Below are 57671 nucleotides of genomic sequence, written 5' to 3'. Positions count from 1 at the left end.
TTTTGAGAAGAATAGGAATCACTGATTGCCGGAAGCTTGTTCATCTTCGGTACAACTTCTGTATAAATGACAGAGACAGAGGGTGATAGGTTATAAAACGGTAAACCGGTCAACGTTTGGAACTCCATATTCGCAGTTCCACCACCATAGCCATCTGATTGCATCAACCCACTGGTAGTCTTAGACATGATTTCCTGAATATTTGGAATCGGATTCTGTGACATAGATACACCAGAAATCCGTGCTGGATCAGAAAAGCTCTCACTAAGAACATAAATGACTGTCTGTTCTTCTATTTTCTGCTTACGTTCCTGATTGATAGAATCAGCTAGTGCTCCATATTTCTTTTCTAATTCTTGAATTTTTTCTTTAGAATATCCCGTTGGCTGAATCATAGGCTTATCAGATAATTGAGTAAACCAAACAAAAGAAACCGACCGCATTTGCGAATTAACTGTATTACCAAACCAAGTCAAATCATGGTAATTATTCAAAATAGATAAAACTGGAATATTATCGGCAACTTTGCCATTCTCTTTCGAAGAGAATATCTGTAAAACACCTAAGAAAAAAATAATAGGAAAAATCAATGAAATAAGTTGAATTTTTACCATGACGATTATTTTTCCAGGTAAAATTTTCCTACGGAAAAACCAATAGAAAAGACCAATAGCTACCACACTAGCAATTGCATAGATTCCATAATTACCGCCAAGAAAATCAAATAAGAGTTTCGGATCTTTTAACCAAGTAATATCACTTGGTAGAATTGGTTCTTGTCGATATTGAAATTTCAAGCTGCTGGCAATTGTTGAACTAACACCTATCACCAATATAATAATTGTGGGTAGAAAAATTTGATTAAAAGCAAGATAGATAAAAATAAATAGTGCAAAAAAGACTGCTATCTGAAAGAGACTTGCCCCAGTAAATAAATGAAGTTCTAAAACAGAAACATCCGCTCGAATACTATTTTGAATAGTATAGTTGAAGATGGCAGAAAAAGCTGCACTGCATAAGACTGCAACTGAAAGGCTTCCTTTATTTCTCGAAATATCTATCAACCCCTTTACCGCTAAAAAACTAGGAATTGAAAATAAGAAAAAGAGTAAAATAATAAAACCAATTAACTTAAAAATAGAATCTTGAGAAATTTCAAAGCCGCTATCTGAAAGATAATCCATTAACAAACTCTGTTGCTGAAAAATAGCGGTCACCTTACTATCTGTTAGCGATAAGAGAAGAAAAGATTGGGACAAGAACAGTGTCTCTAGAAAACCGCTATTGAATTCATCAACAGTCAAAAAGCTTCGGGAATGATATTTTTGTAGAGAAGAAAAGCGTTTTATGAGATAAGCAAATAAAAATATTAGCAGCAAGTAAGGTAAACCGTTAACTTCTACAAAGTGATTACTGAAAATATTCTCTGCTTTAAAATCAAAATCATTCACATGCTGCGTCACCGTCAGCAAATAAGAAAACAAGGCGTAGATTCCATAAACGAGAAGAGACCAGACCAATAATTTTCGATTTAGCAGTTGGGCAACAATCTGACCTACACCAAATAAAACCGCTATTAAAACGAGAAAAACCAAACCGAGGCTGGCATAATTATCTAAACCCTTATTTACTTGAAATAAGAATAACGTCGCAACAGCTATGGTATCTAAAACTAAAAAACTGATAAGCAAATGGGAAATTTGCTTATAATAATTGACTAAAAATTTCATTATTCTTTCTACAGAAACTATTATCTAACTTTTTAAAAGGTTCGATATATACTTTCTAACTTTTTTTGCTAGGCTCTTATGAGCCAGTTTTCCTTTATGCTGGTTTAATCGCTCTGTTTCTCTTTGTAAATCTAATACAGAAGGCAATGGGGGTCCAGACATGATTTTAAAATCATAGTCCTGTTCCCAAGCCAAATAAACTAACAAATTTTCTAAAACTTGAGGTTCAGTTTGAGCTGATAACTGGTAGTCGTTTTGAAAAAGTCTAATCAGAGCAGAAGGCTTAAACCAAAGGAAGCCACCATACACTCTGGTAAAAACAGGATATTGTTCAAAATCAAAAGTTTTCTGGCAATGGAGCTCCTGCCAAATTGCAGCCATTTCTTTCCGATATGTTTTTTGCTCAAACAAGCCATATCTGACTAAACTTGGTAGATCTGTTATAACGAGACCAAGCTTACCATCTCGTTCCAATGCTTTAATACTAGCATTGGCATTTTCAAACATCATCTCCATCAGTTCTCTACGCATCGCACTATTAAGTTGAGGTATTCTATCTACTAAATTTACAGTAGAAATATGCCCAACGAAAGCAAATTGCTGCAACAACTCACTCTGTTCAAGCATCGCCCGAATCGGATTTTCTTCTTTTCCAAAAAGAACCTGATAGCGGTCTGATATGATTTCTAAAAGCTGAGAAAATATTTCTTCGTCAGCTGTCGTCACCACAAATTGGTATTGTAGAGGAAGGACTTCCCATTTTTCTTTAAATTGGTCAAAGATTTGAAGGTCTGTAACATGAATATGAAGCACTACCGGCTTTTCTGGCGAGTCATTCTTATCATTTATCGAAAGCTGCTTATCCTGCAAAAGGCAGGGTACATCTGGACCAACATATTCAAATATATGCTCAGAAATTAAAGAAACAGGATAAGAAGTTCTCTCTTTGATTTCTTCCAGCAGATACCTCGCAGAAAAAGAGTTGCCACTGATCGCTTTCACTTTCAAAAAAGGAACCTTTTTCTCAAGAATAGTAAAAGGCTTATAATAAGTAAAATCTGGATGGATTAAATCTGTTGCCTCTTCTATACGAGTATCAAATAAAGCTTGATAGCTAAAACCTGCCTCTGTAAAATATTGGGTGAACTTCGTCTCGTAGTGGTCAATCACATCTTGAACATCAGTAAAATCTTTTACCTGTTCCCAAAATTCTTGAAAAGAAATTGCCCTCAATATCTGCTGCTTAAAGGTAACAAAGTAACTCTGAAGATGTTCTTCAAAATACTTTGTTTTTCGAAAGTTGGTCATACCCCAAAAATCAACCTGGGTATCGTCCTCAAACCTCTTATAAATAGGCTCCAAATCCCAGAGTGGACCAAAACAAGTATCATTCATCAAAGTCAGAGAGTCGTAGGTTTTGAGCTCCTCAAAACCTATGGCGCTCATTCCATCCCGCCAAGCTGCAAAATCATAACCTTGATTATCCCGCTCCAACACATTGCTTATCCCAAATTCGTCGTGCAACTTTTTCTTAATTGCTTCTTCGATATAACTATTTGAAATAAAAAGGATTTTGGAAAACAGGGGTTTGAGCTGTTCTAATTGGTAGAAGACATGATTACTCACGCGCTTATATTTATTAAAATGAACATAGAGTAATATTCGTTCCATGAAAACACCTTATAATTTTATTGAGAGATTTCCCAGACCCCATTACGCTGAATCAATCCCGTTGCTGAGTCTTTTGCAGAGATATCGTCATCTTTAAGATCCCGTCGGCTGATAATAAGGACTGGAGAATTCTTAGAATCTGCAAAGGCTAAAATCTGATTCTCTTCATCACGCACAGAAACTTGCAATTTCAATTTTGCATGATTGATTTGAGAAAGATGGCATTTGTATTTAAGTGTCTTCTTTCCTGTTCCTTCTGTCAAATTATCCATTGAATTATCATTATACAACCAAATGGTTCGGTCGATATCAGTCAGTGAAAAGGCTATGTAGGTTGGCATATCCTGATTGACTTGATAGCTAATTTCAAATTCAATTTCTTGATTTGGTGCTGTCTGAGGAGAGCTTAGTAGACGAACCTCTAAATCAGAAACTGCCTCAGATTCCTTTTCAGCGACATAATCTTCGTTCATGGCTTTGGTGTCAGTTGCATTATCTAAACTGTATTGGTTGGCTACATCATCTGGATTTCCGACAACTTTGACTAAGCCATTTTCAATCAAAACAGCTTTATTACAATACTTTTTAACAGCATTCATGTCGTGAGTTACTAAAATAGTTGTCTTTCCCGAATGCTTCCGTTCCATGAAATAATCATTACATTTGCGCTGAAAGGCTTCGTCCCCCACAGCCAGAACCTCATCCAAAATCAGAATGTCCCCTTGAGCCTTGATAGCAACTGAAAAGGCTAAACGAACCTGCATCCCGCTAGAATAATTTTTGAGTTTTTGATTCATAAACTCACCCAGCTCAGCAAATTCAACGATGTCGTCATACATAGCATCTACTTCTTCAGTTGAGAAGCCTAGCATGGCGCCATTCATATAGACATTTTCGCGGCCGGTCAGCTCTGGATTGAAGCCGACACCTAGCTCGATAAAGGAAACTAACTTACCATCAATGGTAACTGTTCCCTTTTCGGGAATATAAATCTCTGAAATGATTTTCAGAAGAGTTGATTTGCCAGAACCATTACGGCCAACAATTCCATAAAAATCTCCCTTTTCCACTTCAAAGGAAATATCCTTAAGAACGTTCTGCTCTTTGTAACCCTTGATACCTCGAAAACGGTTGACTAGGCTCGTTCTTAAACTTTGTGTTGACTCTGTTGGCAGTTTAAAAAACTTACTGACATGGTCAACTTTTACCGCAATATTATTTGACATTATAGAATCTCCGCAAATCTCTTAGCATTTTTATTAAAGATATAATATCCAAGCCCAAATATCACTACTGGCAATAGATAAGGAATCAGCGCAATCCAGTAATGGTCCATCAAATCCCAGCCCCGAGTACTGCCTGAGAAAACGATAAAATGACGAAGATCTTGAATAATCTGAGCCATTGGATTAAGCATCACCAGCTTAGCGACCAAAACATGCCCACCCTTCAGAATAAAAGTCAGTGAATAAATGATTGGTGTCGCATACAAGCCTGCCTGTAGCACTACTTCCCAAATGGGCCCAATATCACGATATTTGACAAAAAGTGTCGCCAACATAAAGGCAAAACCAGCTGAAATCAAAACTAATTCCAAAAAAAGCGGGATAATAACTAGCCACCCTAGGGTAATTGATACGCCATTAATCAGAGCAAAAGCAAAAACAACCAACAAATTGATCGCATAGTTAATCGCTGCACCAGTAATAGCCGAAAAAACGATAATTGATTTAGAAAAATTCAGTTTTCGCAGTAAGTCCCCTCGCGCAACAATGGACATCATGCCCATATTGGTTGCTTCTGAGAAAAAATTCCACGTCACCATCCCTAAGAGAAGCGATACTGCATAATGAGGCGTTCCATCATCAAAACGCAGGAAACGAACAAAAACAAGATACATAATGGTAAAAAGCATTAAGGGTTTTAAAATCGACCACAAATGCCCAATGAAACTGCCTTGATAACGCAATTTGAAGTCTGTTTTAACCAATTCTCTCAAGAGAATCCAGTTTTTTTGGCTAAAATAATCTAGCATGCATATTACTCCTTATAAGCAAATTTTGTGAGAATGAGTGTCGTGAAAACTAAAGTATGAAAGGCACGATTTTTTCTGTAGCCATACTTTCGAATCCGTCGCAGTCGCTCTGCAAAAGGAGCTTCCATGATTGTCACAAAATTTTCAATAATTTCTCTATTTTCAGTTGTCAGAGGCTGGCTGAGAAGGTTGCGGGCCTGAGTCTGACTGTCTTTTATTAATTTCCAATATTTAGCAAATAGACGGCTAGGATGAATCCAGTTCCTCATCCGCTTGCGTAAAGTCCGGGCTCCTAACACATTATTCGAATGCTGGCGGTAGAGTTCACCTGGCTGATCCAGATAAACAAGTTTCCCAAAGGCCGAAGCCAATAAGCCCAGATACCAATCGTGCATAAGCAGTTCATGCTCCTCCTGCCCTGTCCACAAATCAGCCAGAGCTCGGTTGATCATCGAAACGCCACCTGTCACCGTATTTTCCGTCAGTTCCTGAATTAATTTTGTATTGGCATGGTCAGACTGCGTCCGAATCATACTTTCGTGAACAATATTTAGCTCCTGATCCACCACTTTTAGATCCGTATAGACCAACAAAGGTAAGGAAGCATCGTATTTCTCTGCTGCTGCTAACTGAATCGCCAACTTATCTGGCAACCAGACATCATCCTGATCACTAAAAAAGTAAAAATCCGAATCCTGATATTTAAGCAAGCTATGAAAACTCTTAATGACACCCAAATTTTCATGATGTTCTGGATTGATAAAGGAGATCCGGCTATCTTGGCGACAAAAATCCTCAATAATCGCTCGCGTCCTATCGCTAGATCCGTCATCTCGAATCAAGAGCTGCCAATCCCTATAAGTTTGAGCTTGAATACTTTCGATCTGTTCTGCCAAAAACTGCTCACCATTATAGGTAGACAGCAGAATAGTCACTTTCATGATAAAAATAGCTCCTCGTATTCACCTACAATTTTTTCCCATGTGTAGTTTTCTTTCATATTTTCTTTGGCCGCCTGACCTAGCTCAGAAAAGGCTGTTTGAGCATCTACTCGGTCAATCAGCTGGGCCAACTGCCCCTCTTCTTTTTGCCAATACAAAGCTGTTTCTTGGGCTACTTGATGGTTGAAGTCCACGTCCAAAACCAAATTAGCATCAGTCTGAGCCAGAGCTTCCAGAAGCCCGGGATTAGTTCCACCGACTTCGTGTCCATGTAAATAGGCAAAGGCTTGATTGCGGATATATTTGAGCAGTTCCTGATCATAAACAGTCCCGACAAACTTAATCCGAGAATCCTTATCAAAACCCGTTTTTTGCTTAAGCTCTTCATAATAAGGATTTCCCTCATGATTGCAGATAATCAGCAAGTCACGTTGAGTATTGGATTTCATAAATTCCCGAATGATGGTCTCGTAGTTGTTTTCTGGTACAAAACGTCCAACAATCAAATAATATTCCTTTTCTCTGCTCTGCCATTTCTCAAAAAAATCACGCACTCGAGCATCCTGAGAGTCAAGAGAAGATAGCTGGAGGTCTGTCCCATAAGCAATGAAAGCCGTCTTAGACCAAGGATAGGACTGTTTTATATAGCTTTCAATGCCTTGGTTGTCCGCAATGACCAGATCAGCATGCTTGGTCATAACCTTCTCAGAATATTTAAGATAGGCTTGAACCGGCTTAGGCCACTTAGCCCGCTTCCATTCCAGACCATCTGGATTGATAAAGAAAGTTCCGCCTGCTTTATGAATTTTATGTGCAAAAGGTGCCACAAAGGCTCCAATCGTATTGCCTAAAATATAAAAAATTGGACGCTCAATCTGCTGCTCTTGCACTAGCTTTAAAGAATAATTGATGGCCATCATATCATAAGCAATCACCCGAGCTGGCCCCAACTTAGGAGCCTTAATGGTGAAGCAATCCACTCCCTTGTAATCAAAATGATGAAAAGCTTCATCATCTGACAAACAAGCTACATGATACTGGATTTGGGAAGAAACCTTATTTTCTACTAATTTTTCAACAAAAGTTTCAAATCCGCCATATTTAGCAGGAAGTCCGCGACTCCCAATGATGAAGACATGTCTCATGCTTTTCCTCTATTCAAAGATTTACAATCTAGTCTATTATATCATTTTCTTGGTGATTTGTGTTGCAAAGAAAGAAACAGTAAATGCTATTTCTTTTTACCATTTACTGTTTCTTAATAATATTCACTATTTTATAATTCTTCTTATAATTTTTTTAAATAGATGGGTAATTTTTCTTTCAGATACTTTTTTGAATTCAAATAGACTATTAAAATAATACAATATTTTCTTATTTCTCACATTATCCTCTGTTATTGCACTTAGCAACTCAGCATAGTTGTTTTCTATTCGATAAACATTTTGAATCCTCTCTCTTTGTTTTACAACAAAGTCTTTTTGCTGTGAGAAGTTTCTTATAGAATCTTGCAAAATACCCGTTAACTGTTCAATATTTCCTAATTGGTAAATAGTACCGACTTCAAATAAATTGTAGGCTGTCATATATCCTTGATTATCTGATATAATCGTTGGAATCCCATTTAAAATAGCCTCTATGTATACTAAACCAAAAGTTTCAATTTTGGAAGTAAAAACACAGATATCTTCTGATGTTAACTCTTCCCAAGGATTATCTTTGTGCCCCAAAAAGAAAATATTGGTTAATCGGTTCTCTTGGATATAATCATCACATTTCTTTTTATAAGTTTCATCCCAACCACCAATAAATACAAGCTCATAATCCGAAGCATTTTCTAAATTTTGATAAGCTTGAATCAGTTCAATCTGATTTTTATTATCATTTACTCGACCAACAGAAACAAATCTTTTCTTGCTTCCTTGTTTTAGTTTTATTGATACGACTTCATTATGCGAAATAAACGATTTAATTTCACGCTGAGGCAAGAGAAAAGATAGCGATTTTTGAAGGTTTCCTGTAACAGTGAATATCTCATCTGCTAAAGAGTCTATAACACCAATTTTCTCTTTATAATAACCAAATTCTCCCTCAGGAAATTCATGAATCAGCCAAAAATGCGGAATATCCTCACAAGCTGCTGCTACTGCTCCTTGAAACATATTAACTGTATTTGTAATGACCAAGTCAATATGGCTATCTACCATTAACTTTCTCAGCGCAGCAATATTTTCTTGGTAAGAGTTTACCCTCTCTTCATGAGTTCCAGGAAGACCACCTGGTGCATCCTCCCACCACCATTTAACCGATGGCAGAGCAATGGTTCTAACCCCTTCTTTTGCAAGAGTAGAAATATAGTCTTGCTGGACTTGGACATGATAATCTGGTATCGCATTGATAACGTCGTAGCCATCTTGAACCAAATACTTCATCAGATGGAAAATAGAAATCTCTGCCCCATTATCCAAGGTTCCAGTCGGCGAAATGAATAAAATGTTTTTCTTCATAGCTTATCCTTACCAATTCCAATAGAATGGAATCATTAAATAGATTGAAATTAAAAAGTTAGCTGACAAAGTGCCTATGAGCAAGTTTTTAACTGTCCGCTCCTGAATCTCCAGCTTGCCCATATTCGCAAGTACGGGTAAGAAGAGAATTAGGAAAGGCGTGAAATAGCGGCCCTGAGTTCCAACGGATATCTGAGCACCTTTTCCTAAAACAATTGGAGTCCACTCTAGATACATGATAGTGACAACGGCAATGACCTGCAAAAGGAAAAGATAAGCGGAGACAGTTGCATAAGATTTCGTCATAAAATCCTTCTTAGACTGCAAAAAAATGATAGTCAGTACCGATACATCAAGAAATATTAGCCACAGGGGCAACTGAATGGTGAAAATACCCAAAAATCCAAAGAGACCAATGGTCAATATGGTATTGAGGTCACCGTTCATGCGCTGTTTAAACAAGGTGTTAAGCAGAACCCTACTGTAGTGGAAGAGCCCTCCTTGATGACGAAAAAGCAAATGCAAGGCTAAGAAAACAGCAACAAAAGCCAAACTGTAAAAAACATAGCGATGACGACCGATAAATGCCTTGGTCGCAAGAAAAGGCTTGTTCAAAACAGCTAAGAATCCTTCAATTTCAAAATCAATGAAAGGTAGTAAGCCTAGCAATAAGACATTGTTCAGTTTGGTTGCAAAGAGTCCGACGGATATGACCAAAAGCTGGATAAAATTCTTATTGTTAAATTTCTTGCTGGAAGCAATATTAGTGAAAAAACCAATGACCAGCATAATCTCCAAATAGTTCATTACATCATAGGAAAGAGAAGCTGCCTGCTGAACCATAATTGGCAGAAGCGAAATGAAAAAGAGAGCTTTCTTGCCATACTTAAAATACTTAATCAGGAAGTAAACACCTAAAATATAGGCTAGGCCGTTAAAAAATCGCCCCATCATGATAATAACTCCCACTGATGGATAGATAAACGATCCCAAGGTCATGCCAATGAGCTGCGGTAAAAAGGAAAGAGTCTTGAGATTAATCCCCAAAGTAGACTCTTCCTGAGATAAATCCAATTTTTCCGTAAAAAGCTTCTTATACTCTGCTGGGGAAACATTCGGTTCCGAAGAGATATTTTCCATCCACTTGTAGGTTTTCTCTGTCGGCTTATGGAAAATCTCCCAAGTCATGCGGGCGTGATTCGTTTCATCTGGAACACGGTTGATCGGTTGAACTACCATAAATGTCATGACAAAGACCGTCGCCAAGACCAAAAAGATATTTTCTATTTTCATCGTCTTACTTCTTTTCAAAATCATTCACCATTTCATCTTTACTATCTAAACTGCAGTTTTCAAGAACAAAATCATAGGCATTTTCTGCTAATTCCTGACGTAGGTCAGACGAAAGAATCAAACTCTCTAATTTTTCTTTCCACTCTCCGTCTTTAGCTAAAAGTCCAGTCTCCCCATCTTTTACCATATCAGAGAAGGCTCCAATATGACTAGCAACTGTAGGAACTTTTACTAAGGCAGCCTCCATCCATTTGATTTCAGACTTAGCCCGATTAAAGACCGAGTCAACTAGCGGTGCTAGATTGATATCCACCTGACTGATCAGCTGAGGTAAATCCTTCCAGTCAACATAGTCATGTACAACAATCTGCTGTTGGTAAGGCTTCATATCCTCTGGAATATCTAAATGGCCGACGATATGAAGCTCCATATTCTTGTAGATTGCAAGCAAGGACTGGATAGCTGGCTTTATCAATTCAAAATTTTCATTATGACTGATTGAACCTGAAAAATAGCCAATCTTGACTTTTGAATCCTGCTGACTATAATCTTTGATAAAGTGAGAACTGATTTCAATCAAGTCACTGGAAGCTCGGTTTCTGTTCAGCAACACCTTATCTTTATATTTGAGCAGCTCTTCCTTCAGTTGGAAAGTCGAAGTAATCGCTCCATCACAGGCAGCTAACATCTTGCCATAATTTTTGACACCAGCATCATAGTTGCCCTTGTCCTTCTCTGACAAGCCTTGAGTATAGCTCAGCTGATCTGTATAAACTGTATCAAAAACCAAATCATCAATGTCAAAATAAACTGGTTTTTTATCTCTTTTAGCTGTATCACACAAGAATTGAAGTTGATAAGACCATGGAGCCCGATAGATGATAATATGACTTGCATATCGAGCCTGAGAAATCTCAAATTCTGATACATTTACTACTTTGACCGTGAAGCCGTTTTTTCGCAACTGTTCTGCTTTGTTCAGCACTCGGTAGCGTGTACATTGCGGAATGATATTTTCAACCCCATCTATAATCAAGATATATTGTTCTCTGGATATTGATTTGAATTTTTGTACAATGTTTTCCAATATTTCAACTGGATAATCTGTTTCCATTTGTACATAATTGAGCAAATCAGGTATTTCTGTTCGTCTTTCCAGTCCCTGCCAACGGAATTGTTGCGCATTATAATTTTGTAAGGAGGTGTATTTAACCAAAGGACTACCAGCCCTAAGCATTCTCAAAGGATGAATATACATAGCACTGTCTTTGTTTTCAGACACCAAAGCATCATATCGATAACCCAAATCTGCAAAATACTTAGTAAAAGTTGTTTCGTGTTTTCCAATAGCCTTATCACGCGAATCCGTATCGGTTAGGTTATTCCAATAGTCGAAAAACTCCTCTGACCGAAGCAATAAAGGCTCAATGACAAGAAAATAAGATTGTAAATGCTCTGGGATATAGCCGTATTGATTGAAATTCGTGGCATCTTCTTGTACTTCACCAAAGGAAATTCCCCAGAAATCAAGGTTTCTCTCCGCCATTGTTTGGAAGACCTCATTCAAATCTCGCATTGGACCAATATTTGTATCATTGACTAGCAAGAGTTGAGAAGAAGTTTGCAGCTTTTCCTTACCAATGGTTAAAATACCTTCCCTAAATGCTGCAGCATCGTAACCATTATTATCCCTTACCAGAACTTGCCCATATTGTTCCAAGACAGATAAATCCTCTTGCTTCAATCCTCCATTTACCACAATCAACGTTTCATCTACCAAAGCTGCTAATTTCTCTAAAAATAGAACCTTGTAGCGCTGAAGATTCTCTTCTGCCTCAAAAATGACGTAGATTAGGCACTTCTTGCCAGTCACTTGTTGAAATTGCTTTCGCTGAGAATTCCGTAAAACTCGATAATAATAGGTTTTTGGCGATTTGATATTTCTTTTTATGGTAATGCACTGACGCTTCATTTGAGATAGGACAGTTCGGATATTCCGCGGATTTTTGACAATCTGACCCACTTGCTTAATTGGAGTGACGATAGCATTCCCAACACGATATGAGAGTGAGTTACGTAATTCGTCAATGTCATCCTGATATTGATAAATCAGTTTACTATCGTACTCCCAATTCTCTCTCAAATCTTGGACATAGTCGGATACCTGATTCATATGCTGAATCAAATCATCCAGTCTGCCATCTAGAGTGTAGATATTTGCAGACAAAGCTTGATAAATCTCATCAGGCAACTGTTTTACATACTTACGCAGGATTTTCAGATAGATTTCGTAATGGTAACGAGTAGAATCTCGTTTAGAGATTGATTCCTTATCAAAGACTCGGTAATTCAGCTTTGTTTTTGCATCATAAACTGGTTTCGCGCCTTGATTGATAATTAAGTTTAAAAGAAAATCATAGTCTTCCAGTTTTTCACGATTCAGTGCTTCATCATAATAAACACCCTCAGCAATCGAGCGACGAATGAGGGAACAGTTGGAAATGAAATTTTCTGTTAAGAAAGCTACCTTGTCATAGGGCCGTGATTTAAGGTAAATTTCTTTTTTATCAGGGTCATATAGATCCCCATAGACAATATCTGCTTCCTCTTGCAGCATGGTTATATAGAAGCTCTCAATGTAGTCAACATCTAGGAAATCATCACTATCCACAAAAATAAAATAAGTTCCTTGAATTTGCTGCAAAGCCTTATTTCTTGTCTTGACGACCCCCATATTTTCATGGCTCTCAAATCTCGTCTGGAAAGGGGAATCTGCCAAAGTTTCTTGAATAATCTGGGCGGACTTGTCAGTGGAACCATCATCCAATACCAGCAACTCAATATTTTGATAGGTTTGCTCAAAAATACTGCGCAAACACTGTTCAATGTAGTCTTGATGGTTGTAGCATGTTACAACAACAGATATTAAATCTTTCATATACTTTCCTTGTAAATAACTATATTAATTTGAGTTGGCATCTTGACTCTTCATATATGCTTTGTTTATCAAATTAGCCACCCACCTTGGCCAGAAAAGCTGATACATGAACAAGTCTTCTTTGGTCCGCGTATTATCTGAAATAGTCTTGGTTGTTTCCGACTCTCCATGAATCCGGTGGCACATAAGCTTCTCAGAAATATAAGCAAAACGACCCTTATAATCACTAATCTTGTACCAAGCATACCAATCCAGACTCACGCGCATTTCCTCATCAAATCTGAAATCTCTTAATACCTCTAAGTTATAAGTCACAGCTGGACAGGAAATGGGATTACCAAAAGCCAGCACCCGATTTCTCCAAAAACGACTGGATGGCATCAGATTCAATGTTTTAAGCATGAGAGTCTTGATTTTCAGATTGGTATTAGCCGGAATTTTGACTCCATTTTTCTCTTCAAAATAGTCTGTATAGGCAATGAGAATATCCTTCGACTGCTCTATTTTCTGCATCACAGCCTCCAGATAAGCAGGGTCATAAAAGTCATCCTGGTGGGCAATGGTAGCATAAGCCGTCTCAACAAAAGAAAGGGCATTGTTCCAGTCCTTACCGATACCGCCGCCTTCTTTCGTATAAAAAGGAATACCGTACTTTTGGCACAACTGCTTGATTGAATCCAGCGGTGTTGAACTATAACAGATAATCTTTGATGACAAGGTTTGAGCTTGCAAAGACAAGATACACTCTTCTAAGAATTCACTTTCGCCATAGGCACAAATCACCCAAGTATGGTTATTTTTCATCTTTTTCACTCTCTAACTTAGACATTTTTTGCTTCATAATGGACAGTTCTTGCACCAGCTGCTTGATTTGTTCCTTTTGTTTTGAAATGGCAATAGTATGCAAAAAAACAATAATCAATAGGAAAAAGATAGCCAAAGACATCACAAAGTTTGATGTCAGCTCAAAACCCAACAATTTAGCAATAGAAACTGGAATCCGATCAAAAACAGAAATAATAATCAGCACGAAGCCAATAACAATCCACATAAAGGCTTGCTCAAATAAAATATTGTTTTGATTGATATTCCGAAAGACAAAATACAAGAATAAAACTGACGCCACCAGCATGACAATAGACAAAATAGACATTATTCACTCTCTTTCATAAAAGCAGCAATCAAGATTGAAGAGCAAACTTCAATCATATAGCGAATGGACTTAATAGGAGTAATCGAAGAGACTCCTCCTACACGTTCAAACATATTGGCTGGTGCTTCCACCACTTTATATTTCCGCTTCAAGATATGGACGATTGATTCTGGTTCAGGGTACTTGATAGGATAGCGCGCAGCGAATTGTCGAATAATGTCTCGATTGGCCAAACGATAGCCTGATGTGGTATCTAGAATTCTTTTACCAGTTGTTAATTTAATAAAGGCTGAGATAATAGTAATGCCAAAACGACGCATAAAAGTCGTCTGAAATTCCGAAGACTTGTCACCGATAAAACGAGAACCAACAACCAAATCAGCCTGTTGACGACGAATAGGCTCCAGCAAAGCATCCAGCGACTCGATATCATGCTGGCCGTCTCCATCAAACTGTACGGCCACATCATAATTCTTCTCAAGAGCATACTTATAGCCCGTCTGAACAGCTCCGCCAATCCCTAAATTCATAACCAAATGAATAGCATTCAGATGATGGCTGTCCAAAATCTCCTTAGTTCTGTCAACGGACCCATCATTGATAACTACATAGTCTAAGTCAAAATCAACTTTCTTCCGATATTCTACAATGCTCATAACCGTATTTAAAATACTTTCTTCCTCATTATAAGCAGGAATTATCATTAAAACTTTCAATTATCTTTCTTCCCTTTACAATAAATTTTAGCAAATAATGGAACTAACCTTAACTTTTCTAAACTCAAAAAAACAATAAGTGAAATTTTAGTCTGAAACCTTTCGCCCTGAACCTTCTTAGACAAGGGAGAGATAGTACTGATGAGTTCATTCTCTTTTAACCATTCCTTAATCCTAATATACTGATGAATAAACTCCTGTTCTGATGAGAATCTCCCAGAAAAAAGCAAATACCAAACATAATATCTTTTCAAGTAGTATACTACTAGCTCAGATGGCTTACCCAGCTCTAATATTTTTGAAAAAAGAACTAAAATATCAATTTTAGGAGAAAAACCTCTCTGAGAAGTGTTAGAAATACTCTGACTATTGTAATACCAATTATATCCTTTATAATCTAACAAACCTATTTTGTCTGTTGCCTTATAGGCAGCTAGGTTAAAAATGATATCTTCTCCTATACCATAGTCAAAAAATTCTAGATTGTTCGTTTTCAAGAACTCCGTTCGGTAAACTTTGGCCCAAGGAGCCATTATAATATACTTGGACCACTCTGACTGCTGTATATCTTGACTAAATATAATCTGGTTATCCTGATTGACACGTTTGTACCCACCAATAACCATGTCTAGATTTTTCTCATGGATAGCCTGATAAAAAGTTTCAATGTAATCACTATCAACAAAATCATCATTATCCATGAACATAATATATTCCCCCTCAGCTAGAAGAATCCCCTTATTTCTAGTTACTGCAACTCCTTCATTTTGCTTGTCAATTACTCTTACAAAACTATATTTCAATTCATATTCTTTTAAAATATTTAAAGAATTATCTTTTGAACCATCGTTCAGAAGAATGATTTCAAAATTCTTAAATGATTGATTCAAAAGAGAATCTAAACAGCGTTTAATCCCGTCTTGTGCATTATAAACTGGAATAATAACTGAAATAGCTGGTTTAGACATATTTTTCCTTTCATAACTAATCCACTCTATTTATAAAACTTCAATAAAACAGGAAATAGCTTTATTAAAAATTTTATCCCCAATAAATTGGCTAATAGACCTGTTAATTCAAATACGCGGTTCTCTATATACTTTGCATACTTTAGCAAATACTTATACTGATAAAGCAACTCTTTAATTTTAAAATTATCAATGTATTGATTTACATAAGGTACATGTTGCAACTTACGTTACAAACGCATCATTTAATGTAAATAAGATATTCATAGAATCCTATTTCTTTTTTCCTGATTTTTAGCAATACCATAAATAATCAGACTTGTTGCACAAAAAACACACATGGAAATAAAAAAGGAATTAGCAGCTCCCATCAATTTTTGGTCGCGGATAAATGGCAAAGTAATAAATTTTGAAACAGCAAATGTTAGTAAATAGGCTATCATAAGATAATGCTGTTTTCTAAAGATGGTCATAATGATATCAACTACTAAGGCTAAAACATTTAAAATACCACCTACTAACAATATTGTAAAGGGCACCTTATATTCTTGTAACTGAATACCATAAACAGCACCTAACACTTCTGTACCAATCAAATAACCTAAGCCAACAATGATAAAACCCAAAACAAGCATAACCAAAAACAGTAGACGAACTTGTTTGAAAAAAAGTAGTTCCTTCTTCTCATTCCAATAAATTGAAAGCTGTGTAGTCAACGGTCTCAGGACGAAGAATAAAAGGGATAGGACAAAGACAGGCATAAATAAAATGTTAAAATCCCTTTGCATACCTGACACCAGAACTCCGCTTGTTAACAAGCGGTCAATGACAATTTTAGGCTCATTATAGATATAAGCAAGTAAAAATCCATTTAAAAACAAAGGAAAACTGTTTTTTAAAATAGAGAAGACATTGCTTTTATCCTTAAATAGCAAGGGAGTAAGACGTTCATTCCGAAAATGACGTCTATAGTAAGTGATATCTAAGAGCGAAGTTAAAACGAGATTTACTAAACCAATAATCAAACTAGCAAAAAGTAAAGATTTTGTGAGTAGCAAAACAACTGCAAAAACGAGCATACAAAGCCAGCTTCTGTGAAATTGAATTTTTCCAGCTAGATCTGACCTGTTCTTTTGCTGGAAAAAGCCTTGGAAGACATCCGAATAAGCATCTATAGCTCGGTAAAAAACCAACAGAAAAATAATAGCTGATTTGTAGATGTCATAGTCTTGCCAGCATACATAAAAGAGGGAAGTAAGCAACATCAAAAAGACTGTAAAAATCCTAGTATTGTGGTATGAAGCGAAACTATACGTTTCCTTTACATCTGTAGACTGCAGATTTCTAATCTGAAAATATCCCAAAACATAGAACTGCTGTCCTAAAGCAAACGCGATACTAAATATATCAGAATCTTGCGAGCTTAATAATCTTGAAGCTAGTAGTAGTAGAAAAAAGGAGATAAATGAAGATGAAATAGTCCCTAACATATTCCATATATAATTGCTCTTAACTGACGGTAGTGAAATTTCTGATTTATGGGACATTCTATCTTCTCCAATTATGTTCTAGTTCTTATTATACTATACTTTCCATGAAATGTGAAAAGCCACTGTTAAATAGCCATCAAAAAAGGACTCAAAGGTCCTTTTGATAGATATCAGTGTTCTTTATCCTGCTTGTAAAACTCTTTCAAAGCATCCTGCCAAGTTGGAATGACAAAGCCTGTAGCCTTGGCCTTGGCCAGACTCATAGTTGAGTTGAAAGGTCGCTTAGCCTTAGCTGGGAATTTGCTGGAATCAACTGGTTGAACTTCCACATCTGTGTCTTTGAGAATTTCCACTGCAAAGTCATACCACGTCGTGTCCTCAGCAGCATCATTAGACAGATGGTAATAACCAAATTCCTTTTGATTTTCAGCCAGATGAGTCATAAACTCAGCCAGCGTACGAGTCCAAGTCGGACGGCCATGCTGGTCATTAACTACGGTCAGAGTTTTATGTGTCTTAGCAAGATTTTGCATGGTAAAGACAAAGTTTTTACCGTAGTTCCCAAAGACCCAGGCAGTACGGATAATGTAGAAACGGCTAGAATATTTCTCAACCAGCTCCTCACCCATGCGCTTGGTACGGCCATACTCAGTCTGCGGATCCGGCCTGTCATCTACTTCCCATTCCTCACCGACAGGCTTTTGACCGTCAAAGACATAGTCTGTTGAGATGTAGACCAAGGTTGCTCCGTGTGCTTCTGCAGCTTTTGCCACATTTTCTGTACCGGTCACATTGATGGCATAGTCCAGCTCTTTTCCTTCGTCCTCAGCCGCATCAACAGCCGTATAGGCTGCGCAGTGATAGACCAAGCTTGGCTTGACCTCCGCAAAGACCTTGTCCACCATTTGGGCATTGGTAATATCCATTTCAGCCACATCAACAGCCACATACTCCTCATTGCGCTCATCCAAAAGATAGCGAAGCTCTGTACCCAGCTGTCCATTCGCGCCTGTAATTAAAATCATTTGTTTTTCCTTTCAGATCATAAATATTCGATGAATTTATTATACCAAAAAAAGCAGAAAAAATCTGCTTTAAACCAAAATTAATCAGTACTTTCAATCCCTTCAATTTCGAAATAAGCTGCCATCCACTGGTTAAACCAATCATCTTTAGATGGACCTAAATTCGCTGTACCTTTATAAGCATTGAAAAGGGTTCTTGGTTCTGTATAACGCCTCAAGGTGACAAACTCTTGACCTTTTTCTTTTGCCAAGCGTACTTCCTCGTACTGTTCCTTAACAGCTAAGTAAGTATCGTGAACATCACTAAGAGCGTTACTGTAAGACATCCCAAATTTAATAACAACAGGCAAAAGAGCATACACCGCAATCCCCCTCACCCACTTTTTCTCTTCAACAAAAATCACTTTGAGGGGGATTAGAAGAGCTAAGATAAGAAGTACACTTGCCCCAAAGAAAATCCGTTCTGGCAATTCATTGCTCACAACCAATGAATAGATACAAGCCAAATGAGCCATTAAAATAAAGCTAATAGCAAGTATTTGCTCTTTTCTTAGATACTTTCTAAACAGAGCATAGACAACGAGTAACAACAGGATGATATATAGAACCCCGTAACGCCCCCAGCTTAGTTGAAAAAGGTTATGAAGTTTGTCATAGAGCCCATCAAAAACTGAAATTGCCCCTGCTCTTTTTTGAGAACCTGGTGATAATAACATTAAGAAAAAACCACCACTAGCAAATACAATTTCTAAAACTCTCTCAATTGGAAATCTATTTTCTATAAACCAATCATAAAGGGAAAATAAACCAACCAACATAATAATTGCTGGGGAGGTATTCTCATTTCCTGCCCCGACAAAAAATGCCAAAGGAATCGTTAAAAGTAGCAAATAAGGGAATCGTTTCTGCTTAAATATCAAGGACAGCCAAACCAAATCTAAGACAGCAGTCCACAAGTAATTTCCCGAACCTGATACCCACAAGACTGTCTTTCCTATCTCTGGCAAGAACCACCATAGAAGTAGAAAAATTACAATGAGATAAAACGACTTGTATCTTATTTTTGAACCAGTAGAAAATCTAGAGCTAAGATGATCTAGCAATAAACATAAAGTTACAAATACTACGGAGTTAATAACATCAAATACAATTTTGTCAAATTGCATAAAAACTTGAACAATCGTATGTCCTGTAAAACGACCATTCCACACTCTCCAATGATTTATTTGAGACAACAATAAATCAAAAATATTTCTAATTGGTTGCTCGTGTCCATCAGGAAAAGGTTGTCTGTACAAAAAATGATAAGTAAAATCATCTGATGTATAGAGGGTAAAACGATTTAACAGGAACACCAGAAAAAATACAGCCACTAATATAAAAATAAACATGTATTTATATTTATGGTTATGGTTATCTTTTTGCATTACTCTTCTCCTTAATCACATAAATTGGTCGTTTCTTGGTTTCCATAAAGATTTTGCCGATGTATTTACCCAATATGCCGATGGTCAACAGCTGGAAACCTCCGAGAAGGAGGATAACGGTCATGAGGGACGGCCAGCCCGATGTTGGGTCACCAAAAACCAAGGTACGGATAATAATTACCGCCATCAAGATAAAGGCTAAAATCCAAGACAGGATACCCCCTAAAAAGGCGATGTTGAGCGGCGCATCAGAGAAATTGACGATACCTTCCAAAGAATAGTTGAAAAGCGACCAGAAATTCCAAGAGGTCTTGCCAGCAACTCGTTCGACATTTTTATATTCCAAGTACTCGGTATTGAAGCCAACCCAGGCAAAAATCCCCTTGGAGAAACGATTGTACTCTGAAACTTCCAGAATAGCGTCTACCATTGGGCGTCGCATCAGTCGGAAATCACGCGCACCATCTACCATCTCTACCTGACTAATCTTGTTAATCAGCTTATAGAACAAATTGGCAAAAAAGCTTCGGATTGGCGGCTCTCCCTCACGAGTAGTGCGGCGGGTTCCCACACAGTCCAGCTCAGGATTCGAGTCCAGCATTGCCTTCATCTCAATCAGAAGCTCGGGCGGATCCTGCAAATCTACATCCATGACTGTCACCAAATCCCCGCTTGCTTCCTGCAGACCAGCATAGAGGGCTGCTTCTTTCCCGAAATTACGAGAAAAGGACAAATAGTGAACATCTGGACAGCGACTACTGAGCTCACGCAAAACATCCAAAGTCCGATCCGTCGATCCGTCATTGACAAAAATATATTCGAACTGGTCACGGATTTGATATTTCACCGCTTCCATGGCTTCATGAAACAAAGGAATAGACTCTTCTTCATTGAAGCACGGAACAATCACTGAAATTGTCATATTGATTACCTGCTATTTTTTAATATCTCTCATTATAACAAAAAACTAGGCAAAAACCTAGTTTTAATCTTATTTACGTGGTCTAGAGGCCTTGAAAATTAAATAGATTCTAAGGCGATTCTCAAATCCTCAATCAAGTCATCCACATTTTCAAGGCCGATAGAAAGACGGATTTGATTTGGTGTGATGCCTGCTGCTAGCTGAGCCTCTGGTGACATCTGACCATGAGTCGTTGTAGCTGGATGGACAACCAGAGACTTAGCATCGGCTACGTTTGCCAAGTCAGAGAAAATCTCCAGACTGTCAATAACCTTACGAGCTTCTTTCTCTCCACCTTTGACATTAAAGGTGAAGATAGAGCCCACGCCTTTAGGGAAATATTTTTTAGCCAAAGCATGATAAGGACTGTCAGCAAGCTTGGGATAATTGACCTGCTCGACCTTAGGATGCCCTGCTAAGAATTCCACAATCTTCTCGGCATTGGACACATGGCGCTCTACACGCAAAGAGAGAGTTTCCAACCCCTGCAGGAAGAGAAAGGCATTAAAGGGAGACATAGCTGCGCCCGTATCGCGCAAGAGCTGGGTCCGCACAGCAGTAACAAAAGCTGCTGCTCCGACATCGCGCGTATAACTGATATCATGATAGCTCGGGTCTGGATCCACAAACTGCGGAAACTTGCCAGAAGCTTCCCAGTCGAAACGACCGCTGTCCACAATCACACCACCAATGCTGGTTCCGTGGCCACCGATAAACTTGGTCGCAGAATGCACCGCAATGTCCACTCCATGAGAAAAAACATTGATCAGATATGGTGTAGCAAAGGTATTGTCGGAAATCAGCGGAATTTTATGAGCATGAACCAGCTCTGCCAAAGCATCAAAGTCAGGGATATTAATCAGCGGATTGCCCAAACTCTCAATCAAAACCAACTTTGTATTGTCCTGAATGGCTGCTTCTACTTCAGCCAGATTTTCAATATCCACAAAAGTCGTGGTAATGCCATAGCGAGGCAGGGTTTCCTTGAGCAGATTAAAGGTACCACCGTAGATGGTAGAGGCTGCTACTACATGGTCGCCAGCATGCGCCAAGGCTAGAACAGTATAGGTAAGGGCTGCCATACCAGAAGCTGTCGCTAGAGCTCCAACTCCACCCTCCAAAGCCGCAATCCGCTCTTCAAAAGCAGACAGAGTCGGATTGGTAATCCGAGTGTAGATATTGCCCGGCTTGCGCAGGGCAAAAAGATCTTCTCCCTCCTGAGTATCGTCAAACACATAGGAAGTTGTCTGGTAAATAGGCAGAGCCCGCGACTTAGTTGTCGGGTCAACTGTCTGTCCGGCATGAAGCTGCAGAGTTTCAAATTTGAATTCACGTGTCATAAGGTCACCTCACTATAGTTATGTGATAAGTCTACCACTAAACGACCTACTTGACTAATAGAATTTCCTTATCAAAAGAAATAAAGAGAAGCTATATCTTATAGCTTCTCAGATATAATCTCAAAAGTCGCTTGATTGCTGGGCCAATACAACTGCGATGAAACTTTGTCTAAAGCTACCCACTGAGCTCCCACATGCTCATCAGAAATCTGGATTTCCTTCTGCTCTGTCAGAACCAGAAAGAGATTTTTGTGGATGGTCAGATTTTCATCAATCTTTACCGTAAAATCTCCAAGACTAGTCAGATTTGAACAAGCTAAGACCAAGCCTGTCTCTTCCTTTATTTCACGAAGACAGGCTTCTTCTGGACTCTCGCCACTCTCAATCCCACCAGTAATGGGCTGCCAAAAGGAAACTTTCTCAGCTTCCACTTTCAAGAGCAAGATTTCTCGTTCCTCTGGATGAAAAATCCAGGCTTCAATCGACCGCCTAATCATGATTTTTTCTCAATCGGTGCTATGCTGGCCAGCACTTTCTTCAGACCTACTTCTGGGAAATTGATCTTAAGTTCTTGACTATTGCCGTTACCAGATACTGCTAAAACTGTCCCATCGCCCCATTTCTTGTGGTGGGCAATATCTCCAATAGCCCAAGCAACTTCCGGCTTAGATAGCTGGTTCTGACCGCTCTTGCCAAAAGGCAGGCTGCCTGTAGAAATCGAACTTGGTGCTGCCTGACGTTTCCGCTCTTGTAGAGCCTGGGCCAGACTCATGCCCTGACCGAATTTGCTAGTATCGCTGTTGGTATAACTAACCTTAAAGGAGCTGTTGGCTGGTCGAGCCAGTCCCTGATAGTTTAGCAAGTCTGAACTGATTTCTCTCAAGAAGCGAGTCGGCTGATTGTAGTTGGTACGACCATAAAGCAGACGGGAATTGGCATTGGTCAGATAGAGAATTTTTTCTGCTCGGGTGATACCGACATAGGCCAGACGGCGCTCCTCTTCCAGCTCATCCTCATCTTCAGATGCTCGGCTCAGAGGGAAGACATTTTCCTCCATACCAACCAGAAAAACGACTGGAAATTCCAATCCCTTGGCTGCGTGGAGGGTCATCAGAGTTACTTCAGAACTCTCCTGATCTCCGTCGTCTGTGTCTGCGATCAAGGCTAAGTCATTGAGAAAACGGCTGAGCTTGTCCAGACCTGTCTCATCAGTAGGATTGTCTGGATTTTCGTCAAAGTTCTTGGTTACAGACAGGAATTCTTCAATATTTTCAATCCGTGCTTGGCTTTCCAAGGTTGCCTGAGCTGCCAAGGCGACTGAGTAACCTGTCTTTTTCAGAACAAGCTCGACTAGCTCAGTCACACTATAGTCATCCAAACGATCCCGCAAGTCGAGTATCAGATTGGCAAACTCATAAACTGCCTGAGCCGCCTTGCCTTTGACTGGCGAAAGCATGATATTGGCTGATGCCTCCAGCAAAGAGATTTCTTGACTAGCTGCAAAATTCCGAATCTTGTCTACCGTTCCCGGTCCGACACCACGTTTGGGCTCATTAACCACGCGCTCATAGCTGATATTGTCGCTAGGATTAGCAATGAGATTGAGGTAAGAAATAACATCGCGGATTTCTTTACGGCTATAGAACTTTGTGCCACCGACCATGGTATAGGGAATATTAGCCTTGAGCAGGGCTTCCTCCACCGTCCGTGACTGGGCATTGGTTCGGTAAAGAACCGCAAAATCCTTATGACTGTAGCCTTCTCGGCTCAGCTGATCAATAGTTCGGGCGACAAAGAGAGCCTCGTCCTGCTCGTCATTAGCCCGATAGTAGACAATTTCCTCACCGTCTTCGTTTTGAGTCCAGAGATTTTTCGGACGGCGATTGCGATTGTTTCGGATGACTTCATTAGCTGCCTGAAGGATGGTCTTAGTCGAGCGATAGTTTTCTTCAAGCAAAACAACTTTGGCTTCTGGATAATCCTTTTCAAAGTCCAGGATATTCTGCATATCTGCTCCCCGCCAGCCGTAGATAGACTGGTCAGCATCCCCGACTACACAGATATTCTTAAAGCGAGAAGCCAAGAGTTTGACCAGCTGGTATTGGGCATGGTTGGTATCCTGATACTCGTCCACATGGATATACTGGTAACGTTGCTGGTAGTAGGTCAGGACATCAGGATTTTGGTCAAAAAGGCGCAAAGTCAACATAATCAAATCGTCAAAGTCCATGGCCTCAGACTGGCGCAGTTCCTTTTGATAGGCCGTGTAGCACTTGGCTACAATCTCTGTGTACATATCACCAGCCATATTTGCATAGGCCACCTCATCAATCAGGTCATTCTTTGCATTGGAAATGGTCCCTAGAATGGCGCGCTCATTCCACTTTTTAGGATCCAGATTGAGATTTTTGAGAATCCGTTTCATCAAAGTTCGCTGCTCACCCGGATCAACGATCGTAAAGTTGCGGTTGTAGCCAATATGATCTGCTTCTCGTCGCAAAATGCGCACACACATGGAGTGGAAGGTGGCGATTAAGCAATCTTGAGTAGCTGGATTGAGTGTAGCTGCCCGTTCCTTCATCTCCCGCGCCGCCTTATTGGTAAAGGTAATGGCTAGGATATTCCAAGGATTGACCATCTTCTCATCAATCAAATAGGCAATGCGGTGGGTCAGGACTCGAGTCTTTCCTGAACCAGCCCCCGCCATAATCAACAAGGGGCCTTCTGTCGTCTGGACCGCTTCGGCCTGACGGTCATTCATACCGTTTAATAAGGGATTCATCTTCTATCCTTTCAATATAACATCAAACTGAAAATCAATGCTTCCATTATATCAAAATTCGAGCGAATTTGTTATCGAAAAGGCAACTACCTCATTTGAAATCCAAGTGTGAAAAAGTTATAATAATAGTTTAGAAAGGGGCAACCATGAACAATCATCCAAGCGACAATCTCAAACTTGCTGAACGAGGCGCTCTCCTGGCAATTGCCACCTACATTGGCCTATCCGTTACAAAAATCATTGCAGGTGCAGCACTGACATCCTCCAGTTTGACGGCGGATGGTTTCAACAACGTCTCCGATATCGTTGCCAATCTAGCGGTCCTAATCGGCCTGCGCATGGCCCGAAAACCAGCGGATAAGGACCACCGCTTCGGCCATTGGAAGATTGAAGATCTGGCCAGCCTAATTACTTCTTTCATCATGTTTTTTGTCGGTTTCAATGTCCTCATTGATACGGCTCAAAAAATCATTAACAAGGAAGAAACCTTGATTGATCCTGTGGGAGCCATCGTCGGGATTGTATCGGCCATCATCATGTTTGGCGTTTATCTTTACAATAAAAACCTAGCCAAAAGGGTAAAATCCAAAGCTCTGGATGCGGCTGCCAAGGACAATCTCTCGGACGCCATCACTTCTCTAGGCACATCGGTTGCTATTATTGCCAGCTCCCTGAAGTTTCCCATCGTTGATAGGCTAGCAGCCATCATTATTACTTTTTTCATTCTGAAAACAGCCTATGATATTTTCATGGAGTCCTCCTTCAGCCTATCAGACGGCTTTGATCAGGACCTTTTAGACGACTATAAGCGTGCCATTCTGGAAATTCCTAAAATCACACGCGTCAAATCCCAGCGTGGTCGGACCTATGGCAGCAATATTTATCTAGATATTATACTGGAAATGAATCCTGACCTCTCCGTCTTTGAAAGCCACGAAATTGCTGATCAGGTAGAGGATATGCTCAAGGAAGACTTCGGTGTCTTCGACATTGATATTCATATTGAGCCAGCTCCGATTCCTGAAGATGAGATTCTGGATAATGTTTATCAAAAGCTCCTGATGCGTGAGCAATTAGTCGACCAAGGCAGTCAATTGGATGCACTTATTTCCTCTGATTTTGTCTACATTTCCCAAGATGGTCGCCAGCTAAACAAAGAGGAATTTCAACTAGAGAGAGCCCAAACTTCTCCTATCAAAAATTTAGAAATTACATCCGTTAGCCAAAAGACTAAGCTGATTCGCTATCAAATCGGGGATGTCATCCATACCAGCCTCTGGCGCCGCCACGAAGTCTGGCAAAATATCTTCCACCAAGAAACACGAAAAAACAACTAGTTTTCTGCTAGTTGTTTTTATATGCTTTCACTTGGTCTGTCGCAATATCCTCTCCAAACCACTTCTCAGCGATTTTCTGGAATTTTCCCTCTTGGTATAATTTCCCGAAAGCGGCATTTACTTTTTCAACTAAAGTACGGTCCGCCTTTCTAGCCCCGACCGCAAAGTCCTCGCTCTCAAATCCAACTGAAAAAACTGAATATTGATCTAAAATTCCTTCTTCTGTCAGATAATAATTGGCATAGACGCGGTCAATCAAGAGACCATCAATCCGGTCGTTTTGCAAGTCAATCAGCGCCTCGTTAAAGCTCTGATACTGAGTCGCTGTATGATTTTTAACAATGGTTTTCAAAATTTCAGGATTGCTTTCAAACGCTACGTAGCCAGAAGATCCTGCTTGAGCACCCAATACTTTTCCTACCATATCACTGGCCTGTGAGATATGAGAGGATTTTTTGCTGACCAAAACCTGCTCATTTTTCATATAAGGAATGGTAAATTCTACCTTTTCTCTTCTCTCATCCGTCGCGGAGTAGCCATTCCAGATAAGGTCAATCGTGCCGTTGGTCAACTCTGTTTCTTTCATATCCCAATCAATCGGCTGCCATTTCACCTTAATTCCATATTCCTCAAAAACAGCATTGGCCAAATCAATGTCAAAGCCTGCATAAGTGCCATCTTTTTGCTCAAATCCCATAGGGACAAAGGTATTATCAAAACCAATTGTAATCTGTTTTTTCTCCTCATACTTGCTCCAGTTATCCAAGCTGGGATCGCTGACATTGGAACTACAAGCACCGAGCAGAAAAGTTAGGATCAAGGTCAAACAGGTCAAAAGAATATTCTTTAGTTTCATTCGGACCTCCCTTATTTTGGTGTGACTTTGAGAATAGAATCCGCAATGTTTTCCGCAAACTGCAAATCATGTGTGACTACAATTTGTGTCATCCCCATTTCCCGATTTTGGAGGATGAGTTTTTCTACTTCCAAGCGTAAGGCAGGATCCAAGGCAGAAGTCGGCTCATCATATCCGATAATTTCTGGGTTGATCATCATAGCACGAGCCAAAGCGACCCGCTGTTTTTGCCCGCCTGACAGCGAATAAGGATAGGCCTTGGCATGCTCATACAAGCCTAAACGGGCCAATAAGCCCTGCGCCTTCTCTTCAGCTTCTTCTTTGGAAATGTTCATTGTATGTATTGGTGATAAGGTCAAATTTTCCAAGACAGACAAATGAGGAAAGAGCTGAAAATCTTGAAAAACGAAGCCTAAAAGATTGCGCTTTTCAAGTTCAGTGACATCCAAAATCTCTCCATTATTAATCACTTGTCCCGAATCAATTGTCTCCAAGCCTGCCAGCATACGCAGAAGGGTCGTCTTCCCTCCACCAGAAGGTCCAACAATGGCCAATACTTGCTTTTCAGGCACAATCAAATTAAAATCCTTTAGAATCTGCTTATCACCAAATTTTTTACTAATATTTCGTAATTCTAACATAATAGCACCTACTTATAATAACTAAATTTCTTTTCGACCTGCTTGGCAATCAAGGTGGCCAAACCGATTAAGAGCAAGTAAATCAAGCCTGCAACAAACATCGGTGCCAGACTTGCATCTCGGTTAGCCGCCGTACGACTAGCCAAAATCAAGTCTGAAATTCCTAAAGCATAAACCAAAGAGGTATCTTTCACCAAAGTCATGACTTCATTAAAGACACTAGGTAGCACAATTTTTACGACTTGCGGCAAAATAATCAGGCGAATCGTCTGAACAGGAGTAAATTTCAAAACCTTCGCGGCTTCATACTGTCCAGTCGGAATAGAAGAAATTCCTCCGCGGAAGATCTCCGCAAAATAAGCCGCATAGTTTAGTGTAAAGGCAATAATCGCTGCAGGAATCCGATCCAGCCGAATGCCGATACTTGGCAACACATAGTAAATAAAGATTAACTGCAATAAAAGCGGCGTCCCGCGCATGATCCAAATGTAAATATGAAGCAGCCATTGCAGGGGCTTCAAGCGAATTTGCATTGAAAATGCCAGCATAATTCCCAAAGGAATCGAAAAAACCAAGACCAAAGCAAACACTTGCAAGGTGGTTGCTGCTCCACTTAGAAGACTAGGTAAAATTTCCAAAATATAGCTCATTCTCTTCCTCCTAAATAAATATTATACTATTATAGCAGAATTTTAAAAAAATACAACCCGAAATTGCAAAAAAGTTATAGTAAAAAATCGAAATCGAACAAAACTAAAACCCGACTCTCTTTTTAAGAGTCGGATTTATTGGACTAGGTAGGGATCTTTGGAGCGGTTTTGGAACCATTCGAAACAACACAGCTCTAAAACTGACAAATAACCTTACAACCAAAAGGAGAGGTTTGCTCTTTGTTAACCGCAGTAGGTTCATGAAAAAACACATTCTGGGAGGGAGCGACTATTTTTTTATTTTTCTTGCGAATAGATAAGGTATTTCAATCCACGCCCCCGTGAAGGGAGCGACTTGTGGAAGTCGAGGAGGTGCTATGAAACGACCTATTTCAACTAATCCTAGAAGAAAATAGTTTTGTTGTAATTATTTTAGAACGATTTTATGAACAATCTTTTGTCCACACTCCTCTTTAAGTTTTGTAAAAAGTGAGCGCTAATGCTTGTGTGCTCCACTGCAAAAAACTTACTTTCATCATCTAGCTTCCGATAGACCAATCTCTTTTGAGCATGTATAAGTCTGTACCCATCATTTAGAGCAACAAGAAGAAAAAAATCATAATCGAATAAGAAATATTTTCGAAACTTTTGGGGCGGATTTGGGACAAATATAACAAAAACCCTTGTTAATCAAGGGTTTTAAGTGTTGTTTAATGTCCCCTGCCGGAATCGAACCAGCAACTACTCCTTAGGAGGGAGTTGTTATATCCATTGAACTAAGGGGACTAGAGAAAAACTCTGCCAAGTGACAGAGTCATTTCTGATATTAACGACGGATTTCTTTGATACGCGCTGCCTTACCTTGCAATGCACGAAGGTAGTACAATTTAGCACGACGAACTTTACCGTAACGAACGACTTCAATCTTGTCAACACGTGGAGTGTGGATTGGGAAAGTACGTTCAACACCTACACCGTTAGAGATTTTACGAACTGTGTAGTTTTCTGAGATACCAGCACCTTTGCGAGCGATAACGACACCTTCAAAGATCTGGATACGTTCGCGAGTTCCTTCGACAACTTTAGCGTGAACGCGGACAGTGTCACCAGGACGGAATGCAGGGATATCTGAGCGAAGTTGACCTTCAGTCAAGCTTTGGATTAATGGATTCATTTTTTCTCCTATCTTGCTAATCTTGTAGTTCTAGACGACAGCGGATTAGCCGTTTTTTTAGTGCATCCATTTATGCACAAGGTATATTATATCAAAATTCTAGCAAAAGTAAAGATTTTTAGATAAAAATTCCTAAAAGAATGGCTAAAAATCCTAAAAAATAGGTCAGCATCAGATAGAGGCTAAACTTCTTCTTATCTGAGAATAGCTCTACTAGTTCCGCATTAAAAGTGGAAAGAGTCGTTAAACCGCCACAAAAACCTGTTGCCAAAATGCTATACAGCTGCTTATCTTGGATATGATTATAAAAAACTCCAATCAAAAAAGCTCCCAGTACATTAGCCATCAAGGTGCCTATTGGCAAAGCAGCTCTGCTATTAACCTTAGAAAAAAAGTAACGGACAAGAGCTCCTAGACCGCAAGCAATGAGCAAAAACCAAATCATGCGGTCACCTTCCTTCCAACCCATAAAGCAATGCAAAGGCTGCCGCCGATACTCAAAACAAGATATAGGAGCAATTCTGGATAACGGCCTAAATCCAGCAATTTGAGCGAATCTAATAGAAGACTAGAAAAAGTCGTCAAGCCGCCACAAAATCCCGTCGACAAAGCCAATAACAAATGCTTAGAAACTTGCTTGCGACTGAGATAGCCTTTAACCAAATAGACTAACAAGAAAGTTCCCAAATAGTTGACCAAAAGTGTCGCTAGAGGAAAATGTCCCGTGAACGTGAGAAATAATGAACATTGATAACGAAGTAAACCGCCTAGCATAGCTCCCAAGAAGATTGCTAAAGAATTTTTTACTTCACTCATCTTATTTGCTTCTCCTGAAAAGCACGTGAATGCTTTAGGATATCCGCAAAGGTCGCAAGAATCGTTTCTTGATAGTCCTTATTCTCAATCTTGCTCGCAACTCTAGCAAAGATCCTTTCTTCTCGCTTAGGATCTGCGACGGCCTTCCCAGTCGATTTTTTAACAGCCACAACTTGGCCGACCAGATTCATACGCTGCTCTAGTAAGGCAACGAGTGCGTCATCTACTTGGTCAATTTCCTGTCTGATTTCTTCTAACGTCATCTCATTCCTCCTTATATTCTATCTATCATATCAAAAAATAGTAAAATCTTCTAGTTTTATCCTAAATAAAAAAGGGCCACTGGACCTTAAATTAAAAGAAAACTCGCAAAAGCGAGTTTTTATCCGCAGATTAAAAAGGTCCGCTGGACCTTTTTAACCAACTGAGCCTTCCATGCTCATGTTGATGAGTTGGTTGAGTTCGACGGCGTATTCCATTGGTAGTTCTTTGGTAATGGGTTCCATAAATCCGTTGATAATCATAGCTGTGGCTTCTTCTTCGCTGATTCCTCGGCTCATCAGGTAGTAGAGCTGATCCTCAGACACTTTGGAAACCTTGGCTTCATGCTCTAGCGCGACATTGGAATTATGAATTTCATTAAAAGGAATGGTGTCGGAGCTGGACTCACCATCCATGAGAATGGTATCGCACTCGATATGAGATTTGGATCCTGCACTATTCTTGCCAAAGCGAACCTGACCACGATAGTCTGTCTTGCCGCCATCCTTAGCCACTGATTTAGAAATTAAGGTACTGGAAGTCTTGGGCGCATTATGAAAAACCTTACAACCCGCATCTAAGTGCTGACCATAGTTGGCAAAGGACATAGAGAGGACAGAGGTTCTGGCATTTCGGCCATTAAGAATGCTGCAGGGATATTTCATATTGACCTTGCTGCCTAAGTTTCCATCAATCCACTCTAAGGTGCCGCCCTCCTCAACAATCCCCCGCTCCGTTACCAGGTTATAGACATTGTCCGACCAGTTTTGAATGGTTGTATAGCGGAAAAAGGCATCCTTTTTTACAATGATCTCGACATTTGCCGCATGAAGACTATTGCTTGTGTAAGTCGGTGCTGTACAGCCCTCAATGTACTGGATAGAACCGCCCTCTTCGATAATCATCAAAGAGCGCTCAAACTGGCCAGCATTTTCTCCGTTGATACGGAAATAAGTCTGAACTGGAACTTGGCACTGGACGTTCTTAGGCACATAGATAAAGGTTCCACCAGACCAAACCGCACTATTAAGCGCAGAAAATTTATGCTCAGCATTTGAAATCACAGTACCAAAATACTGCTTGACCAAGTCTGGATATTCCTGAACAGCCGTATCCGTATCAGTAAAGATAATCCCCAACTTGGCAAACTCTTCTTTCATATTATGGTAAACCACTTCCGATTCGTACTGGGCCACAGCTCCAGACAGAAACTGCTTCTCAGCTTCTGGAATTCCCAAGCGATCAAAGGTTTTCTTAATCTCCTCTGGGACTTCATCCCAACTGCGAGCCCGATCTCCGCTTAGTTTCTGATAGTAGATAATATCATCAAAGCGAATACCTGATAAATCTGGTCCAAAGTTAGGCATGGGTAGCTTATGAAAAAGTTCCAAAGAGCGGAGGCGATAATCCAACATCCACTGGGGCTCATTCTTGATTTCTGAGATTTCTCGAACAACTTCTTCAGTCAGGCCCTTACCAGTTGAAAAGAGTGGCTTGACATCATCATGGAAGCCAAAGGCATAGTCGCGTTCTTTCATAGGAACTCCTCCTTTATCTAAGGGATAACGCTTACCTATATTATACTCCTAATCATGAGAATTGTCAGAAAATAAGGCTCTAACAAAAGAAAAACGGCCACAGCCGTTTCCTCTATTTATCATTTTAAACTTTACTTACCAATTCTTCCGCAAATGCTTCCAATCGCTCAATGTCATCTTCTTCTGCAGAAAGATCTACTTTGACACATTCTGAACCTTTCACTGCTCCTGTAGCCGCAAAAACAGCATCAAAGTCATCAACAGCCTTGCAGAATTCATCATAAAAAGTATCGCCTGAACCGACTACCCCATAGACCTTGCCAGACAAATCCAATCCAGACAAGTCTTCGTAGAAGTCCATCATTTCATCCGGCAGCTCACCATCACCGTAGGTATAGGTCGCTACAATCGTAATATCTGCTTCCAAGAAATCTTCTGCATCGACAGTGGTGCACTCGTCCACTTCAACTTCTACATCTAGTTCTCTTAGCTTATCCGCCACAATATCGGCAATTTCCTCGGTGTTTCCAGTCATACTGGCAAATACAATTTTCGCTAAGGTCATAGTTCCCTCCAAATTATAATCTTCATTCATTATAACACATCTTTTTTATTTTAAAAATAAAAATTCTTGTGCTACAATAACTAGAGAAAGTTTAAGAGGTTCATAATGAGTATCTATAGTAAAATTCTGAAAAAAATGAAAGAATACGATAAAATTATCATCCACCGCCACATGCGCCCTGATCCCGATGCGATTGGTAGTCAAGTCGGCTTACAAAAACTTCTCCAGCTCAACTTTCCTGAAAAATCCATCAAAGTCACAGGTTACGACGAGCCTAGTCTTACTTGGCTAGCAAAGATGGATGAGGTGACAAATGCGGACTATGAGCAGGCCTTGGTAATCGTGTGCGATACAGCCAACACTCCCCGCATTGATGATCAGCGCTACAGTACAGGCGACTTTTTGATTAAAATCGACCATCATCCCAACGATGATGCCTACGGAGATTTGCTGCTGGTTGATACAGATGCCAGTAGCACGAGCGAAATTATCGCTCTTTTTGCCTTCGAAAATCACTTAGAAGTAAATGACTATATCGCTAAACTTCTCTATGCTGGCATTGTTGGGGATACAGGACGCTTCCTCTATCCAGCGACTACTGCGCGCACATTTGAGATGGCTGGAAAACTTCGCCAATACGCTTTTAATTTTTCAGAGCTTTCTCGAAAAATGGACTCCATCACCCATCAGGTTGCCAAACTGCAAGGTTACGTTTACGATAATCTAGAAATTGATGAGAATGGTGCTGCGCGCGTTATCCTATCTCAGCAGTTATTGAAAGAAAATCATCTGACAGATGCTGATACTTCAGCTATTGTAGCTGCCCCCGGACGAATTGAAGATGTCCAGATGTGGGCCATCTTTGTCGAACAGCCTGACGGCCATTATCGCGTGCGGATGCGCAGTAAATTTACTCCAATCAATGAAATTGCCAAGCAACATGATGGAGGTGGTCACCCACTTGCCAGCGGTGCCAATGCTTATTCCAAAGATGAAGTGGACTTAATTTATCAAAAATTAAAAGAAAGTGCAAAAAAGTAAGAAAATCATCCAAAAGACTTGTCAAATCATTTAGAATTTGATAAACTATCAAAGTAACTAATCTATGGCTCGCAAAGAGTCCATGGCAGAAAGGATTTTTTTAAAATGAGAAAAGACATTCACCCAGAATACCGTCAAGTTGTATTTATGGACACTACTACTGGCTACAAGTTCCTTAGCGGTTCAACTAAACGTTCAAACGAAACTGTTGAATTCGAAGGTGAAACTTACCCATTGATCCGTGTCGAAATTTCATCAGACTCACACCCATTCTACACTGGACGTCAAAAGTTCACTCAAGCAGATGGACGTGTGGATCGTTTCAACAAAAAATACGGTCTCAAATAAGAACCGTATTGACATTAAAAAGAATGTTGATACAAAGCCATTTCCGAGAAATCGGATTTGGTTTTTTTGTTTTTTTCCAATAAAAAATCCTTTGAAATCTGGAATGAGGCAGCATGACTACTGTCACTCATTCCTTCATCTCAAAGGATTGGTTTCAACTATTGATCTTCTTTCAATTTTTCTCGCTCAAGGCGAAGTTTGCGATTTGGATTCAGGCGGTTGAAGAGTTCTTCCAGCTTTTTTGCATTCCAAACATCTGCTGCTGAGACAAAGTTGCCATTTTCGTCTCGGAAAGATATTGGTTTATCACCCATTACATATCTCCTTAGTCAACAAATTCAAACTCAAACTTACCGATGCGCACCAAATCTCCGTCCTTGGCACCACGCGCACGAAGCGCCTCGTCAACTCCCATACCGCGCAACTGACGGGAGAATTTCATGATGGACTCATCACGGTCAAAGTTAGTCATTGTAAAGAGTTTTTCTAGTTTATCACCTGAAAGTACCCATGTAGCATCATCATCACGGGAGATTTCGAAGGCTGGCGCTTCTTCATCAAAGCCATAATAAGCTTCGTCTTCCATATCGGATTCTTCATAAAGTAGAAACTCAGGTGTCTTATCCAGCAACTCAGCCGTCGCATCCAAGAGCGTGGCAAGCCCCTGCTTGGTCAGACTAGAAATAGGGAAAATCTGCGGCAACTCTTCAAATTCGTCATAATTGGCAGCCAGTTTTTTCTTGAATTCTTCCAAGTTTTCTGCGCTATCAGGCATATCCATCTTGTTGGCTACAATGATCTGCGGCCGTTCCATCAAGCGCAAATTATAGGATTCTAGCTCTTTATTGATCGCAAGGTAATCTTCATAAGGATCGCGACCCTCACTGGCAGACATATCAATAACGTGCAAAATGACCCGTGTCCGCTCAATATGTCGAAGAAACTGGGTACCTAGACCTATTCCCTGACTGGCTCCTTCGATCAACCCTGGCAGATCAGCTACGGCAAAAGATTCCCCAGACTGAGTCCGAACCATGCCCAGATTAGGAACAATCGTGGTAAAGTGATAGGCTCCGATTTTCGGCTTAGCTGATGTAATCACACTTAGAAGGGTTGACTTACCAACTGAAGGAAAACCAACCAAACCAACATCAGCCAGCACTTTTAGCTCCAGCAGTAATTCTCTTTCCTGACCGGGCTCCCCATTTTCAGAAATTTCCGGAGCTGGATTTTTAGGTGTAGCAAAGCGAATATTGCCACGACCGCCACGACCACCATGCGCCACGATGAATCGTTGACCGTGTTCAATCAAATCCGTAATGACCTTGCCAGTTTCAGCATCACGCACAGTCGTCCCCTGTGGTACACGGACAATCAAATCCTCCGCTCCTCGACCATGCATTCCCTTAGTCATTCCTTTTTCGCCTGATTGAGCCTTGAAATGACGGTTGTAACGGAAATCCATCAGGGTACGCAGTCCTTCGTCCACGACAAAAATAACATCACCACCACGACCGCCATCGCCGCCCCAAGGTCCGCCATTGGGTACATATTTTTCTCGGCGAAAGGCTACCATGCCATCGCCGCCCTTGCCAGCCTTGACCTGAATCTTGGCTGTATCTAAAAACATACTCATATAAATTCTCGCTTCTTTTTTACTCTAAAAAAACGCCTTGCAGCGTTTAGGATTAGAAGATTACGCCGATAGCTTGTGCAAAAATTGCACCAATCGTTACAAGTAACATGATTACCACGACCAGCATTGTCAATTTTTCAAATCCAGTTTTTTTACGTTGTCCGTTATCTCCAAAAGCCACTTTATTACCTCAATTCCAAGATTACTTCCTATATTTTAACACGATTAGCATACTTTTTCAAATATTTACGAGATGAAAAAGAAAAAGAGAGATTTTGCTCTATTAGCCAAAGAATTCTAAAGGATATTTATGGAAATAATTTAAAAAGATTGAAGAACTCACTCCAAATAGGAGACTTCTCCAATCTTTTGACTTTTATTCGATACCAATTTCAGCACGGACGACATCCGCAATTGTGTCCACATAGTAGTCCACTTCTTCGTGAGTTGGCGCTTCAGCCATGACACGCAGAAGCGGTTCTGTCCCACTTGGGCGGACAAGGATACGGCCGTTTCCTGCCATTTCAGTTTCCATTTTTTCAATAATGGCTCTGATGGCTGGTACTTCCATTGCCTTATCTTTCATGGCATTTTCGACACGAATATTAACCAATTTTTGTGGGTAAATGGTCACTTCTGCCGCAAGTTCAGACAAGCTCTTGCCAGTTTCTTTCATCACTTTGGTTAATTGTACCGCTGACAATTGACCATCACCAGTGGTATTATAATCCATGATAATGACATGTCCAGATTGCTCACCGCCTAGATTATAACCGTTCTTGCGCATTTCTTCTACCACATAGCGATCCCCAACAGCAGTCACTACTTTATTGATGCCTTCGCGCTCCAAGGCTTTGTGGAAACCAAGGTTGGACATAACGGTGGTCACAATTGTATTTTGAGCCAATTGGCCTTTTTCAGAAAGATACTTGCCGATGATGTACATAATCTTGTCACCATCTACAATATCGCCATTTTCATCAACGGCAATCAAACGGTCACTATCGCCATCAAAAGCGAGACCAATTGCCGCACCTGACTCACGGACTGTTTCTTGTAAGCCTTCTGGATGAGTAGAGCCTACATTTAAGTTAATGTTGAGGCCATCTGGATTTTCTCCGATAACAGTCAGCTGGGCACCCAAATCAGCAAAAATTTGACGGGCGCTGGTTGAAGCAGCGCCATTTGCTGTATCAAGGGCAACGTGCATTCCTTCAAGATCTAAACCTGTTGAAACAAGATATTGTTGGTACTTACGCAGGCCTTCAGGATAGTCCACGACTTTTCCTAAGCCCTCTGCACTTGGACGTGGAAGGGTATCTTCTACTGCGTCCAGCAAAACTTCGATTTCAAGTTCGCGCTCATCATCCAGTTTATAACCATCGCCACCAAAGAATTTGATGCCGTTATCAAGAGCAGGATTGTGGCTAGCCGAAATCATGACACCCGCGCTAGCTTTTTCGGATTTAACCAAGTAAGCAACACCTGGAGTAGCAATCACACCAAGTTTGTAGACGTGAATCCCGACAGAAAGCAGACCTGCAATCAAGGCACTCTCCAGCATTTCTCCCGAAATACGTGTATCACGGCCAACAAATACCCGAGGAACTTCACTTTCGTGTTGGCTCAGAACATATCCGCCAAAACGGCCCAGTTTAAAGGCCAATTCCGGCGTTAATTCCACATTAGCTTCTCCACGAACACCATCGGTTCCAAAATATTTACCCATTTTTAAAATTTTCCTTTCAAATCTTGCATTTATTTACTAGATGAATTCGAACTTGAGCTCGATTTGGAGCTTGACGAATTCGAATGTGTGTTTTTGGTCGTAACTTTCATCGTTGTTTCAAACGGTGTCACAACACTTGGCAAAACATTCCCATTGGCATCCATGGCCTGCAAGGAAGCTGCCCCACTATAATTTCCTGAAATAGTGACATTGCTTGGTAAAACTGCTGCAACATGATTAACTTTTTCCAAAGTTTCTTCATCGCTTGTCACTGTCACTTCTTCGTGCTCCAAGCTCACATTTGTGATAGAGATATCTTCTGCAACCTGACTGCCTGTGATGAGATACTTCACTGGCACTTTCTTGCTTGCTTTTTTACCTATCTTGACTGAAATTTTTTGCGGATTAACCGTAGCAGACAGGCCGCTAGGTAGATTTTCGACTTTCAGCTGCACTTCGACTGTTCCTTCTGATGCATTGGATAAATCCGCTACCACATGGAACTTCCGTGTACTCTCCTGCATTTCGCTACTTAAAGCCACTCTATTAGAACCTGTTAAAACAACACTAGCTTCGGAGGTAAAGCCGCTAATAAAGTACCGCTCACTATCGTACTTGATGTCAATCGGGACATTAGGAATCGTATTACTATAAGTTTCCGAGGTCACTTGGCGAATGCTGATACTATTTTGAAAACTACTAGACGTCGCATAAATAAACAAAACCAAAGCAAAAAATAAGGAGGAGATAATATAGAGAATTTTTTTACTTTGTTTCATTCTTCCATCCTCCTAGAATACGATTCTTTAGGCTCATTTTCTCATGCTTGTCTGATAAGAGAACTTCCCGCAGTTGTGATTCGAACTCGCTCAAACTCAAGTCATGCTTGAAGACTCCATTATGTGTCGTAGAAATACCGCCTGTCTCCTCAGACACGACAAAAGTAAAGGCATCTGAAACTTCTGAAAGGCCAATCGCAGCCCGGTGCCGAGTCCCAAATTCCTTGGAAATACCTGTGCTTTCTGTAAGCGGCAAATAGGCACAAGAGGCAGCGATCTTATTATCTTTGATAATAACTGCCCCATCATGCAGAGGTGTATTAGGAATGAAAATATTGATCAACAGTTCCCCAGAGATATCCGCATCCAGTGGGATTCCCGTTGCAATGTATTCCTGCAACGTTCGAGTGCCCTGAATAGCCACCAAGGCACCGATCTTACGCGGACTCATGTAAGCTACTGCCTTAACAAAGGCTTGAATCAATTTTTCCTCACTGCTGACTGGAGCAGCAGAAAAAATCTCGGTCGCTCTACCCAGCTTTTCGAGACCAGTCCGAATCTCAGGCGAGAAAATCACCACCGCCGCAATGACCCCGTAGGTAATAACCTGATTGATCAACCATGAAATGGTCGTCAAACCAATGATATTCGCTAAAAACTGTGCCAAGATGAAGAAGAGCACTCCCCGAACCAGAATCATAATTTTGGTCCCGGCAATTGCTTTAGTAAAATGATATAAAATCCATGTAACCAGAGCAATATCAATAATGTTGATTAAAATATTCCAAGGATTACTGAATACATTAGCCCAGTATTGGAGATTGGTTAATTGTTGAAAGTTCATTGCATAGTGGTCCTCCCAGTCAAAAACAAACAGTTCTCAACCATTATATCACTTTTAAGGATATTTTTCTGTAACCTTCTTTACTTTTTTATGATAAAATATTTCTTATGAAGATAAATACAGCATTGGGCCTCCTAGCAGGCAAGTCCTCCCACTTTGTCCTCAGCAAAATGGGACGCGGCTCGACTCTACCAGGGAAAGTTGCCCTCACATTTGACAAAAACATTCTGCAAAACTTGGCCAAGAACTACGAAGTTGTGGTTATTACCGGAACCAACGGAAAAACTCTGACTACAGCTTTGACTGTGGGCATTCTCAAGGAAGCTTTTGGCGAAGTGGTAACCAATCCCAGCGGCGCCAATATGATTACCGGGATTACCACAACCTTCCTGACAGCTAAAAAAGGGAAATCTGGCAAACATATCGCTGTGCTGGAAATCGATGAAGCCAGCCTGTCTCGGATTTGTGATTATATCAAGCCTAGCCTCTTCGTCTTTACCAACATTTTCCGTGACCAAATGGACCGCTATGGTGAGATCTACACGACCTACCAGATGATCTTGGATGCTGCAGCTAAAGTACCTGAAGCGACTGTACTGATGAATGGCGACAGCCCCCTCTTTAACTCGGTCAGCCTGAAAAATCCTGTCCGCTATTATGGATTTGACACGGAGAAAAGCCAACCTAAGCTAGCACACTACAATACCGAGGGTATCCTCTGTCCTAAGTGCGAGCATATCCTCAAGTACGAGCTCAATACTTATGCCAATCTCGGAGCTTACATCTGTGAGGACTGCGGCTTCAAGCGTCCTAAGCTAGACTACAGCCTGACCGCTCTCAAAGCACTTGAGCATAATCGCTCTGCCTTTACCATTGATGGTCAAGACTATCAGATTAATATCGGTGGTCTCTACAATATCTACAATGCCTTGGCCGCTGTGTCAGTTGCTCAGTTCTTCGGAGTTGAGCCGGCTACCATCAAGGCTGGCTTTGACAAGAGCCGGGCTGTCTTTGGCCGTCAGGAAACTTTCAAAATCGGCGATAAGGAATGTACCTTGGTCTTGATCAAAAATCCGGTCGGAGCCACCCAAGCCTTGGAAATGATTGAGCTGGCACCTTTTGATTTTAGCCTATCTATCCTGCTCAATGCCAACTATGCAGACGGTATTGATACTAGCTGGATCTGGGATGCTGATTTTGAGAAAATTCTAGAAATGAATATTCCTCAGGTCATTGCAGGCGGAGTCCGCCACTCAGAGATTGCTCGTCGACTGCGCGTGACGGGCTATCCAGCAGATCAGATTACCGAAGTCAAAGATTTGGAAGCAGCCTTTAAGTTGATTGAGGAGCAAGAAACCAAACACGCCTATATCCTAGCTACTTATACCGCCATGCTGGAATTCCGCGAGTTGCTAGCAGAACGACAAGTAATCAGAAAGGAGATGAACTAATGGTTTATAGATCCCTCGTTTCTCCTGAAAACCAGGATTATAACTATGACTTAAAAATCGCTCATCTCTACGGCGACCTTATGAACACCTATGGCGACAATGGCAATGTCCTCATGCTCAAGTATGTAGCTGAAAAGCTAGGCGCTAGGGTTGAGGTTGATATCGTTTCTTTAGAAGATGACTTTGATAAGGATAGCTACGACATCGTCTTCTTTGGCGGAGGTCAAGACTATGAGCAAACGATCGTGGCTCGTGACCTGCCAGCTAAAAAGGAAGCTTTGGAAAATTTCATCAATGACAACGGCGTTGTGCTCGCTATCTGCGGCGGTTTTCAACTTCTAGGCCAATACTATATCGAAGCGTCTGGACGTCGAATCGAAGGACTGGGCATCATGGGACACTACACTCTCAACCAAGTCAAGAATCGCTATATTGGTGACATTAAGATTCATAACGAAGAATTTAACGAGACCTACTATGGTTTTGAAAACCACCAAGGCCGGACCTTTCTCTCTGACGATGAAAAACCGCTAGGCAAGGTCGTCTATGGAAATGGAAATAACCAAGAAGACGGCAATGAAGGCGTTCATTATAAAAATGTCTTCGGCTCCTACTTCCATGGCCCTATCTTGTCCCGCAATGCGAATCTGGCCTACCGTCTCGTGACTACTGCTCTGAAAAACAAGTATGGCTCTAACATTGAATTAGCAGCTTATGAAGATATCCTAGCTCAAGAAACTCAAGAAGAATATGGCGATATCAAGAGCAAGGCTGAATTTGAATAATTAGGAGAATCATTATGAAAGAAAAATTACACTATATCCTGCTATTGATTACCATCCTATTGGTTGCCAGCATTTCCTTGGCAAATATGCAGAGCGTCAATGTTAGCTTTATCCTCTTCAGTTTTAAACTTCCCTTAATCATTTTGATTTTGGTCTCTGTCCTCCTAGGCTCTATTACAACCTTTCTCATCAGCATGTCTAAAAACTTCTCGCTGAAAAAAGAGCTTAAGAAAACCAAAGAAAGTCTTAAAACATCTCAAAAAGAAAACTAGGTTGGAATTTCCAGCCTAGTTTTTTGCTACTTCGTTTCAATAAAACCAAATTTGTTTAAGGGAGACACGCGAAATTCTACACTTCCCTTAATCTGCTCTTTTTTGATCAGACCAAACTCACGGCTATCTTTCGTATTTTCTCGCCGATCATTTAAGATTAAATAAGAATTTTTAGGGATGGTATCAGAAGTCGCTCCTTTTAAGTCAACAACAGAAAAATCGTGGGTATAATAGCCCGTGCTGGCAGCCGAAGCCAGATATTTCTCTCGCATCTTTTCGATATATTGCTCTGATTGCACCTGATCGTTCAGATACAGCAAGTTATCCATATAGGTCACCTTGTCATTTTCCATAGCAATGACACGGCCGACATATTCTTTTCCATCGACCTCATAGAGAGCAAATTCCCCACGAGCAAGCTTGGCTGTCTTATCCGCCAAGACCAAATCATTTTCCGCTAAAAAAGAATTGGAATCTTGCTTGGTGATACGATAAGGTGTATAGACAAACAAACGCAAGCCCACCAGAATGGCAATAAATACCGTCACAATAATAATATTTCTCAGTAAATCTCTCTTTAACATCTCTCTCCCCTGTCCTTTTGTTCTATTATATCATTTTTCATGGGATTAGACAAAACACAGGGATGAGAGAGGATTACGTTTAACAAAATTGTAAAAAATGAAAAGGCAAAGCCTATTGAGGAGCTCCCTCAATCGAATTTGCCTTTCTTATTTTAATCTTCTTTAGCCACGCGTGATTTGTTGGCGATATCAGCTAGGATAGCTTGAATAAAATCATCGACTGAGACAGTTTGTGTTTCTTTTTGACCGTAGCGACGGACATTGACCGTTCCGTCTTCCATTTCCTTGTCCCCAATGATCAATTGGTAAGGAATTTTGCTGGTTTGAGAAGCACGGATCTTGAACTGCATTTTTTCATTGCGCTCATCCACATCAGCACGGACACCGCGGTCACGGAGTTTCTTAGCCACTTCCCATGCGTAGTCCACGTGTTTTTCGTTAGAAACTGGGATGAGGGTTACTTGGTGTGGTGCAAGCCATGTTGGGAAGGCACCCTTGTAGTTTTCAATCAAGATAGCTGTGAAGCGTTCCATGGTTGAGATAACACCACGGTGAATCATAACTGGACGATGTTCTTCACCATCAGCTCCAATATACTTGAGGTCAAAGCGCTCTGGAAGCAAGAAGTCAAGCTGGATAGTTGAAAGTGTTTCTTCTTTACCAAGGGCAGTTTTAACCTGGATATCCAATTTTGGTCCGTAGAAGGCTGCTTCACCTTCGGCTTCAAAGTAGTCCACACCCATTTCATCAAGTGCTGCACGAAGCATGGTTTGGGCATTTTCCCACATCTCATCGTTATCAAAGTACTTGTGAGTATCTTGAGGGTCACGAAGAGAGAGACGGAAGCGGTACTCAGTCAAGTTGAAGTCTTCATAAACATCGATAATCAACTGAAGGGCGCGTTGGAATTCTTCTTGGATTTGTTCAGGAGTAACGAAGAGGTGACCGTCGTTAAGAGACATTTCACGTACACGTTGAAGACCAGTCAAGGCACCTGATTTCTCATAGCGGTGCATCATTCCGATCTCGGCGATACGGATTGGCAATTCACGGTAAGAGTGAACATGGTGTTTGTAGACCTGAATGTGGTGTGGGCAGTTCATTGGACGAAGGACAAATTCTTCACCATCTCCCATGTCCATGGTTGGGAACATATCTTCACGGTAGTGATCCCAGTGACCAGAAGTCTTGTAAAGTTCCACTGAGGCAAGTGGTGGAGTGTAAACGTGTTGGTAGCCTGCAGCTATTTCCTTATCGACAATGTAGCGTTCCAATTCACGACGGATCGTCGCACCATTTGGCAACCAGAATGGCAAACCTTGTCCAACTTCTTGAGAAATCATGAAGAGGTCAAGCTCTTTACCAAGTTTACGGTGGTCACGTTCTTTGGCTTCTTCACGCATTTGAAGGTAGTTCTTCAAGTCTTTCTTGTCAAACCAAGCTGTACCGTAGATCCGTTGCATCATGGCGTTATCGCTATTCCCACGCCAGTAAGCACCAGCTACATGGAGAAGGTGGAAGATTTGGATTCGACCTGTTGAAGGGACGTGTGGACCACGGCAGAGGTCTACATATTCGCCCTGACGGTAGATGGTCAAACCACCCTCATCTTCCGAGTGCTCTTCAATCAATTCTAACTTATACGGATCGTTTTTGAAAATTTCACGCGCCTCATCCTTGGTCACTTCCTCACGAATGGACGGGAAGTTTTCTTTGACAATCTTTTGCATTTCTTCTTCGATACGAGGCAGGTCTTCATTAGAGATTTGACCAGCTGTGTTGTCCGTATCGTAGTAGAAGCCATCTTCGATAGCTGGACCAACTCCCAAGTGAATGTCTGGGAAAAGGCGACGAGCTGCTTGCGCAAACAAGTGGGCTGCTGAGTGACGCAAGATGTCCAAAGCATCTTCATGATCAGGTGTCACGATTTCGATGCTTCCATCTTCAGTGATAGCACGAGTCGTGTCGATGAGTTTGCCGTTGAATTTACCAGCGAGAGCTTTTTTAGCTAGGGAATTGCTGATAGATTGGGCAATTTCAAAAGTAGTCACGCCAGATTCGAATTCACGAACAGCGCCATCTGGGAAAGTAATCTTAATCATGGTTTTCTCCTTAAAATTTTATCATATTTTTATAACTGAGTTTTGAAGAACTGGGAAACCAGCTATCAACAAAGAATGATAACAATCAATTTCATTTTAGCTTTTTCATTCTAAAAATAAAGAAAAGCGTAGAAATAAATAAATAGCCTACCAAGGAAAGAATAAGAGACAGATATTCCTCCTGAGTCATCTCACCTCTCATGTATATTCTTATCGGATAACTTTTGATTGCATTGACCAAATAGATAGCAGCTGTCAAACTTAAAAGATATCCTGTTATAATGAGTTTCTTGTTGTTGAAAAACATTAAGATACCAAGAAAGGGGGCAAGAAATGGCAAGAGAGGAATGAGTAGAAAAAATGAAAAGACGACAATATTTTCCGTTCCCCATAGGCTAAGAGTTTTCATTAGCCAAACATAGACTAATAGGAAGGTACAAGTCATCATCCAAGATAAATATTTCTTCAAATCTATCACCTCATTCAGCTCTTAGCTAAATTTCATTTTAACTTTGTCGTAACTATTCTCCATACAAAAAACGACATCCTCGAAAGGACGTCGCAACGTGGTTCCACCTTCATTTATGCAAGTCAAAAAGACTTACACCTCTGATTGGCTCTAACGTAGCCACCGTTTTATGTTTTCATAAAAGTCAGTAGAGTAGTCCCAACTGCATCCTCTACGCGATTTCCAGCTCCACGCGCTCTCTAAAAGATTTCCTGCAGGTGATATGTCTCTAAAAATTATTATAGCACGATTGGAAAAATTTGCAAGAACTTTTATTGGTTTCCAGCTCTGCTATTTTTCCTACTAAATAGATAAATCAAGTGTCCTAAACCATTTCCAGCTAGTAAGCATAGGAAATAGGCGGTATGATAAAGAGGAATCCACTCCCCAAAGGTGAAAATAGTCAGGAAAAATAAGAGAGCAACCAAGAAAGAAAAGCGCAGAGAAAACCCATAAAAAGCTGCATAGAGCAAGGACACCAACAGGGTCGCCAGAGGAGAGTAGATGAGAACATTTCCAACTACTAGCCCCTTACTTAAGATGGAATCCATAGGCAAATATCGTAACAGTATATAAAAGACAAAATAGAAAAAGAAAAGGGGGAGCAAAAAGAAAATTTCTTTTTTATGGACTTTCATAAGAGCACCTCCGTTCATTAGGCCTTATGAGAAAGTTTATTCCCAATATTTCCGAATATTCTTTATCTGCTTCTTAGATGCTTTTATCATTCTAGTTGAGCTGTTTACCGGCAGTGACATGATTTTTCCCGGCAAATAGACAATGGTCTTGGCCAAGCGTTTGGCCATCGTTTCTTCTGGATTGAGATCATTATGAAAATCCTTACTAATGGTCAAATCCAAATAGAATTCATAGATACGACGACCAAAATTCTCAGCTGAAATCTCGTATAATTTATCGGCTAGCTTTTTCTCGTCCATATCTGGTGTTGCCAAAATGGCCTCCAAAATAGCTCCTGCCAAATCCCGGCTCTCATAATAAAGAGTGCCAAAGGTTTTATCGCTGATTACATTATCCAGATAAGGATTGCCATGGGCGATGATGGGGGTACCGCTGGCTAGACTTTCCAGATAAGTCAGCCCCTGCGTCTCACTGGTTGAGGCCGAAATAAAGAAATCTGCCGCCTTATAGTAGAGGGCCGTATCACTCGGCGCAATCATCCCTGTAAAAATGACTGAATCCTCAATATGAAGCTGGGCTACCAAGGCTTTTAAGTCCTCAGCATAGGGTCCATCTCCGACAATGACCAACTTCACCTTGGCATTTTCTTCCAAAACCATTGGCAGAGCTTCAACAATCGCCTGGATATTTTTCTCGTAGGAAATTCTGGATAGACTGAGCAACATGACTTCATCTTCTGCTATTCCCAGCTTAAAGCGTAGTTTCTTGATGTCTTCCCGTGAGAGTTCTGGGCGGTCAAACTTGGCCAAGTCGATTCCTGTCGGAATAACCCGTTTTTCCGCCTTGATTTTGTAGCCGACCAATAGATCATAGACAATCTCAGATGGACAAATGACACCATCCAAATCGCTCATAAAGCCACGCACGATGTACTTGACCATACTTGGGCGAATCACCATGCCCTTGGCAAGATAGTGCACATAATCCTCATACTGGGTATGGTAGGTGTGAACCACTGGAATCCGTAGTTCCTTGGCAATCCAGATGCCCAAGAGCCCCAGCGAAAACTCTGTCTGGGTATGGATGATATCGAGCTGGTACTGGCGGGCAATTTCTAAGGCATTGGAAAAACCACGATAAGCTACGCGCCGATCCTTAAAAGCGAAGAAAGGCACGCTGGGAATACGGATAATCTGCCAATCCTCATAGCGGTTGACATCCTTATCCGTCGTAGTAAAAATAAAGACTTTGTGACCTAGTTTCTCTAGCTCAGTCTTGAGGGTGCGAATGCTCGTCGCCACCCCGGAAACCTGAGGAAAATAGGTATCTGTAAAAAGACCAATCCGCATATCACATCTCCAAAACTGTTTGGTAAGCCTTGACTAACTGAAGTGCGACGTCATCGATAGAGCGGCTCTCCGCAACACGATAACCTGCCTCACGTTTATCCACTTTTCCGTCAAGAACCTTACGAAGCGATTCGACAAACTCATCTACATTATGACAAAGCTCCGCCGACTCTTCATCAATCCAGCCATTATAAACAGGAATATCACGCAGGACCACGTGTTGCCCGCTGGCTAACGCTTCTAGGACCACAATCCCTTCTGTCTCTTCATAAGACGGAAAAAAGAAGGCGTCACTGCCTGACATGGCTCCTTGGAAGACTGCGCCTTTGAAATAACCCGGAAATTCCACGTTTTCTGGATGATTATGGAGGACAAGATCTCGAATCTTACGAGGAACAAGCCAGAGATTGATGGAACCCAGCCAGATAAAGCGGACATCTGGCATTCTGCGAGCCACTTCGACAAAGTCTTCGATTCCTTTTCGTCTGAAATAAAGGCCTGCACAAATTACGACTTTCTGCCCATCTGCAATCTGAAAATGTTTTTTAAAGACTGCTTCCTTGCGTTCATCTTTCTTGTATTTCGACAGGTCAATACCGTTTGAGACAGCCATAATGGGCGTCGTCACACCGTAGGATTCAATCAATTTTTTTGAATACTCAGACGGAGTAATGATAAAGTCCGCCATTTTATACATGTGCGCTAGATATTTGCCAAATAAGGGCGCAAAAAGATTGGATCCAATAAAAGAATTTTCAAAGTCTTCTTTGGTCGAATGTCCGTGCATGATCACTTTTTTGCCTCCCCGCTTAGCCGCGTGAAGAAGAAGCAAACTACGAGGTCCGTAAGTGTTGATGTGCACGACATCATAATCTCCTAAAACATCTGTTGTATAAGGAATTCCTGCTAGGTCCAGTGCATGCATCTGATGTTGCAAGGCGCGGCCGATACCTGATTTTTCTAAAACAGACTTTCCTTCTAGATATAGTAATACTTTCATATCTTCTATTATACCCAAAAGAAGCAAAAAAAGGAAACGCCAAGGGAAAATTGGTAGTTAAATAATGCACTCATCCTTCCCACAAGCATTTCCTGTAGCAATATCCATTCTTGCTGGAACTCTATTCAGTTTCCAATCAAACTAGTCCACCTTGACCACCTGCAACTCAGCTCCTCCCAGTAGAATCAAATACTTGTCTACTTGGCTAAGACCATAGGAACGACTGAGGGCTTCGGCATAGAGGTCCAGCTGAGCTCGGTAGCGCTCCACCAACTCTGTTGGCTCATGATAGCGGTCAGTCTTATAGTCAAAGAGGACGATGCGATCATCAAAGAGCAGGTAGCCGTCTAAGATTCCCCGAACGACAAAGTCTTGACCGCTAGCCGGATCCTGCTTGAGCATGGCAAAAGGGGCTTCCCGATGGAGATGATTGGCCTGATGCTGGATTAGCTGACCTAGTTCTGTAGCGAAAAAGGCTTCAATCTTAGCCAAATCAATCTCTTTCTTGACTGCCGCATCTGCCTGAACCTGAGCCAAGGCTTGGCGAATGCTAGTCTTAGTAACAGGCTGATCCAGCGGAATCCTTTGCATGAGCTCATGGACAGCAGAACCGATTTGAGCTCCCGTGACTTGCTTCTTCTTACCAAAATCAGGCAAATCAAAAGTCAGCTGAGTCTGATAACTTCGAGGTGCATCCATAATGTCCAGCCCTTCTGAGTCCATAACTGGTTCATAGAACTTCTTGATTTGACTGGGTGTACGGACACTAGGCAATTCAATAGCCGCTTGATAGAGACTGTTGAGCCGGTCTACATTCTCCAAGATATCCAGAGCTCGGCGGATATCTTCTGACTGACGGTTGCCCGTCAAATCATCTACTGGAATAGGATCAGCCTGCTTCACTACCCCAATCTGCTCATCCGTCAGCTCCTGATCAGTTACAAAGCGGGTTTGATAAGCTAGATTTTCCTTTTCAAACACTGACTGAATAGCATAGAGCCAATCCTGAAAATTGGTCAGCTGGCTTCGAAGACTGCTAGATAAACGACCATTTTGGCTAGTCCCCCACTTGCGCTCTTGGAGCTTAGCTTGCTTGCCCTTTCCGACCAGATAGAGCTTGGTTTCAGCCCGCGTCATGGCCACATAGAGCAGGCGCATCTGCTCAGACAGGCTCGCCAGCTTAAGTTCTTCGGCATTCTGCTGATAAGGTAGGGTCTCCATGGAAATACGGATCTGCTTGGGCGCATGAGGATCCTGAGCCTCAACGGCCACATCGGCTACATATTTGATTCCGATGCCTTTTTGTCGGCTAAGGATAATAGCAGAGCTGCTATCCTGACGATTGAAGGCCTTGTCCATATTGAGCAGGAAGACATACTTAAACTCCAGCCCCTTACTCTTATGGATGGTCATTAGCTGGACAGCATTTTTCGGAGCAGCCAGGGGGACACTGGCCAAATCGTGCTCATTTTTCAAAATTCGGTCAATCATGCTGATAAAGCGGGACAGGCCCTTGAAACTCGACTTTTCATAGTCGTTGGCCCGCAAGGACAGGGCATAGAGATTGGCCTGACGCTGCTCACCGTTGGGCAGAGCCCCAACCATATCGTAGTAAAAACGATCCTGATAAATCTTCCAGATTAAGTCATAGAGAGAATGGGTCTTGGAATAGCTGCGCCAGTCATTCAGCGTTTCCTGGAAGTGCTGCAGTTTCTTGCGCAATTCATCATGGATGAGCTGAGGTTCCAGACCTTGATCAGCCAGAGCATTCCTCAGCTTTTCGTAGAGATTTTCCATAGACTTGGTACTGGAGGCTTGCAAGGCTAGCCGAGCCAATTCATCCTCATCAAAGTCAAACATTGGAGACTTTAGGAGAGCGGTCAGGGCATAGTCATTGAGAGGATTGTTAATGGTCCGCAGGGTATCCAGCATCACCATAACCTCTACCGACTGGAGGTAATTGGTCTCGCCATCATCAGGCACAATCGGGATATGATGCCGGTCAAACTCTGCCAAAATCAGATCATTACGGGTCCGCGAAGCTGTCAGCAAGGTAATATCCTTGAAATCCACTCCTTCTTGATTATGGAGGCGGATAATTTCCTTGATTACCAAGGCGACTTCACCAGCTGAGATACTAGGTAGGCCTTGGTCAGAATCCTCTTCGGCGCTACCATCATAAATCAGGAACTCCGCCTGATTGGCTGGATTAGGCTCCCGTTTGGCTGGATTTCCCGCCACCAAATAGTGGGTCTCATTGTAGTCAATCTCACCGACTTCCTCGTCCATAAGCCGTTTAAAGACATCATTAGTGGCTTCCAGTACCTCGATGTGACTGCGGAAATTTTCCTTGAGGATAATCAGCTTGCCCTGACTAGGATCGGCCTGATAGAGTTTAAATTTATCATTAAAAATCTGCGGATCGGCCTGGCGGAATCGATAGATGGACTGCTTAATATCGCCCACCATAAACCGATTATTTCCTCGAGCCAGCAATTCCAGCATTCGCTCCTGAGTATGGTTGGTGTCTTGATACTCATCGACCATGACCTCATGGTACTTATCCTGATAATAACGCCGCACTTCTGGGTAATTTTCTAAAATTTCAATAGCAAAATGGCTGATGTCACCAAATTCAAAGGCATTTTCTGCTACCTTGCGCTCCAAATAAGCTTGCGAGAAATCTCGGACAAAATCGCGCAACAGATCCAGTAGGGGAAGAGCTTTCGCCTGATGCTGCTCTATAAAATTCAGATGGTAGAGGCGGACATCCAGCTCTTTAATTCGCTCTATCAAGGGCTTACGGGCATCATTATAGGCTTGGGCCAGATCTTTTTTGAGCTCGTCTGCATTCTTACCAACTCGGGCAGTAAAAGCCTGATGGTTAGAGGTCTTGGCCAATTCTAAAAAGCGCTGAACCAGGTCTAGCAACTGCTCCGGTTCGGTCTGCTCTGTCAGCTCAGCCAAGATATCCAAGGCTGCCTGAACATTTTCTTGATACTTAGCCCCAGCAAAGGCTTGACCTTCATGAGCCAGATGGCTCTGGAAAAAATCTTCCAAATCCAGTAAAGACTGCCTAGCCTCAGAGAGAATTCGCTCCCGCTCTGCTTCAAAATCACTGGTTTCATAGCCTAGAAGAAAGGTCTCTTCCAACCATTTTCGCGGATTGCTGGTAGACTGGAGAAAACTATAAACACTATAAATCTGCTGGCGGAAACCAGAAATGTCCTTTCGCTTACTAGTGAAATTTTTGACCAAGCGACTGAATAATTCCTGTCGGTCACTCTCATAGTAGATATCGAAAAGTTGGTCAAAGACTTCATTTTGCAGAATGAGCTGCTCACTGGCCGATTGTAAAATCCGAAAATGCGGTGCCAGCCCCAGCAAATAGCCGTACTTATTGACTACTTTCTGGGTAAAAGCGTCCATGGTGCCAATATCTGCATTGGCAATCTCAGCCAACTGCTGAGCCAGATGCTGGCGGAGTTCCTGAACTGAAGTCTCCTTGAGTACCAGACTCAGCTCCTTCTCCAGCCGTTCCTTGAGCTCACCTGCTGCCTTGACAGTAAAGGTGGAGATGAAGAGTTGGCTAACCTCCACACCTCTGAGAATCTGGTCAATGATCCGTTGAACCATAACATAGGTCTTACCCGATCCAGCCGAAGCCGAAACGAGAATATTCTGCCCTGAGGAGTAGATAGCTTGGATCTGCTCTGGTGTACGCTTTTGTGGCTTGTCAGAGGCAGCTTCCTCAGCCTGCTTGACTAGGATATCCTGCTCGTTTAAAAAGGGAATCCGTCTCATTTATCCAACTCCTCCTTGATTTTTTCTATCCAGGCTTGACGCAGCTTTTCGCCTGTCGGTCGTTTATCGTATTGATCCAGGTTTAACTTGGTCAGCTGTCTAGCCTGCCCCAGATGGAGATTGGCTTCAAATCCTGTAATGGCCTTGAACTGGTCCACGTAAGGGGCGATACTACGGCCATTTTCTGTATAAGGATTGATGGCAAATCGACCAGCTAAAATGCCTTCTGCAGCTTGCTGATAGAGGAAAGCATTATAAGCCAAAATCACTTCCAATTCTTCCTTAGTCAGCAAATTAACCCTGCTTTTCTCATAGTTAGGGCCCAAGTCCTTGGCCTGGTCAGCCAGAAAGAGTCCCTTATAGACCTGACTTTTCATGACCTGTTTCACTGCCTCGTCCAGTACCTTGGTGTCCTTGAGGCTGGCTAGGGGCTCCGTCATCTGTAGGTACATAGCGCCGAAAATTCCCTTGTCTTCCTGGTATTCTGGCATTTCTCGGATAGCTGCTAGGTAGGTCGGCAACTGAGAATTAAGTCCATTAAAGAACTTCTCAAAGCTGAATTTGGTATCGCCCGACTTGTAATCCACAACTCCCAGACTCCCCGTCTCCGTCAAACGATCAATCCGGTCCACCTTGCCGCTAACTTGAAGAGCTCTGCCATTGTCCAAAAGTAAGAAAGGCCGATCATCCCGACCAAAGTCAGTCTCCTCACCAATCGTCTCTAACCCCTCAGACTGAGCTAAAATACGACCAGTAGCCTGAGCCATATCCAATAGCAAACGGCGGGCAAATTGGGTCTCCCCATTTTCACCATAGACTGTTTCAAATTCAGCCTCCCAGCTAGTCTCCTCCATAGCCCGCTGCAAGCGAGTGTCGAAATCCTGCTCCAAGTGCTCCTGCATAACCTTTTCAAAGATTCGGTGGAGGAAAATCCCGTGGCTGCGCGCATCTGGCTGAATAGTCCACTCCTCCTGTAGCCGCAGGACATACTTAAGAAAATAGGCATACTGGTTTTTAAAGTATTCATTGAGGGCAGAAGCTGATAGTCTCAAAGGCTGCTCTGAAGGATACAGAGCTTGGAGGGTTTCCGACTTGAGAGTCTCCGTCTTCAACTCCTTGCTGATCTGGGGAATAGAAATCCCTTCAGCTGCCAACTTCTTACGCAAGACTCGAATTGCCACCGCCCAAAAAGTCTGCTCCTCCAGAGTCCATTCGCGGTCAATATCCTCCTGATAGAGGTCAATCACGCGCGCCAACAGAGCCCGATAAGTCCCAATATCGTCGCTACTAGCCTGTGGTTGCTTGCTGATGATGGGTAGAGAGATAGGCGCTATTTCCAGCTCCGTCAAATAGGAAGACATGGCATCCTCTACTTCATTGGTCAAGACAGGAGCAGACAGGACCAAATCTTCTGTCGCTGAATTAAGCAAGGATAGCGCTGCAAAGCGATTTTTCTTGAGATTTTCACTGCTGGATATCTGCAACTCAGCCTCGTCCCCAGTCGCTTGATTTAAGGCCTGACGTTCCTCGTCACTGAGCAGGCTTTTATTTTGCGCTAACTTAGGCAAGCGTTCCTGAGTCAACCCGATAGCATAGACATAAGGCGTTGCCATGGGTTCAATCAAATCGTAAGACTGAACCGTCACCACATCCACTGTCGCTGGTACAACTCGGTACTTGGCCAGAAGCATGCCAGACAGAATCAGAGCCAGAAAATCATCAATCTTCAGCTTGCTACCGTCAAACACCTGAGCAAGTTGCTCTAGAACATGGCAAAAGGTCTTCCAGACTTCCTCCTGACGCTCTACTTCTTGCTGGCTTGCATCTTCCAGCAGACCAGTCAGATTGGCATCCAAGCGAACTTCTTTGATAAAGTTGGTAAATTTAGTCAAGAGACCAGTCGCTGTCTGACTGCGAGATTTGAAAAACTCTAACAGAGGCGTGATAAGACTCCGACGCATGACATTGAGCCGCTTCAGGTCAAATTTCCCCTGACGGTTAATGGTGAAATCTCTCCCCAGCTTGGCTGCTCCTTTAATTTCCGCAAAGCGAAGGTACTGTTCAAAACTATCCAGCTCCTCCTGACGCAAGCTACCATAAAGGCCGGTTTTTAAAAGATTGAGTAAATCTTCTGTCTGAAAATTATAGCGTTTCAACCGTTCCAGTGACTCTAAAAACTGGACCAAAGGATGCTGAGCCATGGACTCAGGCCGCCCCAGATAAAAGGGAATCTGATACTGGTCAAAAATGGTCTTCAGTTGGAGCTGGTAAGCCTCCACATCACCCAAAAGCAGCCGGATATCCTTGTAGCGAGCGCCACCATGGAGCCGCTGACGAATGGACTTGGCCACATACTCCAGTTCTTCTTTTTGATTGCGCACCGACCAAATCTCTAAGTGAGAGCGGTCATCTTCGGTCAATTCCACATGCGTTTCAGAAAAGTCATAGCGACTCTCTAAAATTTTGGAAATCTTGCCAAAGGCATCATCGGCCTGACCCGATCCTCCTGCTAAATACTCTGGCTTGACCTCATAAGTTTGAGCCAGCTTGAGCAAAAAGTCCACGCTGGCCTGATAAAGATTGCCATCCCGAAAGGCTGTCCGGTAGGCTTTTTGACTAGCATAAACGCCAATGACAATCTCCACTCCCTTGCGATGCAGCAGATCTACTAGATATTCCTCCTCTGCTGAGAAGCGGGTAAAGCCGTCAATAACCAGCGCGAGATTAGCCAATTCCCCATCCAAATCTCCAGCTAGAATATGCTGAGCAAAAATCGTGAGTTTAGAGGTCGCATCATAATTTCCTGCCTGAAGAGCAGCAGAAAAGGCCGTGAAAATTTTGAGCAAATCCTCGCGCTTCTCTGGCTCTTCTAGATAGTTCAAATCCGCAAAAGTCATATGGGCTGTCTGAAGCTCATGATAAAGGTCTAGCAGTTGCTGGATAAATTGTGCATCCTTCTTAATCCGCCCATAAACCTTTAGTTCTCGGTCATCCATTTCCGATAAAATCCGATAAAATAGCATACCTAGACCAATGTCGTCCAAGGGCTGTCCATCTTGAACATCATTAAGGACAAAATAACGAGCCATCTGAGCAAAACGTGTCACCGTAATAGCAAAGGAAGCGTGATTTTCTAATGCCTCCAAAACTGCTCGCTCCTTTTCAAAAGAAAGCGAGTTGGGTGCTATATAAAAGACCCGCTTGCCGGCCGCTGCTAAGTCCTGAGCTTGCTTAGCCAAATGCGCCGTCAAAGGACTGCGGATATCCGTATAAAGTAATTTCATACCGTCTCTTTTCAACAACAAAATTATAGAATTATTATATCATGTTTGCGAGAAAAAGGCTTTGTATAAAAGAAAAAGCCCCGCCGAAGCGAGACTTTTCGTGTCTGATTTTATAATTGTTATCTGGGAACGAAATCGAATTAAGCTTCGATTTCAGTAACCATACCTGAACCAACAGTACGTCCACCTTCACGGATAGAGAAAGTAGTACCTTGTTCAACGGCGATTGGGTGGATCAACTCAACGTCGATAGTTACGTTATCACCAGGCATTACCATTTCAGTACCTGCTGGAAGTTCGATTGAACCTGTAACGTCAGTTGTACGGAAGTAGAACTGTGGACGGTAGTTGTTGAAGAATGGAGTGTGACGTCCACCTTCTTCTTTAGTAAGGATGTAAACTTCACCCTTGAATTTAGTGTGTGGGTTGATTGAACCTGGTTTAGCGATAACTTGACCACGTTCGATTTCATCACGTTGGATACCACGAAGAAGTACACCTACGTTGTCCCCTGCAAGACCTTCGTCAAGCTGTTTACGGAACATTTCAACACCAGTAACAACTGCTTTTTGGATTTCTTCTTTGATACCAACGATTTCGATTTCATCGTTGACACGAACAGTACCACGGTCGATACGTCCTGAAGCAACTGTACCACGACCAGTGATTGAGAATACGTCTTCGACTGGAAGAAGAAGAGGTTTGTCAGTATCACGTTCTGGTTCTGGGATGTACTCATCAACAGTGTTCATCAATTCCATGATGATGTCTTCGTACTTAGTATCACCTTCAAGAGCTTTAAGAGCTGAACCTTGGATAACTGGAAGATCGTCACCTGGGAAGTCGTATTCTGACAAGAGGTCACGGATTTCCATTTCAACCAATTCAAGCAATTCTTCGTCATCAACCAAGTCGATCTTGTTCATGAAGACGATAAGGTGTTTAACACCAACCTGACGTGAAAGAAGGATGTGCTCACGAGTTTGTGGCATTGGTCCGTCAGTTGAAGCTACTACAAGGATAGCTCCGTCCATTTGAGCGGCACCAGTGATCATGTTTTTAACGTAGTCCGCGTGTCCTGGAGCGTCGATGTGAGCGTAGTGACGTTTTTCAGTTTCGTACTCAACGTGCGCAGTGTTGATAGTGATACCGCGTTCGCGTTCTTCTGGAGCAGCATCGATAGACGCATAGTCTTTTGGTTGGTTAACTGATGAAGGCAAGCGACGTGCCAATACAGTTGTGATAGCTGCTGTCAAAGTAGTTTTACCGTGGTCAACGTGTCCGATAGTACCAATGTTAACGTGTGGTTTACTACGATCGTATTTTTCTTTTGCCATTTGAGTAAAAGCCTCCAATAAAATATATTTTATAGATAGACAGTAGGCAATACAGTCTAACTTTCCTTACTATTCTATCAAATTTTACTGAAAATGCAAGCCTTTTACACATTTTTTGTCAATTATTCCTTATCGAGCTTATAGTAAGGCTGATTGGGAACGGAAGCACCGATACTCGAAGCATAAATCCACTCTTTTCCTTCTAATTGAGTGAAATTTTCTGCTTTTCCTGTCAAGATGACACCGGAGAAAGTCAATTGATCCCGATTTTCTGCTTCACGAATATCTAGCTGACCAAATTTCTTGAGATAGGACTCCACATCATTGTACGTGTTGTACCCACTAACACTTGGGAAAAGATTTTTATCGGCCTTTTTCAGATAATCCAAGAAAGTCTGCTGCTCTTTCTTAGCCTCTTTTGCCTTCTTTCTAACATCTGAATCATAAGTAAAGAGAAGACTAGCGTTAGCTCCGTAAGTCGTCTTAGGATCAGTGCGCAATGCCCCAGTATTGTCAACATCTTCTGACCGACTGCCAATCCAGTACCAGTTGATTTTGAGATTGTTCGGTATCATCTGCTGGATTTCCTTATAGGTATAAGCTTTATCAAAAGTCAAAGCTACTTCCACCAATTGATTCGGCATTTCTTTGACAGAAGCAAGTTCTTGAGGGATTCGTTTTGTATCTATTGTTCCTTTAGCATTAATATTGTAGAAGACCGGATATTTTTGACGCAGGGTTCGCGTATAGGTTCCTGAGAGAGACAAATAAGTCCCTTCCGCAGTCGGATCTCTAAAAGCACCTATGAGTGAATAGTTTCCCTCATAGGAAGGATAAGCTACCTTCACTCCATCTAAATCCTTGAAACGATCAGAATGTAAGGTTCCTGAAAACAAAGAATTTTGAGTGTAGTAAAGACTGTCATAGTCAACATTAGGATAGGCGATTTCCGACATAACTTCGTACTCTTTCTGCAAATTTCGACCATTACTCGAGGCTAATTCTATCAATCCCTTTCCTAGTAAAAGCAATAAAGCTAAGGAGACAAGACTACTGATGGCAACTGTCTTCCAAAGTCGTTTCCTTTTACTTTTCTTTGCTAAAATTTCAAATGTTTCCATTTTTATATCCTTTCTTTTCCAATTTATGGCGGAGCTTAATTCGGCTACGCATGAGTTGTACTTTCACTTTACTTACAGAATACGACATAATTTGAGCGATTTCCTTTACTGTAAAATTTTGGAAATAATAAAGATCTAGAAGCATTGCTTCCTTAGTTGGGAGCTCTTCTATTGTCAACCTTAACAGCTCATAATGGTCGTTTTCAAATGGTTGAATAACGTCTTGTTTGAAAAATTCCTTTT

Annotated in this window: 52 protein-coding genes and 1 tRNA gene (2 of these 53 cut by a window edge); 6 read left to right on the top strand and 47 right to left on the bottom strand. The window is 41.5% G+C overall.

Annotated elements, in window-relative coordinates; translation table 11 throughout:
• The 20 genes from A0765_RS07960 to pcrA form a co-directional block, all read right to left on the bottom strand.
• Nucleotides 1-1730, bottom strand: partial view of an LTA synthase family protein gene (locus tag A0765_RS07960; RefSeq protein WP_062005861.1) — the 5' portion only. The gene continues 739 nt to the left of window position 1, outside the view; 1730 of the gene's 2469 nt are visible here — the first part of the coding sequence; its start codon is at nt 1728-1730; its stop codon lies beyond the left edge, outside the window.
• Between the two features lie 24 nt (nt 1731-1754).
• Nucleotides 1755-3401, bottom strand: coding sequence for a rhamnan synthesis F family protein (locus tag A0765_RS07955; protein ID WP_062005859.1), 1647 nt, complete (start codon nt 3399-3401; stop codon nt 1755-1757).
• A 17-nt stretch (nt 3402-3418) separates the two neighbouring features.
• Complete coding sequence (locus A0765_RS07950) at nt 3419-4627, bottom strand: ABC transporter ATP-binding protein (protein ID WP_062005857.1); 1209 nt, start codon at nt 4625-4627, stop codon at nt 3419-3421.
• On the bottom strand, nt 4627-5436 hold the full coding sequence (locus A0765_RS07945) for an ABC transporter permease (RefSeq protein WP_062005856.1): 810 nt from the start codon (nt 5434-5436) through the stop codon (nt 4627-4629). Before A0765_RS07945 ends, A0765_RS07950 begins: the two co-directional genes overlap by 1 nt.
• A 5-nt stretch (nt 5437-5441) precedes the next feature.
• Entirely contained in the window at nt 5442-6377 is a 936-nt protein-coding gene (locus A0765_RS07940) for a glycosyltransferase family 2 protein (RefSeq protein WP_062005854.1), read from the bottom strand.
• A complete protein-coding gene (cps2T, locus tag A0765_RS07935; RefSeq protein WP_062005852.1) occupies nt 6374-7522 on the bottom strand; it encodes a beta 1-4 rhamnosyltransferase Cps2T in 1149 nt (382 codons plus the stop codon). Before cps2T ends, A0765_RS07940 begins: the two co-directional genes overlap by 4 nt.
• A 126-nt stretch (nt 7523-7648) precedes the next feature.
• Nucleotides 7649-8884 (bottom strand): glycosyltransferase family 4 protein, encoded by a 1236-nt coding sequence (locus A0765_RS07930; RefSeq protein WP_062005850.1) that lies wholly within the window; start codon nt 8882-8884, stop codon nt 7649-7651.
• Between the two features lie 9 nt (nt 8885-8893).
• Nucleotides 8894-10195, bottom strand: coding sequence for a DUF2142 domain-containing protein (locus tag A0765_RS07925; RefSeq protein ID WP_062005945.1), 1302 nt, complete (start codon nt 10193-10195; stop codon nt 8894-8896).
• Nucleotides 10182-13115, bottom strand: a complete 2934-nt coding sequence (locus tag A0765_RS07920; RefSeq protein ID WP_062005848.1) for a rhamnan synthesis F family protein — start codon at nt 13113-13115, stop codon at nt 10182-10184. The genes A0765_RS07925 and A0765_RS07920 overlap by 14 nt, the downstream gene beginning before the upstream one ends.
• A gap of 24 nt (nt 13116-13139) precedes the next feature.
• Nucleotides 13140-13919, bottom strand: a complete 780-nt coding sequence (locus A0765_RS07915) for a glycosyltransferase family 2 protein (RefSeq protein ID WP_062005846.1) — start codon at nt 13917-13919, stop codon at nt 13140-13142.
• Nucleotides 13909-14268 (bottom strand): DUF2304 domain-containing protein, encoded by a 360-nt coding sequence (locus A0765_RS07910; RefSeq protein WP_062005844.1) that lies wholly within the window; start codon nt 14266-14268, stop codon nt 13909-13911. Before A0765_RS07910 ends, A0765_RS07915 begins: the two co-directional genes overlap by 11 nt.
• The gene (locus A0765_RS07905) at nt 14268-14984 is read right to left on the bottom strand and encodes a glycosyltransferase family 2 protein (protein WP_062005842.1); all 717 of its coding nucleotides are present in this window, start codon (nt 14982-14984) and stop codon (nt 14268-14270) included. Before A0765_RS07905 ends, A0765_RS07910 begins: the two co-directional genes overlap by 1 nt.
• Nucleotides 14981-15952, bottom strand: a complete 972-nt coding sequence (locus A0765_RS07900; RefSeq protein WP_062005839.1) for a glycosyltransferase family 2 protein — start codon at nt 15950-15952, stop codon at nt 14981-14983. Before A0765_RS07900 ends, A0765_RS07905 begins: the two co-directional genes overlap by 4 nt.
• Nucleotides 15953-16215: 263 nt before the next feature.
• The gene (locus A0765_RS07895; RefSeq protein WP_062005837.1) at nt 16216-17499 is read right to left on the bottom strand and encodes a lipopolysaccharide biosynthesis protein; all 1284 of its coding nucleotides are present in this window, start codon (nt 17497-17499) and stop codon (nt 16216-16218) included.
• 113 nt (nt 17500-17612) lie between these two features.
• The gene (gene rfbD, locus A0765_RS07890; RefSeq protein WP_062005835.1) at nt 17613-18467 is read right to left on the bottom strand and encodes a dTDP-4-dehydrorhamnose reductase; all 855 of its coding nucleotides are present in this window, start codon (nt 18465-18467) and stop codon (nt 17613-17615) included.
• A gap of 80 nt (nt 18468-18547) precedes the next feature.
• Nucleotides 18548-19894 carry a DUF3329 domain-containing protein gene (locus A0765_RS07885; protein WP_062005833.1) on the bottom strand — a complete coding sequence of 449 codons (1347 nt, stop codon included), beginning with the start codon at nt 19892-19894 and terminating at the stop codon, nt 18548-18550.
• Nucleotides 19881-20816: a glycosyltransferase family 2 protein gene (locus tag A0765_RS07880; RefSeq protein ID WP_062005831.1), complete on the bottom strand. Its 936-nt coding sequence runs from the start codon at nt 20814-20816 to the stop codon at nt 19881-19883. Before A0765_RS07880 ends, A0765_RS07885 begins: the two co-directional genes overlap by 14 nt.
• 98 nt (nt 20817-20914) lie before the next feature.
• On the bottom strand, nt 20915-22195 hold the full coding sequence (locus tag A0765_RS07875) for an O-acetylhomoserine aminocarboxypropyltransferase/cysteine synthase family protein (RefSeq protein WP_062005829.1): 1281 nt from the start codon (nt 22193-22195) through the stop codon (nt 20915-20917).
• A 98-nt stretch (nt 22196-22293) separates the two neighbouring features.
• Nucleotides 22294-22692, bottom strand: a complete 399-nt coding sequence (locus A0765_RS07870) for an NUDIX hydrolase (RefSeq protein WP_062005827.1) — start codon at nt 22690-22692, stop codon at nt 22294-22296.
• Nucleotides 22689-24977 carry a DNA helicase PcrA gene (pcrA, locus tag A0765_RS07865; protein ID WP_062005825.1) on the bottom strand — a complete coding sequence of 763 codons (2289 nt, stop codon included), beginning with the start codon at nt 24975-24977 and terminating at the stop codon, nt 22689-22691. The genes A0765_RS07870 and pcrA overlap by 4 nt, the downstream gene beginning before the upstream one ends.
• A gap of 146 nt (nt 24978-25123) precedes the next feature.
• Here pcrA and A0765_RS07860 point away from each other — a divergent pair, with 146 nt between their 5' ends.
• A complete protein-coding gene (locus tag A0765_RS07860; protein ID WP_062005823.1) occupies nt 25124-26314 on the top strand; it encodes a cation diffusion facilitator family transporter in 1191 nt (396 codons plus the stop codon).
• Nucleotides 26315-26321: 7 nt separating this feature from the next.
• Here A0765_RS07860 and A0765_RS07855 read toward each other — a convergent pair whose 3' ends face one another.
• The 10 genes from A0765_RS07855 to A0765_RS07810 form a co-directional block, all read right to left on the bottom strand.
• Entirely contained in the window at nt 26322-27170 is an 849-nt protein-coding gene (locus A0765_RS07855) for an amino acid ABC transporter substrate-binding protein (RefSeq protein WP_062005821.1), read from the bottom strand.
• 11 nt (nt 27171-27181) lie between these two features.
• Complete coding sequence (locus tag A0765_RS07850; protein WP_062005819.1) at nt 27182-27811, bottom strand: amino acid ABC transporter ATP-binding protein; 630 nt, start codon at nt 27809-27811, stop codon at nt 27182-27184.
• 8 nt (nt 27812-27819) lie between these two features.
• The gene (locus tag A0765_RS07845; RefSeq protein WP_062005817.1) at nt 27820-28461 is read right to left on the bottom strand and encodes an amino acid ABC transporter permease; all 642 of its coding nucleotides are present in this window, start codon (nt 28459-28461) and stop codon (nt 27820-27822) included.
• Between the two features lie 714 nt (nt 28462-29175).
• Nucleotides 29176-29247, bottom strand: a tRNA-Arg gene (locus A0765_RS07840).
• 40 nt (nt 29248-29287) lie between these two features.
• Entirely contained in the window at nt 29288-29635 is a 348-nt protein-coding gene (gene rplS, locus A0765_RS07835; RefSeq protein WP_005590628.1) for a 50S ribosomal protein L19, read from the bottom strand.
• A 118-nt stretch (nt 29636-29753) separates the two neighbouring features.
• Nucleotides 29754-30080, bottom strand: a complete 327-nt coding sequence (gene crcB, locus A0765_RS07830; RefSeq protein ID WP_062005815.1) for a fluoride efflux transporter CrcB — start codon at nt 30078-30080, stop codon at nt 29754-29756.
• Nucleotides 30077-30451, bottom strand: a complete 375-nt coding sequence (gene crcB, locus A0765_RS07825) for a fluoride efflux transporter CrcB (protein WP_062005813.1) — start codon at nt 30449-30451, stop codon at nt 30077-30079. The genes crcB (A0765_RS07830) and crcB (A0765_RS07825) overlap by 4 nt, the downstream gene beginning before the upstream one ends.
• Nucleotides 30448-30714 carry a chorismate mutase gene (locus tag A0765_RS07820; RefSeq protein WP_048763700.1) on the bottom strand — a complete coding sequence of 89 codons (267 nt, stop codon included), beginning with the start codon at nt 30712-30714 and terminating at the stop codon, nt 30448-30450. Before A0765_RS07820 ends, crcB (A0765_RS07825) begins: the two co-directional genes overlap by 4 nt.
• Before the next feature lie 153 nt (nt 30715-30867).
• Nucleotides 30868-32250, bottom strand: coding sequence for a Fe-S cluster assembly protein SufB (gene sufB / locus A0765_RS07815; protein WP_061909505.1), 1383 nt, complete (start codon nt 32248-32250; stop codon nt 30868-30870).
• Between the two features lie 124 nt (nt 32251-32374).
• A complete protein-coding gene (locus tag A0765_RS07810) occupies nt 32375-32815 on the bottom strand; it encodes a flavodoxin (RefSeq protein ID WP_037586414.1) in 441 nt (146 codons plus the stop codon).
• Nucleotides 32816-32920: 105 nt separating this feature from the next.
• Here A0765_RS07810 and A0765_RS07805 point away from each other — a divergent pair, with 105 nt between their 5' ends.
• Together A0765_RS07805 and A0765_RS07800 are read left to right on the top strand one after the other, a co-directional pair.
• On the top strand, nt 32921-33856 hold the full coding sequence (locus A0765_RS07805; RefSeq protein WP_062005812.1) for a DHH family phosphoesterase: 936 nt from the start codon (nt 32921-32923) through the stop codon (nt 33854-33856).
• Between the two features lie 105 nt (nt 33857-33961).
• Nucleotides 33962-34204 carry a type B 50S ribosomal protein L31 gene (locus tag A0765_RS07800; protein ID WP_048763695.1) on the top strand — a complete coding sequence of 81 codons (243 nt, stop codon included), beginning with the start codon at nt 33962-33964 and terminating at the stop codon, nt 34202-34204.
• Between the two features lie 158 nt (nt 34205-34362).
• On the opposite strand, the gene A0765_RS10315 is transcribed toward A0765_RS07800, so the two are convergent.
• The 6 genes from A0765_RS10315 to cdaA all read right to left on the bottom strand — a co-directional run bounded on the left by A0765_RS10315 (nt 34363) and on the right by cdaA (nt 39192).
• The gene (locus A0765_RS10315) at nt 34363-34518 is read right to left on the bottom strand and encodes a hypothetical protein (RefSeq protein ID WP_125387654.1); all 156 of its coding nucleotides are present in this window, start codon (nt 34516-34518) and stop codon (nt 34363-34365) included.
• An 11-nt stretch (nt 34519-34529) separates the two neighbouring features.
• On the bottom strand, nt 34530-35840 hold the full coding sequence (gene obgE / locus A0765_RS07795; protein WP_142325655.1) for a GTPase ObgE: 1311 nt from the start codon (nt 35838-35840) through the stop codon (nt 34530-34532).
• A 52-nt stretch (nt 35841-35892) separates the two neighbouring features.
• On the bottom strand, nt 35893-36021 hold the full coding sequence (locus A0765_RS09825) for a DUF4044 domain-containing protein (protein ID WP_065426516.1): 129 nt from the start codon (nt 36019-36021) through the stop codon (nt 35893-35895).
• Nucleotides 36022-36216: 195 nt separating this feature from the next.
• The gene (gene glmM, locus A0765_RS07790) at nt 36217-37569 is read right to left on the bottom strand and encodes a phosphoglucosamine mutase (protein WP_062005810.1); all 1353 of its coding nucleotides are present in this window, start codon (nt 37567-37569) and stop codon (nt 36217-36219) included.
• 29 nt (nt 37570-37598) lie between these two features.
• Complete coding sequence (locus tag A0765_RS07785) at nt 37599-38348, bottom strand: CdaR family protein (protein ID WP_062005808.1); 750 nt, start codon at nt 38346-38348, stop codon at nt 37599-37601.
• A complete protein-coding gene (cdaA, locus tag A0765_RS07780) occupies nt 38335-39192 on the bottom strand; it encodes a diadenylate cyclase CdaA (protein ID WP_062005806.1) in 858 nt (285 codons plus the stop codon). Before cdaA ends, A0765_RS07785 begins: the two co-directional genes overlap by 14 nt.
• A 107-nt stretch (nt 39193-39299) precedes the next feature.
• Here cdaA and murT point away from each other — a divergent pair, with 107 nt between their 5' ends.
• Genes murT through A0765_RS07765 form a run of 3 tightly spaced genes read left to right on the top strand, consistent with a single transcriptional unit; the run spans nt 39300 to nt 41700 of the window.
• Nucleotides 39300-40643: a lipid II isoglutaminyl synthase subunit MurT gene (gene murT, locus A0765_RS07775; RefSeq protein ID WP_062005804.1), complete on the top strand. Its 1344-nt coding sequence runs from the start codon at nt 39300-39302 to the stop codon at nt 40641-40643.
• Nucleotides 40643-41428, top strand: a complete 786-nt coding sequence (gene gatD, locus A0765_RS07770; RefSeq protein ID WP_062005802.1) for a lipid II isoglutaminyl synthase subunit GatD — start codon at nt 40643-40645, stop codon at nt 41426-41428. The genes murT and gatD overlap by 1 nt, the downstream gene beginning before the upstream one ends.
• A 14-nt stretch (nt 41429-41442) precedes the next feature.
• A complete protein-coding gene (locus A0765_RS07765) occupies nt 41443-41700 on the top strand; it encodes a LapA family protein (protein ID WP_045499381.1) in 258 nt (85 codons plus the stop codon).
• Nucleotides 41701-41726: 26 nt separating this feature from the next.
• Here A0765_RS07765 and lepB read toward each other — a convergent pair whose 3' ends face one another.
• From lepB to A0765_RS07710, 11 genes are all read right to left on the bottom strand, one after another.
• Nucleotides 41727-42284, bottom strand: coding sequence for a signal peptidase I (gene lepB / locus A0765_RS07760; RefSeq protein WP_062005800.1), 558 nt, complete (start codon nt 42282-42284; stop codon nt 41727-41729).
• 152 nt (nt 42285-42436) lie between these two features.
• On the bottom strand, nt 42437-44386 hold the full coding sequence (thrS, locus tag A0765_RS07755; protein WP_062005797.1) for a threonine--tRNA ligase: 1950 nt from the start codon (nt 44384-44386) through the stop codon (nt 42437-42439).
• 91 nt (nt 44387-44477) lie between these two features.
• Nucleotides 44478-44834 (bottom strand): hypothetical protein, encoded by a 357-nt coding sequence (locus A0765_RS07750; protein WP_048763674.1) that lies wholly within the window; start codon nt 44832-44834, stop codon nt 44478-44480.
• A gap of 332 nt (nt 44835-45166) precedes the next feature.
• A complete protein-coding gene (locus A0765_RS07745; protein WP_062005795.1) occupies nt 45167-45532 on the bottom strand; it encodes a hypothetical protein in 366 nt (121 codons plus the stop codon).
• A 36-nt stretch (nt 45533-45568) separates the two neighbouring features.
• Nucleotides 45569-46882 (bottom strand): glycosyltransferase family 4 protein, encoded by a 1314-nt coding sequence (locus A0765_RS07740; RefSeq protein WP_048763671.1) that lies wholly within the window; start codon nt 46880-46882, stop codon nt 45569-45571.
• Nucleotide 46883: 1 nt separating this feature from the next.
• Nucleotides 46884-47882: an LTA glycolipid anchor biosynthesis glycosyltransferase, IagA/BgsA family gene (locus A0765_RS07735; protein ID WP_062005793.1), complete on the bottom strand. Its 999-nt coding sequence runs from the start codon at nt 47880-47882 to the stop codon at nt 46884-46886.
• A gap of 141 nt (nt 47883-48023) precedes the next feature.
• Complete coding sequence (addA, locus tag A0765_RS07730; RefSeq protein WP_062005791.1) at nt 48024-51686, bottom strand: helicase-exonuclease AddAB subunit AddA; 3663 nt, start codon at nt 51684-51686, stop codon at nt 48024-48026.
• Nucleotides 51683-54970, bottom strand: a complete 3288-nt coding sequence (rexB, locus tag A0765_RS07725; protein WP_062005789.1) for an ATP-dependent nuclease subunit B — start codon at nt 54968-54970, stop codon at nt 51683-51685. Before rexB ends, addA begins: the two co-directional genes overlap by 4 nt.
• Nucleotides 54971-55110: 140 nt before the next feature.
• Nucleotides 55111-56307, bottom strand: coding sequence for an elongation factor Tu (gene tuf / locus A0765_RS07720; RefSeq protein WP_005590656.1), 1197 nt, complete (start codon nt 56305-56307; stop codon nt 55111-55113).
• A 122-nt stretch (nt 56308-56429) separates the two neighbouring features.
• Nucleotides 56430-57428 carry an anti sigma factor C-terminal domain-containing protein gene (locus tag A0765_RS07715; protein ID WP_062005787.1) on the bottom strand — a complete coding sequence of 333 codons (999 nt, stop codon included), beginning with the start codon at nt 57426-57428 and terminating at the stop codon, nt 56430-56432.
• Nucleotides 57415-57671, bottom strand: the 3' portion of a protein-coding gene (locus tag A0765_RS07710) for an RNA polymerase sigma factor (protein ID WP_179856155.1). 214 nt of this gene lie beyond the right edge of the window; the window shows 257 of its 471 coding nt (coding positions 215-471); the start codon falls outside the window, past its right edge; the stop codon is at nt 57415-57417. The genes A0765_RS07715 and A0765_RS07710 overlap by 14 nt, the downstream gene beginning before the upstream one ends.

The sequence above is a fragment of the Streptococcus cristatus genome (genome assembly GCF_001588905.1).
Classification (GTDB): domain Bacteria; phylum Bacillota; class Bacilli; order Lactobacillales; family Streptococcaceae; genus Streptococcus; species Streptococcus cristatus_N.
The sequence above is the reverse complement of the archived record's forward strand: the minus strand, read 5'-3'. Positions and strand labels throughout refer to the sequence as shown.

Bases quoted from the DNA above. Each gene is read 5' to 3' on its own strand.
- A0765_RS07955 (WP_062005859.1), bottom strand. From the start codon at position 3,401: ATGGAACGAATATTACTCTATGTTCATTTTAATAAATATAAGCGCGTG.
- A0765_RS07950 (WP_062005857.1), bottom strand. From the start codon at position 4,627: ATGTCAAATAATATTGCGGTAAAAGTTGACCATGTCAGTAAGTTTTTT.
- A0765_RS07945 (WP_062005856.1), bottom strand. From the start codon at position 5,436: ATGCTAGATTATTTTAGCCAAAAAAACTGGATTCTCTTGAGAGAATTG.
- A0765_RS07940 (WP_062005854.1), bottom strand. From the start codon at position 6,377: ATGAAAGTGACTATTCTGCTGTCTACCTATAATGGTGAGCAGTTTTTG.
- cps2T (WP_062005852.1), bottom strand. From the start codon at position 7,522: ATGAGACATGTCTTCATCATTGGGAGTCGCGGACTTCCTGCTAAATAT.
- A0765_RS07930 (WP_062005850.1), bottom strand. From the start codon at position 8,884: ATGAAGAAAAACATTTTATTCATTTCGCCGACTGGAACCTTGGATAAT.
- A0765_RS07920 (WP_062005848.1), bottom strand. From the start codon at position 13,115: ATGAAAGATTTAATATCTGTTGTTGTAACATGCTACAACCATCAAGAC.
- A0765_RS07915 (WP_062005846.1), bottom strand. From the start codon at position 13,919: ATGAAAAATAACCATACTTGGGTGATTTGTGCCTATGGCGAAAGTGAA.
- A0765_RS07910 (WP_062005844.1), bottom strand. From the start codon at position 14,268: ATGTCTATTTTGTCTATTGTCATGCTGGTGGCGTCAGTTTTATTCTTG.
- A0765_RS07900 (WP_062005839.1), bottom strand. From the start codon at position 15,952: ATGTCTAAACCAGCTATTTCAGTTATTATTCCAGTTTATAATGCACAA.
- A0765_RS07895 (WP_062005837.1), bottom strand. From the start codon at position 17,499: ATGTCCCATAAATCAGAAATTTCACTACCGTCAGTTAAGAGCAATTAT.
- rfbD (WP_062005835.1), bottom strand. From the start codon at position 18,467: ATGATTTTAATTACAGGCGCGAATGGACAGCTGGGTACAGAGCTTCGC.
- A0765_RS07885 (WP_062005833.1), bottom strand. From the start codon at position 19,894: ATGCAAAAAGATAACCATAACCATAAATATAAATACATGTTTATTTTT.
- A0765_RS07880 (WP_062005831.1), bottom strand. From the start codon at position 20,816: ATGACAATTTCAGTGATTGTTCCGTGCTTCAATGAAGAAGAGTCTATT.
- A0765_RS07875 (WP_062005829.1), bottom strand. From the start codon at position 22,195: ATGACACGTGAATTCAAATTTGAAACTCTGCAGCTTCATGCCGGACAG.
- A0765_RS07870 (WP_062005827.1), bottom strand. From the start codon at position 22,692: ATGATTAGGCGGTCGATTGAAGCCTGGATTTTTCATCCAGAGGAACGA.
- pcrA (WP_062005825.1), bottom strand. From the start codon at position 24,977: ATGAATCCCTTATTAAACGGTATGAATGACCGTCAGGCCGAAGCGGTC.
- A0765_RS07860 (WP_062005823.1), top strand. From the start codon at position 25,124: ATGAACAATCATCCAAGCGACAATCTCAAACTTGCTGAACGAGGCGCT.
- A0765_RS07855 (WP_062005821.1), bottom strand. From the start codon at position 27,170: ATGAAACTAAAGAATATTCTTTTGACCTGTTTGACCTTGATCCTAACT.
- A0765_RS07850 (WP_062005819.1), bottom strand. From the start codon at position 27,811: ATGTTAGAATTACGAAATATTAGTAAAAAATTTGGTGATAAGCAGATT.
- A0765_RS07845 (WP_062005817.1), bottom strand. From the start codon at position 28,461: ATGAGCTATATTTTGGAAATTTTACCTAGTCTTCTAAGTGGAGCAGCA.
- rplS (WP_005590628.1), bottom strand. From the start codon at position 29,635: ATGAATCCATTAATCCAAAGCTTGACTGAAGGTCAACTTCGCTCAGAT.
- crcB (WP_062005815.1), bottom strand. From the start codon at position 30,080: ATGATTTGGTTTTTGCTCATTGCTTGCGGTCTAGGAGCTCTTGTCCGT.
- crcB (WP_062005813.1), bottom strand. From the start codon at position 30,451: ATGAGTGAAGTAAAAAATTCTTTAGCAATCTTCTTGGGAGCTATGCTA.
- A0765_RS07820 (WP_048763700.1), bottom strand. From the start codon at position 30,714: ATGACGTTAGAAGAAATCAGACAGGAAATTGACCAAGTAGATGACGCA.
- sufB (WP_061909505.1), bottom strand. From the start codon at position 32,250: ATGAAAGAACGCGACTATGCCTTTGGCTTCCATGATGATGTCAAGCCA.
- A0765_RS07810 (WP_037586414.1), bottom strand. From the start codon at position 32,815: ATGACCTTAGCGAAAATTGTATTTGCCAGTATGACTGGAAACACCGAG.
- A0765_RS07805 (WP_062005812.1), top strand. From the start codon at position 32,921: ATGAGTATCTATAGTAAAATTCTGAAAAAAATGAAAGAATACGATAAA.
- A0765_RS07800 (WP_048763695.1), top strand. From the start codon at position 33,962: ATGAGAAAAGACATTCACCCAGAATACCGTCAAGTTGTATTTATGGAC.
- A0765_RS10315 (WP_125387654.1), bottom strand. From the start codon at position 34,518: ATGGGTGATAAACCAATATCTTTCCGAGACGAAAATGGCAACTTTGTC.
- obgE (WP_142325655.1), bottom strand. From the start codon at position 35,840: ATGAGTATGTTTTTAGATACAGCCAAGATTCAGGTCAAGGCTGGCAAG.
- glmM (WP_062005810.1), bottom strand. From the start codon at position 37,569: ATGGGTAAATATTTTGGAACCGATGGTGTTCGTGGAGAAGCTAATGTG.
- A0765_RS07785 (WP_062005808.1), bottom strand. From the start codon at position 38,348: ATGAAACAAAGTAAAAAAATTCTCTATATTATCTCCTCCTTATTTTTT.
- cdaA (WP_062005806.1), bottom strand. From the start codon at position 39,192: ATGAACTTTCAACAATTAACCAATCTCCAATACTGGGCTAATGTATTC.
- murT (WP_062005804.1), top strand. From the start codon at position 39,300: ATGAAGATAAATACAGCATTGGGCCTCCTAGCAGGCAAGTCCTCCCAC.
- gatD (WP_062005802.1), top strand. From the start codon at position 40,643: ATGGTTTATAGATCCCTCGTTTCTCCTGAAAACCAGGATTATAACTAT.
- A0765_RS07765 (WP_045499381.1), top strand. From the start codon at position 41,443: ATGAAAGAAAAATTACACTATATCCTGCTATTGATTACCATCCTATTG.
- lepB (WP_062005800.1), bottom strand. From the start codon at position 42,284: ATGTTAAAGAGAGATTTACTGAGAAATATTATTATTGTGACGGTATTT.
- thrS (WP_062005797.1), bottom strand. From the start codon at position 44,386: ATGATTAAGATTACTTTCCCAGATGGCGCTGTTCGTGAATTCGAATCT.
- A0765_RS07750 (WP_048763674.1), bottom strand. From the start codon at position 44,834: ATGATGACTTGTACCTTCCTATTAGTCTATGTTTGGCTAATGAAAACT.
- A0765_RS07745 (WP_062005795.1), bottom strand. From the start codon at position 45,532: ATGAAAGTCCATAAAAAAGAAATTTTCTTTTTGCTCCCCCTTTTCTTT.
- A0765_RS07740 (WP_048763671.1), bottom strand. From the start codon at position 46,882: ATGCGGATTGGTCTTTTTACAGATACCTATTTTCCTCAGGTTTCCGGG.
- A0765_RS07735 (WP_062005793.1), bottom strand. From the start codon at position 47,882: ATGAAAGTATTACTATATCTAGAAGGAAAGTCTGTTTTAGAAAAATCA.
- addA (WP_062005791.1), bottom strand. From the start codon at position 51,686: ATGAGACGGATTCCCTTTTTAAACGAGCAGGATATCCTAGTCAAGCAG.
- rexB (WP_062005789.1), bottom strand. From the start codon at position 54,970: ATGAAATTACTTTATACGGATATCCGCAGTCCTTTGACGGCGCATTTG.
- tuf (WP_005590656.1), bottom strand. From the start codon at position 56,307: ATGGCAAAAGAAAAATACGATCGTAGTAAACCACACGTTAACATTGGT.
- A0765_RS07715 (WP_062005787.1), bottom strand. From the start codon at position 57,428: ATGGAAACATTTGAAATTTTAGCAAAGAAAAGTAAAAGGAAACGACTT.